The organism is Bifidobacterium sp. C0047B3 (assembly GCF_056590535.1).
On sequence record NZ_JBWPWH010000001.1, the window covers coordinates 576,716 to 634,386 of the forward strand.

General features: G+C 39.0%; 42 protein-coding genes, 1 tRNA gene, 1 other RNA gene and 1 riboswitch (2 of these 45 running past the window's edge). Of the genes, 10 read left to right on the top strand and 34 right to left on the bottom strand.

Translation table 11 applies throughout. The features are described 5' to 3' along the window. Window positions 1–1,264: the 5' portion of an RNA polymerase sigma factor gene (locus AC1EKT_RS02215; protein ID WP_481615968.1), read on the bottom strand. 206 nt of this gene lie to the left of the window's left edge; 1,264 of the gene's 1,470 nt are visible here — the first part of the coding sequence; the start codon lies at window positions 1,262–1,264; its stop codon lies off the left edge, out of view. A 129-nt stretch (window positions 1,265–1,393) separates the two neighbouring features. Beyond that, the gene (locus tag AC1EKT_RS02220) at window positions 1,394–2,260 is read right to left on the bottom strand and encodes a hypothetical protein (RefSeq protein ID WP_415683886.1); all 867 of its coding nucleotides are present in this window, start codon (window positions 2,258–2,260) and stop codon (window positions 1,394–1,396) included. 207 nt (window positions 2,261–2,467) lie between these two features. Between AC1EKT_RS02220 and AC1EKT_RS02225 the strand changes: the two genes are divergently transcribed. Beyond that, window positions 2,468–3,574, top strand: a complete 1,107-nt coding sequence (locus tag AC1EKT_RS02225; protein WP_415686892.1) for a polyprenyl synthetase family protein — start codon at window positions 2,468–2,470, stop codon at window positions 3,572–3,574. Between the two features lie 97 nt (window positions 3,575–3,671). Further along, the gene (locus tag AC1EKT_RS02230; RefSeq protein WP_481615969.1) at window positions 3,672–6,062 is read left to right on the top strand and encodes a Stk1 family PASTA domain-containing Ser/Thr kinase; all 2,391 of its coding nucleotides are present in this window, start codon (window positions 3,672–3,674) and stop codon (window positions 6,060–6,062) included. A gap of 123 nt (window positions 6,063–6,185) precedes the next feature. On the opposite strand, the gene AC1EKT_RS02235 is transcribed toward AC1EKT_RS02230, so the two are convergent. Further along, on the bottom strand, window positions 6,186–6,893 hold the full coding sequence (locus AC1EKT_RS02235; RefSeq protein WP_421789952.1) for a lysophospholipid acyltransferase family protein: 708 nt from the start codon (window positions 6,891–6,893) through the stop codon (window positions 6,186–6,188). A 75-nt stretch (window positions 6,894–6,968) separates the two neighbouring features. Here AC1EKT_RS02235 and AC1EKT_RS02240 point away from each other — a divergent pair, with 75 nt between their 5' ends. After that, window positions 6,969–7,637, top strand: a complete 669-nt coding sequence (locus AC1EKT_RS02240; RefSeq protein ID WP_415683882.1) for a hypothetical protein — start codon at window positions 6,969–6,971, stop codon at window positions 7,635–7,637. A gap of 82 nt (window positions 7,638–7,719) precedes the next feature. Here AC1EKT_RS02240 and secA read toward each other — a convergent pair whose 3' ends face one another. Together secA and hpf are read right to left on the bottom strand one after the other, a co-directional pair. After that, on the bottom strand, window positions 7,720–10,515 hold the full coding sequence (gene secA / locus AC1EKT_RS02245; protein WP_415686894.1) for a preprotein translocase subunit SecA: 2,796 nt from the start codon (window positions 10,513–10,515) through the stop codon (window positions 7,720–7,722). A gap of 189 nt (window positions 10,516–10,704) precedes the next feature. Further along, window positions 10,705–11,376 carry a ribosome hibernation-promoting factor, HPF/YfiA family gene (gene hpf, locus AC1EKT_RS02250; protein WP_415687401.1) on the bottom strand — a complete coding sequence of 224 codons (672 nt, stop codon included), beginning with the start codon at window positions 11,374–11,376 and terminating at the stop codon, window positions 10,705–10,707. Between the two features lie 211 nt (window positions 11,377–11,587). Here hpf and rnpB point away from each other — a divergent pair. After that, window positions 11,588–11,961: RNase P RNA component class A (gene rnpB, locus AC1EKT_RS02255), an RNA gene on the top strand. A 20-nt stretch (window positions 11,962–11,981) separates the two neighbouring features. On the opposite strand, the gene AC1EKT_RS02260 is transcribed toward rnpB, so the two are convergent. The 24 genes from AC1EKT_RS02260 to eno form a co-directional block, all read right to left on the bottom strand. Continuing rightward, complete coding sequence (locus tag AC1EKT_RS02260) at window positions 11,982–12,662, bottom strand: HAD family hydrolase (protein ID WP_421784358.1); 681 nt, start codon at window positions 12,660–12,662, stop codon at window positions 11,982–11,984. Next, window positions 12,646–14,439 carry a DNA repair protein RecN gene (gene recN / locus AC1EKT_RS02265; RefSeq protein WP_421784359.1) on the bottom strand — a complete coding sequence of 598 codons (1,794 nt, stop codon included), beginning with the start codon at window positions 14,437–14,439 and terminating at the stop codon, window positions 12,646–12,648. The genes AC1EKT_RS02260 and recN overlap by 17 nt, the downstream gene beginning before the upstream one ends. Window positions 14,440–14,493: 54 nt before the next feature. Further along, a complete protein-coding gene (locus tag AC1EKT_RS02270; RefSeq protein WP_419399301.1) occupies window positions 14,494–15,417 on the bottom strand; it encodes an NAD kinase in 924 nt (307 codons plus the stop codon). Window positions 15,418–15,507: 90 nt separating this feature from the next. Further along, the gene (locus AC1EKT_RS02275) at window positions 15,508–16,311 is read right to left on the bottom strand and encodes a TlyA family RNA methyltransferase (RefSeq protein ID WP_415687307.1); all 804 of its coding nucleotides are present in this window, start codon (window positions 16,309–16,311) and stop codon (window positions 15,508–15,510) included. Beyond that, window positions 16,308–17,408, bottom strand: a complete 1,101-nt coding sequence (locus tag AC1EKT_RS02280; RefSeq protein WP_012914105.1) for an HAD-IIA family hydrolase — start codon at window positions 17,406–17,408, stop codon at window positions 16,308–16,310. The genes AC1EKT_RS02275 and AC1EKT_RS02280 overlap by 4 nt, the downstream gene beginning before the upstream one ends. Window positions 17,409–17,553: 145 nt before the next feature. Next, on the bottom strand, window positions 17,554–19,194 hold the full coding sequence (locus AC1EKT_RS02285) for a tetratricopeptide repeat protein (protein ID WP_481615970.1): 1,641 nt from the start codon (window positions 19,192–19,194) through the stop codon (window positions 17,554–17,556). Window positions 19,195–19,348: 154 nt separating this feature from the next. Continuing rightward, entirely contained in the window at window positions 19,349–20,668 is a 1,320-nt protein-coding gene (tyrS, locus tag AC1EKT_RS02290) for a tyrosine--tRNA ligase (protein WP_004119411.1), read from the bottom strand. Between the two features lie 166 nt (window positions 20,669–20,834). Further along, the gene (gene argH, locus AC1EKT_RS02295) at window positions 20,835–22,352 is read right to left on the bottom strand and encodes an argininosuccinate lyase (RefSeq protein WP_415687312.1); all 1,518 of its coding nucleotides are present in this window, start codon (window positions 22,350–22,352) and stop codon (window positions 20,835–20,837) included. 37 nt (window positions 22,353–22,389) lie between these two features. After that, a complete protein-coding gene (locus AC1EKT_RS02300) occupies window positions 22,390–23,604 on the bottom strand; it encodes an argininosuccinate synthase (RefSeq protein ID WP_076002803.1) in 1,215 nt (404 codons plus the stop codon). 275 nt (window positions 23,605–23,879) lie between these two features. Further along, the gene (locus AC1EKT_RS02305; protein WP_032842537.1) at window positions 23,880–24,419 is read right to left on the bottom strand and encodes an arginine repressor; all 540 of its coding nucleotides are present in this window, start codon (window positions 24,417–24,419) and stop codon (window positions 23,880–23,882) included. 258 nt (window positions 24,420–24,677) lie between these two features. Next, window positions 24,678–27,299, bottom strand: a complete 2,622-nt coding sequence (gene pheT, locus AC1EKT_RS02310; protein ID WP_481615971.1) for a phenylalanine--tRNA ligase subunit beta — start codon at window positions 27,297–27,299, stop codon at window positions 24,678–24,680. Window positions 27,300–27,304: 5 nt separating this feature from the next. Further along, window positions 27,305–28,372, bottom strand: coding sequence for a phenylalanine--tRNA ligase subunit alpha (gene pheS / locus AC1EKT_RS02315; protein WP_415686901.1), 1,068 nt, complete (start codon window positions 28,370–28,372; stop codon window positions 27,305–27,307). A gap of 70 nt (window positions 28,373–28,442) precedes the next feature. Continuing rightward, complete coding sequence (locus tag AC1EKT_RS02320) at window positions 28,443–29,351, bottom strand: TrmH family RNA methyltransferase (RefSeq protein ID WP_415686902.1); 909 nt, start codon at window positions 29,349–29,351, stop codon at window positions 28,443–28,445. Window positions 29,352–29,463: 112 nt separating this feature from the next. Further along, complete coding sequence (locus AC1EKT_RS02325) at window positions 29,464–30,495, bottom strand: cation diffusion facilitator family transporter (protein ID WP_415683869.1); 1,032 nt, start codon at window positions 30,493–30,495, stop codon at window positions 29,464–29,466. A 189-nt stretch (window positions 30,496–30,684) separates the two neighbouring features. After that, a complete protein-coding gene (locus tag AC1EKT_RS02330) occupies window positions 30,685–31,320 on the bottom strand; it encodes a zinc ribbon domain-containing protein (protein ID WP_481615972.1) in 636 nt (211 codons plus the stop codon). A gap of 563 nt (window positions 31,321–31,883) precedes the next feature. Beyond that, on the bottom strand, window positions 31,884–36,686 hold the full coding sequence (locus AC1EKT_RS02335; RefSeq protein ID WP_481615973.1) for a DUF4011 domain-containing protein: 4,803 nt from the start codon (window positions 36,684–36,686) through the stop codon (window positions 31,884–31,886). 181 nt (window positions 36,687–36,867) lie between these two features. Beyond that, a complete protein-coding gene (locus tag AC1EKT_RS02340; RefSeq protein WP_481615974.1) occupies window positions 36,868–37,677 on the bottom strand; it encodes a hypothetical protein in 810 nt (269 codons plus the stop codon). A gap of 260 nt (window positions 37,678–37,937) precedes the next feature. Continuing rightward, window positions 37,938–38,021 (bottom strand) — tRNA-Leu (locus tag AC1EKT_RS02345). Window positions 38,022–38,062: 41 nt separating this feature from the next. Beyond that, window positions 38,063–39,739 (bottom strand): DUF501 domain-containing protein, encoded by a 1,677-nt coding sequence (locus tag AC1EKT_RS02350; RefSeq protein WP_419399321.1) that lies wholly within the window; start codon window positions 39,737–39,739, stop codon window positions 38,063–38,065. A 111-nt stretch (window positions 39,740–39,850) separates the two neighbouring features. Continuing rightward, entirely contained in the window at window positions 39,851–40,324 is a 474-nt protein-coding gene (locus tag AC1EKT_RS02355) for an FtsB family cell division protein (RefSeq protein ID WP_116431745.1), read from the bottom strand. 192 nt (window positions 40,325–40,516) lie between these two features. Beyond that, a complete protein-coding gene (folP, locus tag AC1EKT_RS02360) occupies window positions 40,517–41,656 on the bottom strand; it encodes a dihydropteroate synthase (RefSeq protein WP_419399308.1) in 1,140 nt (379 codons plus the stop codon). Window positions 41,657–41,709: 53 nt separating this feature from the next. After that, window positions 41,710–42,210 (bottom strand): 2-amino-4-hydroxy-6-hydroxymethyldihydropteridine diphosphokinase, encoded by a 501-nt coding sequence (gene folK / locus AC1EKT_RS02365; protein WP_481615975.1) that lies wholly within the window; start codon window positions 42,208–42,210, stop codon window positions 41,710–41,712. A 256-nt stretch (window positions 42,211–42,466) separates the two neighbouring features. Beyond that, complete coding sequence (locus tag AC1EKT_RS02370) at window positions 42,467–43,381, bottom strand: L-lactate dehydrogenase (protein WP_415683864.1); 915 nt, start codon at window positions 43,379–43,381, stop codon at window positions 42,467–42,469. 197 nt (window positions 43,382–43,578) lie between these two features. Continuing rightward, window positions 43,579–44,874: a phosphopyruvate hydratase gene (gene eno, locus AC1EKT_RS02375; protein ID WP_004111411.1), complete on the bottom strand. Its 1,296-nt coding sequence runs from the start codon at window positions 44,872–44,874 to the stop codon at window positions 43,579–43,581. Between the two features lie 210 nt (window positions 44,875–45,084). Beyond that, a riboswitch (TPP riboswitch) is annotated at window positions 45,085–45,209 on the top strand. On the opposite strand from eno, the gene AC1EKT_RS02380 reads away from it, so the two are divergent. From AC1EKT_RS02380 to AC1EKT_RS02390, 3 genes are all read left to right on the top strand, one after another. Next, window positions 45,199–46,014 (top strand): ABC transporter permease, encoded by an 816-nt coding sequence (locus tag AC1EKT_RS02380; protein ID WP_421789967.1) that lies wholly within the window; start codon window positions 45,199–45,201, stop codon window positions 46,012–46,014. (Overlaps the previous riboswitch by 11 nt.) 153 nt (window positions 46,015–46,167) lie before the next feature. Next, a complete protein-coding gene (locus tag AC1EKT_RS02385; RefSeq protein ID WP_415683863.1) occupies window positions 46,168–47,166 on the top strand; it encodes an ABC transporter substrate-binding protein in 999 nt (332 codons plus the stop codon). 151 nt (window positions 47,167–47,317) lie between these two features. Further along, window positions 47,318–48,055, top strand: coding sequence for an ABC transporter ATP-binding protein (locus tag AC1EKT_RS02390; RefSeq protein ID WP_481615976.1), 738 nt, complete (start codon window positions 47,318–47,320; stop codon window positions 48,053–48,055). An 86-nt stretch (window positions 48,056–48,141) separates the two neighbouring features. Here AC1EKT_RS02390 and AC1EKT_RS02395 read toward each other — a convergent pair whose 3' ends face one another. Continuing rightward, window positions 48,142–48,366 (bottom strand): hypothetical protein, encoded by a 225-nt coding sequence (locus AC1EKT_RS02395; RefSeq protein WP_415683862.1) that lies wholly within the window; start codon window positions 48,364–48,366, stop codon window positions 48,142–48,144. A 452-nt stretch (window positions 48,367–48,818) separates the two neighbouring features. Between AC1EKT_RS02395 and AC1EKT_RS02400 the strand changes: the two genes are divergently transcribed. Then, a complete protein-coding gene (locus AC1EKT_RS02400) occupies window positions 48,819–49,847 on the top strand; it encodes a virulence RhuM family protein (protein WP_481615978.1) in 1,029 nt (342 codons plus the stop codon). Continuing rightward, window positions 49,844–50,233: a hypothetical protein gene (locus AC1EKT_RS02405; RefSeq protein WP_481615979.1), complete on the top strand. Its 390-nt coding sequence runs from the start codon at window positions 49,844–49,846 to the stop codon at window positions 50,231–50,233. Before AC1EKT_RS02400 ends, AC1EKT_RS02405 begins: the two co-directional genes overlap by 4 nt. Before the next feature lie 43 nt (window positions 50,234–50,276). Here AC1EKT_RS02405 and mfd read toward each other — a convergent pair whose 3' ends face one another. The 3 genes from mfd to AC1EKT_RS02420 form a co-directional block, all read right to left on the bottom strand. Then, window positions 50,277–53,885, bottom strand: a complete 3,609-nt coding sequence (mfd, locus tag AC1EKT_RS02410; RefSeq protein ID WP_481615980.1) for a transcription-repair coupling factor — start codon at window positions 53,883–53,885, stop codon at window positions 50,277–50,279. Continuing rightward, window positions 53,875–54,474 carry an aminoacyl-tRNA hydrolase gene (pth, locus tag AC1EKT_RS02415; RefSeq protein WP_004111397.1) on the bottom strand — a complete coding sequence of 200 codons (600 nt, stop codon included), beginning with the start codon at window positions 54,472–54,474 and terminating at the stop codon, window positions 53,875–53,877. Before pth ends, mfd begins: the two co-directional genes overlap by 11 nt. A gap of 139 nt (window positions 54,475–54,613) precedes the next feature. Further along, on the bottom strand, window positions 54,614–55,666 hold the full coding sequence (locus AC1EKT_RS02420; protein ID WP_415683860.1) for an ABC transporter substrate-binding protein: 1,053 nt from the start codon (window positions 55,664–55,666) through the stop codon (window positions 54,614–54,616). A 308-nt stretch (window positions 55,667–55,974) separates the two neighbouring features. On the opposite strand from AC1EKT_RS02420, the gene AC1EKT_RS02425 reads away from it, so the two are divergent. Next, window positions 55,975–56,766 carry an ABC transporter permease gene (locus AC1EKT_RS02425; RefSeq protein WP_481615981.1) on the top strand — a complete coding sequence of 264 codons (792 nt, stop codon included), beginning with the start codon at window positions 55,975–55,977 and terminating at the stop codon, window positions 56,764–56,766. A gap of 100 nt (window positions 56,767–56,866) precedes the next feature. Here AC1EKT_RS02425 and AC1EKT_RS02430 read toward each other — a convergent pair whose 3' ends face one another. After that, window positions 56,867–57,671, bottom strand: partial view of a UPF0182 family membrane protein gene (locus AC1EKT_RS02430; protein ID WP_415683859.1) — the 3' portion only. It continues 2,477 nt past the right edge of the window; 805 of the gene's 3,282 nt are visible here — the last part of the coding sequence; its start codon lies beyond the right edge, outside the window; its stop codon occupies window positions 56,867–56,869.

Below are 57,671 nucleotides of genomic sequence, written 5' to 3' on the forward strand. Positions count from 1 at the left end.
GCCTAAACTGTTCTTGAAGGAGTGAGAATGCAACAGCATCAGACGGTGCGATTGCATCAGTATCTTCAATCAAATCGCCGAACTCAGAATCGCCATCCTCACCCAAAGGAGTGTGCAAAGAAATTGGCTCACGGCCATATTTCTGTACTTCTTGCACCTTCTCAACAGGCATATCAAGCTCGCGTGCAAGCTCATCTGGCGTAGGCTCGCGACCTAAATCTTGAAGCATTTGACGCTGAACCCTAGAAAGCTTATTAATAACTTCAACCATATGCACTGGAACTCGAATAGTACGAGCCTGATCTGCCATAGCACGCGTAATAGCCTGGCGAATCCACCAAGTTGCGTAGGTTGAGAACTTAAAGCCCTTCTTCCAGTCGAACTTTTCAACTGCACGAATCAAACCGAGATTACCTTCCTGAATTAAATCAAGGAAAAGCATGCCTCGACCGGTATAACGCTTTGCAAGAGAAACAACAAGACGCAAGTTTGCTTCAAGAAGATGATCTTTAGCTTTCTTACCATCTGCTGCAGCCCACTTAAGCTCACGCTTACGCTTAAACTCCATTTGATCAATTTGCGTATCAAGCAAATGCTGAGCATACAATCCAGCTTCAATACGCTCTGACAAATCAACTTCTTGCTCAGCATTAAGCAAGCTCACGCGACCAATCTGCTTTAAATAATCCTTAACAGGATCTGCAGTAGCGCCTGTAGCAATTACACGACGTTTAGGATTACCAGATGGAGTTAGATTATCGTCATCGTCATCATCACGTACAACAAATGCGCCTTTTGCTTGTGGCACTTGCGGAGCATCATGCTTAATTTCGTCGTGATCCTCAATGTCATCAAGATCTTCAGACTCTTCATCATCAAGATCATCTGTAACGTCAATATCGCTTAAATCGTCAACATCAGATATATCTTCTGGCTGAATATCGTCTAAATCATCAAGATTCAAATGTTCATCATCAACATCAAGATGTGGATCGTTATCTAAAGGATCGTCAATAGATAATTGATCTTGAGATTCAATGTCTACGCTATCCTCGGTTTCGTCATGTTCAGCATCAGACAATACTGATTCAGTATCAATCTTGTTGTCTTCAGTTTTCTTTGAGCGAGAACTGCGCGTCTTGCTATCAGCTGACGAAGTTCGAGTACTGGTTTTACGCGCAGCGCTAGCCTTGCGAGTTTTTACAGGCTTAGTATCATCTTGCATTTCGTCGCTGTCGACCGTTGATCCAACTTCACTCGTCAAACTGTTCCTCCTGTATTATCCCCTTGTAACGCATATAGGCATAGTTCATGCAAGGGCAAGTTTTACCTTAAGTAGTAAACCATTTAAGCAAGACGATTATTCCCCAACTAATTTTTGCGGCGTGGCGAATTATTCAATCCATGCTGGCTCAAGACCATTTTCGAATGCTCCACAAACTATTTTTGCCATAGAACAATCAGGATCAATTCGCAATGCACAATCACAATAATACTTTACTTCTCCGAGCCTAAACCACCAGCTGATATAAGCTAACAAAGCGTAAACTTGCACAGATAACTTTGGAATGCTTCTAGTAATAATAGCCATAGATTTTAAAATTTTGCACGCGAAAATAGCTCTCTTTATATCAGGCTTATTATTTGTTTGAGTGAATTTTGCTTCTAAACAATGCCGCAAATTACGAGATACTTCAGGAGTGTGAGGGCACCAAGCAAATTCCGACAAAGTTTTTTCGTCATACCATTCTTGATTTTCATCCAGAATAGAAATAAGCATTGCATCACGAACATTAATATTATGCAACATTGCTATTGGCAGGTTTACTAGATCATATCCAAAAATTTTTTCATCGTAAGCAAACATGTTGTACCATCGCATAAGCGCTCTGCTTGCAATATCTCTAATAGCGTATTGCTTGCCATTTCGATCAACATTTTCTATAAAAGCTTCCGAAACTGCAGGAACCCAATATTCTAATCCTTTAATCCATTGCGCACTGTCACTACAGTTGTTGTAAATATATTCCTTAGAAAAAGTCATAAAAAAGCTGCACTCTTTGGAAGGATATATATTCCCATTAATATCTGAAATTTCTCTTCCAGCAAAACTTTCAAAATCTTCTGAACCTGCAAAATCTAAACAACCATTAAAAGAATTAGCGCTTTCGCCATAAATTTGCATAAGACTTTGCATATCAAAGTCATCCATACAATTATGCGATATTTTCGTTTTCAAATCATCCTCTACAATTTCCATGCATACTCCCCCTCATTTTTTACATGATTTTTTACATGATTTTTTATTTTGATAATCAAACTATGCAATAGCATTTTTTGATATATTGAAGTTTCTCAAGATATAAGTCAGCATTCAATAAAAAATTATTTCTGCGGTGAAAAGCTTATTAAAGCATAATAATAACTGCGTTTTGTAATGTTCAGCCCTGTGGATAACTTTCATAATATGAGCACATTTATAGGCAACAATTACAGTCTTAACGATATTGAATCTAGAATTGCTTTTTTAATTTCTCAGCAATTTAATACGGAACTAGAAAATAATCTTTCATCCACATGTGCGCAAACATTACAGCAAGTAATAAAGCAAGCTATTGTTTCAAGCGAAGGCGGAAAACGTCTTAGAGCCCTTCTTACGATTTCAGCATTTTACGCTGCATCAAAAGAAAACAATATTCAAAAAATCCATGAACAGTCTGTATTTGACATAGCTTGTGCTCTAGAAGTATTTCAAACAGCTGCATTAGTTCATGATGATATTATCGACGAATCTTATTTGAGACGTGGAAAGCCTAGTGCGTATTGTGCATTAAGTAAAGCTTGCAATAATAAGCATATTGGCACAGGCTTAGGTTTAATGCTGGGAGATCTACTTGCCACAGAAAGTTTCGATATTGCAAGAAATTGTGCGAAGAATTTTACTTATGGAGAGGAATTGTTAGCAGCATTTGCGTCTATGCAAAGAAATGTTGGTATTGGTCAAGTATTGGATTTGTCAATAGAAATGATGCAACTAGATAATCCAATGCAACTTGCTGAATCATCTTTGAATGTTTTTAGATGGAAAACAGCCAGTTACACTACAGTTGCTCCATTAACTCTCGGCTTTCTTGCAGCAAACATGCAACCAAGTGAAGCATACAATCTTGCTAATTCTATTGGCGATTCGTTAGGTGTTGCTTTCCAAATTGCTGACGATTTGCTTGATATTGTTTCAGATAGCAAGATTACAGGTAAACCTATTGGCGGTGATATTAGAGAAGGCAAGCGTGCAGTTCTTCTTGCAGACGCTTTGCAATACGGAACCGATAGTGAAAGAGAAATACTATTAAAAGCTTACACGAGTAGTACTCGAAGTGAAGATGATGTAAATAAAATAATACAGATTTACTATGATTCTGGTGCTATTGAAAAATCAAAAAAGCGAATTGAGAATCTGTGGAATGATTCACAACAAGCAATCGAATCGAGTACATTGAGCGATAGTGGAAAAGCTATTTTGCATGAAATTAGCAAACGATTTATACCTGAAGCATGGCGTAATGTACAATAATATTTAGTAAATAACGCTCGAAATTAGCCTTCTTTACTATCTTGCTTGTACACTCGTAAGTAGTAAAAATGGTTTTACGCGTATAAGGATTGTGACAATGGATGAAGCTACGCAGGCGCAGCCAGGTATGCGCATTGAAAATCGCTATCGCATTGTGCGCAAAATAGCTCAGGGTGGCATGGCTACTGTGTATCAAGCAGAAGATGAACGCCTTGATAGACCTGTAGCAATTAAAATCATGCACACTCAACTTGCTCAAGGTGTGCATCGCCAGCAATTTATTGCTAGATTCCGCAGAGAAGCAACTTCTGCTGCAGCAATTGCAAATCCACATATTGTACAAGTTTATGATACAGGCGAATATGACGGGCTTGATTATCTTGTAATGGAATATGTTCATGGCGTTAATTTGCGTTATGAAATGAATATGCAAGGCACATTTAGTGTGCGAGATACGCTGCGTTTACTTGCAGAAACTTTGGATGGTCTCGCTTCTGCACACAACGCTGGAGTTGTGCATAGAGATATTAAGCCGGAAAATATTTTAATTAACGATCGAGGTCATGTTCAGATTACTGATTTCGGCTTAGCTAGAGCAATTTCGCAAGCAACATTATCTTCTACAGGATTGCTTCTTGGCACAGCAGCTTATCTTGCTCCTGAACTTATTGAGCATAATCTTGCAACTCCTCAAGGTGATTTGTATTCAGCAGGCATGATGGCTTGGGAAATGCTTGCAGGAAGAGTGCCTTTTACTGCAGATAATCCTGTTACGCTTGTTTTTAAGCATGTGCATGAAAACACTCCTTCAATTGCTACAGCTTGCCCTGGAATTAGCGAAAAAGTTGCACAATTCATAGCAAACTTAACTGCTCGCGACATGAACGAACGGCCTAAAGATGCAAGCGATGCATTAGCAAAATTACGCGCACTTTCTACACAATTAAAACCTGAAGATTGGCAATACAAAGCAGAAGAACCACAAGAGTTTTCAGAAGAAACAGACTTTTCTCCTATCAACAATTTGCGTGTTGCACCTGACGCAAATTATTCGGACAAATTGAATCCTAATAATAATTCAGATGCTACGCAAGCAATAAATGCTTCAGGCTCTGACTTTTCTGATAATTCCAACTCTTTATTGCAAAATGCTGCAGACGAAACTGTTGCAATACCTAGAGATAATTCTGTAAGTGAACTCGATTCACGCACGAATAATGATTTAAATAATTCTGAAGTCAATAATGTAGCAATAGACAATTCACTAGCGAAATCCGACAGTGCTTTCGATGCGAATAATATTCAAAAAACACAAGCTATGCAATGGCATGCTACTAATGCAGAAGATGTGTCATACAATTCGCAAGATAATCCTTTAGAAGAATTTGACGATAGCAATATGCCAACAATTGCTATTAGCTCTCGCAATTTTAACAACAACTTAAATGCAGCAAAACCGTTTGGCATGTCAAATAAGACAAAAAACTTAGCAAACAAGCCTAATCGCTCTTCTAAAAAGCGTGTTTTCCTTATTGCAGGTTTAAGCACAGCTGGAGTATTAGCAATTGCTGCTATTGGTGGTTTTTGGTATTTCTTAGGTCCTGGCAGTTATTGGACGCTGCCTAAGCCTGACGATCTTCAATGCAAAAATTATGCATCTTGCAAAATAACTGATGTAAATTGGCAACAATATGAGCACACGCTTAAAATTGCTGGAATTCCTTACAAAGTTTCAAAAGATTATAGTGACGATGTGCCAGAAGGAAAAGTAGTTTCAACAAATCCTGATGTCGTCGGCAGCCATATCCAAAAGCACAATAATAGCACTCTTAATGTTGTGATTTCGCGTGGAATTCGTAAGGCTACAATCCCGGATGATATTACAGATCCAAAAACTTACAATGGCAAAAATCCTTTGAAAACATTGCGTAAAGCAGGCTTTACTAACATTGTTCACGATAAGTCAGGAGACACGTATTCTATAGATATACCATCTGGCAGCTTAATTGATATTAACCCTAAACCTGGCACACGCATGAACCATAACGAAGAAGTAAGTGTTTTACTCTCTAAGGGACCTAAGCCTGTGCAAATGCCAGATATTGTTGGGAAAACAAAGAGTGAAGCTGATTCAGCTTTAACTGACGCTAAGCTGGATGTAAAGTACGAAGAAGAAAATAGCGATACTGTAGCAAAGGGTAAGATTATCCGCGCTTCCGTTGAAGCTGGTTCTGACTTACATTGGGGCGATAGTGTTAATGTTGTTGTTTCAAAAGGTCCAAAAACTGTTACATTGCCAAACGTTTGCGGAAAGAGCAGTGATGAAGCTAGAAGGATTATTGAAAATCTAGGTCTGAAAGTTCGTATTTCTGCTCCACTTGGTGATTTAATGCACGTAGTGCGCTTCCAATCCCCTGGAGCTGGAAGTGAAGTGCCATTGAAGGATTCTAATGGAAATCCTTCTGTTATTACTCTTACAGTAATATAAGCGTGTTTTAAGCATTATAAAAGCGGCGGAATCTAAATAACTTTCGCCGCTTAAATATTTGAATATAAATAAAATTTAAATATCTAATAACGCTAACCTAATAGCATTAGAATCAGCATTATATTATTTATTTTCGTTACTTTCTTCACATTTTTGGCGCATACGTTCTTTTACGGTTTGAGCATATTCATCAACGTATTCTTGACCACTCATTTGCTGAATAGACTTAGTCACTTTATCTGTAATTTCGCGTAAACGCTCGTGAGTAATCTCGCTTTCGTTGCGAACACGCTCTACTTGAATAGGCTCGCCATAAATCGCCTTAGTCTTGCCTTTTGCTGGAATAACTTGACCATGCACTTGTAATTCTCTAGTTCCAATAATTGCAACAGGTATAATCGGGCAACCTGTTTCAAGAGCAAGACGTGCAGCACCAGTATGACCACGATATAAACGACCATCTGGGCTTCTTGTGCCTTCAATATGAATGCCAAAAAGCTGACCTTTTTCTAATATTTCACGAGCATGATTCAAAGCGCCAAGCGATTTTGCGCCTCCAGAACGATCTACAGGGAAAACGCCCACAGAAGTAAACCACCACTTCTTGAAACGACCCTTTAAACCTTTGCCTTCAAAATATTCTGCTTTACCCATAAAGTGAATCATACGAGGACAAGTCAATGGCAGCAGCGCGTCATCAATAACAGCAAGATGATTTGCAGCAATAATAGCTCCACCTTTTTTAGGAACATTTTTAACACCTTGCGCTGATGGATGAATCCTCATGCGGGCAATACCCCCAAGTCCCTTCACGAAGAACCAGTACAACATACCATATCCTTTCTTGCAAGTCCAATTTCGAACATTTTAAGCATAGAATCAGGAAGACTTGCTACAGTATAGTTCATGACTTCTTCTAAGAATACCAACGACCCTCGCCGTGACGACGAGTTAATGTCAGAATCGTTAAAGAATAATCAAAAACAAAACAACGGAGATTTTGATGACGAATGGTCATCTTTTGTTGCAGAACATTCTGACGACATGAACGATATTGCTAATTCACGTAGCGCAAAAAGTTTTGAAAAGCACGCTCAGAAAGAAGAAAAAAAGAAAGAGCGCAACACTATAGCAAGCGACAATAATTCTAAAAATCAAAAAAGTGTAATAAAAAATAAATTTAACTTAAAAAATCTAAGTAGCCATAAATCTTATATTATTCCTACTAGAATGCAAGATTCTCACACAATCATAACTGCTAAGGGTCCTCGTGATAATACTCGCACAAGTTGGCTTGATTTAGATAATACTATGGAAGCATATGGCGATGATTTTGTGCCTCCAAATCCACAATTTTATAACGTATCTTTAGTTAATGTAGTTTTGTGGATTCTATTTGTTATAGGTGTATTCGGTGTTATTGTAAGTGCTTTTATTCCTGCTATAGCGAACGTTGCTGGCATTATATGCGGCTTATTAATGCTACTTAGTGGAGCAGGATTACTTATGAATCGCAAAAAACCTGATCCTTATAAGGAAGATTACAGCGATTATGGAGATGGCGCTCGAGTATAGCTAGTAATCAATCGAATATAATAAAGGCGGCATGATTTTGATCACACCGCCTTTTATTTATTTACTTTAGCAAGCTTTCAAGTTACTCAGCTTCATTTTCAGCTTCGTTTTGACCATGGCAAAGCTTGTACTTACGACCAGAACCGCATGGGCACTCGTCATTCTTATTTGTTCCTGGGAACGTACGTCCATCAGACCATGGAGTCTTCCATTCTTCATTCTTTGGTCGCATGCTCAATGGAACATCTCCCTCAGCATGGCTCAAAGGTGCAGGACCGACAATACCAGCAGCTTGATCTTCAGCATCTACCTCAGATGAAGCTTGTGCAACATCTTCATCAAGCTCATCGTCAGAAGAAATATCTTCAGTAGAAGCAATCTGATTGATATCAATATGGAATAGAAGCTGAATGCTTTCTTCCTTAATTGCCTCAATCATTGAATTGTACATCTGGTAGCCTTCACGCTGGTATTCAACAAGAGGATCACGCTGACCCATACCACGCAGACCAATACCATCCTTCAAATAATCCATCTCATAAAGATGTTCACGCCACTTGCGATCGAGAACAGAAAGAACAACGCGACGTTCAATTTGACGAAGTGGATCAGCACCAAGACCATCTTCTACAATAGAGTAAACTTTTACTACACTGTCGACAATCAAATCGTGCAAAGCAGTAACAGCTTTTTCGCCCTTAAGCTTAACGATTGTTTCACGTACTTGATCCCAATCAAGAACTACAGGCATTACAGAGTTAAGAGCATCTTTTAAGCCATCCAAATCCCAATTCTTTGGCTTATCAGAACCTTTCATCGCTCCGCGCACATAGCTTTCTACGGTGTCACTGATGAACTTCAAGATGTCCTCGTGAATATCTTCACCCTTAAGAACCATCTGACGCTCTGCATAAATCACAGTACGCTGCTTATTCATAACATCGTCATACTTCAAAACGTTCTTACGCATTTCAAAGTTACGAGCTTCAACAGTCTTCTGTGCCGTGCGCACACCGTTAGAAACGTACTTAGACTCAATCGGTTCGCCTTCTGGCAATCCCTTAGCCATAACACGAGCAACAAGCTGAGTGTTGAACAGGCGCATCAAATCATCTTCCAAGCTTAAGTAGAAGCGGGATTCGCCAGGATCACCCTGACGACCAGAACGACCTCGAAGCTGGTTATCAATACGGCGAGACTCGTGACGCTCAGTACCAAGCACATACAAGCCACCAAGATTCTTAACTTCTTCGTGCTCGTCCTTAACTTGCTCTTTAACTTCAGCTAAAACGCCTGGCCAACGCTTCTCATACTCTTCAGGAGTATCGTCTGGAGAATATCCTTCAGCCTTCAACTTAGCGTCTGCAAGGAACTCAACATTGCCGCCAAGCATAATATCAGTACCACGACCTGCCATATTAGTAGCAACAGTTACAGCACCCTTACGACCTGCAACAGCAACAACAGCAGCTTCCTTAGCATTCTGCTTAGCATTCAAAACCTGGTGAGGAATGCGAGCAACGTCAAGAAGTGAAGAAAGAATCTCAGAAGATTCAACAGAAGCTGTACCAAGCAACACAGGCTGACCCTTTGCATGACGCTCAGCAACATCGCGCACAATAGCAGTAAGCTTTTCTTTCTTTGTACGGAAGATCAAATCGTCCTTATCTTTACGAATTACTGGACGGTTGGAAGGAATTGGAAGAACACCAAGCTTGTAAGTTCCCATGAACTCTGCAGCTTCAGTCTCAGCAGTACCAGTCATACCAGCAAGCTTGTCGTACATGCGGAAGTAGTTTTGCAAAGTAATAGTAGCAAAAGTCTGATTTTCTGCCTTGACTTCCACGTTTTCCTTAGCTTCAATTGCTTGATGCAAGCCCTCGCTATAACGACGACCTGGAAGAACACGACCAGTATGCTCATCGACAATCAAAACTTCGCCGTTTGTGACAACATAGTCACGATCTAGAAGGAAAAGCTCCTTAGCTTTCAAAGCGTTATTCAAATAACCAATAAGAGCTGTATTGCTTGGCTCATAAAGGTTATCGATGCCCAAGTAATCCTCAATTTTTGCAATGCCAGGATCAAGAATACCTGCGGTTTTCTTCTTTTCATCAATCTCGTAATCAACATCGCGAGTAAGCTTCAAAACAAGCTTTGCAAATTCACGATACCAATGAGTTACATCACCTTCAGCAGGACCTGAAATAATAAGTGGCGTACGAGCTTCATCGATAAGAATGGAATCGACCTCATCGACAATTGCATAGTGATGACCGCGCTGCACAAGTTCGCTCTTTTCCCACGCCATGTTATCGCGCAAGTAATCGAAGCCAAACTCATTATTTGTACCGTAAGTAATATCAGCATTGTATTGCTTACGACGCTCTGGCGGCTGCTGGTCTGTAATAATGCATCCAACACTCATGCCAAGGAATCTATAAATACGACCCATAAGCTCGCTCTGGTAGCTAGCAAGGTAATCGTTGACTGTAACAACGTGCACACCTTTGCCTTCCAAAGCATTCAGATAGCTTGGCAAAGTAGCAACCAACGTTTTACCTTCACCAGTTTTCATTTCTGCAATATTGCCCCAATGCAATGCAGCGCCACCCATAAGCTGCACATCGAAATGACGCTGGCCAAGCGTACGCTTTGAAACCTCTCGCACAGTAGCGAAGGCTTCAGGCATCAAATCATCAAGCTTTGCACCATTGTCTAAACGCTGCTTGAATTTAGCAGTTTGACCCTTCAATTCTTCATCGGAAAGCGCGGAAATTTCATCTTCCAACGCATTCACAGCCTTTGCTACGTTCTCAAGGCGCTTCAATTGACGGCCTTCACCCATACGCAAGGCTTTATCGACGATATCTACCACGTTTTGCTCCCTTAGGTCATGTCTATGACGACGGCCTAGCCAACATAGACGTAAACTGTGCCTATATTACGCGACGGCTACGATTTTTATAAGTTAGCGAGTCTGATTATTACATAAAAATGCCCGCCCAACATTGTGCTAGACGGGCACGCGCACTTATTCGCGCATTTTAGACGTGTTTTTTAACCATTACTTTTGCTTAGCAACATTTTCAGGTGTATCAATTTCAAACACGCCATAGCTCCAACCATGTCTGCGATATACTACAGATGGTCTCATAGTTTCTTTGTTTACAAACAGGAAGAAATCATGTCCAATAAGCTCCATCTCATACAAAGCCTCATCTATGCTCATAGGCTCTGCAATATGTAGCTTACGACGAATCACAATAGGAGTGTCGCCAACACTTACTTCCACAGATTCACCAGGACCTAAATCGGAAGCAACAGCGGCATCTGCGCTATTAACCTCATTTTCTTCTGGCTCTTCAACAGTAGTCTCAATCTCAGGCTCTACAGGACCCATATCTACAGGAGTCATTTCCGTATATCCACGACGATGATCCTTACGACGATCGCGAGTACGACGCAAACGAAGCGTCAACTTATCAAGTGCCATATCTAATGCGCTAAATTGATCAGTGCTAGAAGCTTCTGCGCGAATCACTGTGCTTCCTGCAACAACAGTAATTTCAACTCGCTTTGCTGTGTCAGCCTGCCTTGGATTGCCTTCATGAGTCAGCACGATTTGCACGCGCTGCGCATCAGGCGCAATGGCGGTCACACGATTCATCTTACTTTCTACAACGTCACGGAACCTTTGATTAATCTGCGTATGACGACCAGTAATGACGATTTCCATGCGAAACCTCCCCATATAGACTCGAACCTTAAGTTCGATTTGTACAACCCGACTGCCACGATGCCGTCGGTTCTTCTATTATATCTGCTAAATCCATACAAACCTAGCAATTTATTAAATTAAAATAAAAAAATTAACGTTTATTACGGAATTTCTTATAAAATAATGAATTTTTTACGATATTAATATTATCTGCTACAATTAGGAAGGTTGAGGTTTCACGATGGCCGCGGTCACAATGTTCATTCGGAGTGGCTGAGGAACTTCCGGGCTCCACAGAGCACAATGGCGGATAACGTCCGCCCAGGGCGACCTGAGAGATAGCGCAACAGAGAATAGACCGCCTGAACGTTTCGTTCGGGTAAGGGTGAAACGGCGGTGTAAGAGACCACCGGGCTTCTGGTAACAGTAAGCCGCATGGCAAGCCTCATTGGGAGCAAGGTCAAGCAGAAGACGCTTTAGAGCTGCTCGCTCAAGTCTTCGGGTAGACTGCTAGAGTTTGGCGGTAACGTCAAATCGAGATGGATGGCCATCCGCATGCACTTGTGCATGCGACAAAACCCGGGGTATGTGAAACCTCATCAACTCAACCAAATAGCATATTTTCAACTTATATCGCTGATTTTTGGAGCGAAAGAAAAATCAGAAAATACTGCTAAGCACTTATTAAACGACGAATCTAAATCAATTTTTACGTTTGAATTATCAACTATCCCGCATGTTTGCATACCAGCTTGCTGAGCTGAACATAAAGCTGCAGCAGAATCTTCAAAAACTACACATTCAGCTGGATCTACTTTAAGTTGATTAGCAATATCGGTATAAGTTTTAGGACTATGCTTACCTTTTTCAGATAAATCTTCTCCAAAATGAAGAAAATCAAAACAATCAAAAATACCAACTCTTTTTAAAGCTGGAATACACAAGCGTTTAGAAAGAGTTGTAACAAGAAAAAGCTTTACACCATTAGAATGCAAATAATGCACATATTCATACGCGCCTTTTCTTAGTGGAAGATGATTAGCATAAGCGTCAAAAGCCATATCTGACCACTCCTTCATCAAATCTTCAGGAGAATCAGTGAACCCGTAATTTTTAATAACATATTCCGCAATTTGTCTAGGATTCATTGTTGCAGTTGTACTAGCAAAGATTGAGGGAACGCTCATACCACGTTTCGCAAAACTTACTCGATCAATATCGTCCCAAACGCTTAAAGAATCAAGTAACGTGCCGTCAAAATCAAAAATCGCTGCAACAATAGACGAATTATTTTGTAAATCCATCAATGATCTTCCTACTTGCACTCAATAGTTCACGAGCATGTTCTAATGAAGTTTTTGATTCACTTCCATCAAGCATCCTAGCAATCTCTTGCTCACGCAACAAATCATTAAGCTCAATAACAGAAGTATTTGCAACTTTAGCAAAAGAGCTATTCTCGCTATTATCGCCATTTTCAACAAGATTTTTTTGTACTGCAAATTGTGCATCTGCAAAAGAAGCAACCTGAGCTAAATGAGTAACAACAATAACTTGAGCATGTTTAGAAAGTTGAGCCAAACGTTTACCTAGCTCTACTGCCGCAACACCACCAACACCAGAATCTACTTCGTCGAAAATAAATGTCATATTATCTTCGTCGCAATCTGTCAACTTCGCAACAACAAGCTCAATTGCAAGCATAAGCCTACTTAATTCACCGCCAGAAGCACTTTTGCTCATAGGCAAATCTGAAGAAGCAGGAAATGGTCGGAACAAAAACTCTACATCATCACATCCGTTAGCATCAAGCGAAATAGAACCAGATAAATCTTCGCAACGCTTATTTACACTGATAATTAATTGAGCACCTGGCATAGCCAAAGAGTTTAATTCTTCACTAACTAAAGTACCAAAATCATGAGCTGCATTTAAACGAGTTTTATATAACTCTTCAGCAAGTTTAAGAGCATCATCATATCGTTGAGCACATTTAGCACGCGCTTTGGCAATAGCTTCAGGAGAATCATCTAAATCTTCAAGTTCAAACTGAGCTTTTTCGGACCAGTCTAAAACGTCGTCAAGTGTAGGACCCCAGCGGCGAGTAAGTTCAGTAAGATCATGAATACGAGAATTTAAATCATCTAAATCTTTTTCACTTACATCGATATCCAACTGTTGAGCAAGCTGCATTACGATATCGTCAAGCTGAGCATGAATATCGTCAAGTTGATTTGCAATAGAATTGAAAGAATCATCTACACGAATATTTCGTAATGCTTGAGAAGCTTTATCTACAAGAAAACAAGCATCTTCAGATGATTCTGAAGCACCATAATCTATTTGACTGGAATCAAGGGATGCGAGCGCAATGCTCACTGCTTTGACAATTTGAGCAGAATTCTCAATTCTTTCTCTTTTTGCACGCAATTCCTTATCTTCATTAGGGAGAGGATTCACATCTCGTATTCGCGCTAATGATTCTCTAAGGTAATCTGCACGTTGGCGTGAAGAAGACGCTTGATTTTCTAGTCGATTACATGTTTCTTTAGCATCTTTCCACGCTTGATACGCACATGTGTATTGCTTAAGTAATTCACTATTTTTAGATACAGTATCAAGCAATTCGCGTTGTTTTGAATTTGTTGCTATGCGTAATTGGTCACTTTGTCCATGAATCACTATCAATCGAGAGCATACTTGTTCAAGAACTGTTTTTGGTACTGCGAAACCAGAAATTGTTGCTCTTGAACGACCTTCTTGTGGTACTGTTCGAGAAACATACATATCTGATTTATTTTCGTCATTTTCTGAAGGCTCTAATTCAATACCGGATTTGCCAACAGCATCTACTAATTCACTTGTTTTAGGAATACTAAATATGCCTTGAACCCATGCTTCTTTAGCATTTGGAGAAATCCTTGCAACTTCTGCTTTCGATCCAGAAATAAGCTTGATAGCACTTAAAAGCATTGACTTTCCAGCACCTGTTTCGCCCGTAATAGCTGTCATGTGAGACGAAGGAGTAATAAGCGCATGTGAAATTGGCCCAAGATTACGTATTTCTAACTCTTCAAGCACGCTGTACCTCGTTTTATAAATGCTATATTTAATATTATTTTCTACTTAAATAATTCATTTTAAAGAATTATTATTGTGCTCACGCCATCCAACTATTGGCAAATCAAATTTTGTAACTAAACGCTTCGTAAAAGGAGCGCCAGAAAGTCTAGCTAATAATAGCTCATCTTTTGATTGACGAACTTGAATCCTTGATCCTTGAGGGAGCGCACGCTGTCTTCTACCGTCGCAACAAATCCAACCGCCAGAAGACGATTCATTAAGAATGTCAATAGTAAAAGTAGAACCAGCACCAATAATTAGAGGACGCGCAAAAAGAGCATGAGCAGCTAATGGCACTAATTGCAATGCTTCTACATTTGGCCACATAATTGATCCACCTGCTGAAAATGCGTAAGCTGTAGAACCAGTAGGAGTTGAAACTATTACACCATCGCAACCAAAAGATGACATTTCAACATCGTCTACTCGTATTGAAAGTTCTACCATTCGACCTCTATCTTCGCGATCAAGAGTTATATCGTTCAACGCCCAATCACTTAAAGGCTCACTTTCGCCAGGAAGCCACACATCTACATGAGCTTCCATTCTCCTGTCAATAGTGTAATCCTTGTTTGCAATCCTACGAATAGCATCATTAATTTGAAAACTTTCAAATTCTGCCAAAAAACCAACATGACCAAGATTTATGCCGATAATTGGAACAGTAGTACAATGCACTAACTCAGCAGCCTGAAGCATGGTGCCATCTCCCCCAAGCACCACAACTATTTCCGTATTTTCGTCAACTATACGAGTAGTTTTTTTAGCAAAATCAGACACAGAAGCACTGTTGAATACGTCAACAACGAATCCAGCTTTAATAAGTTGAGTCTTGACTTGATTTACCACATCACTATGAACATCGATCCTAGCGTGAGTAACTACAAGAGCACGACGAGCCGACGAAGCGGAATTAGTATCGAAATGTTCCTGCATATACAGCCCCTTCGTACTGTTTAAACACAACTACTACTATTGTAATTGTTAGGATACATATTGAAAAATGCTAAACATTCAATGATTAATTTATTTCTCGTAACGTGCATAAAGAAGGTACTCCGTATTGCCATGCGTTCCTTCAATAGGAGATTCGCAAGAGGAGATAACCTTTAGACCGTTTTGGTTTGCACAACTTTTTATTGTTTCTAAAGCTTTAATTCTTAAAGTTTCGTCAGTTACTATTCCACCTTTTCCAAGGTTTCCTTTTCCTACTTCAAATTGCGGCTTAACTAAAAGCACAATATCTGCATGCAATTGAGCTATTCTAGAAATTACTGGAATAACAAGCGTTAGAGAAATAAAAGAAACGTCCGAAACTATAAGATTTGGCTTATATGGCAAGTTCTCTTCGTACACATCTCGAATATTTACGCCACTCATTTCAATTACATGTGAATTGTTAGCTATTTTTGGATGCAATTGACCATGACCAACATCTAAAGCTATTACAGAATTAACACCTCTTTGCAAAAGAACGTCGCAAAAACCGCCTGTTGATGCACCTATATCTAGAGCTTTAGTTGATTTGGAAGTAGTTAAACCATTTTTAGAAAACGCTTCGAAAGCACCTTCTAACTTAAGTGCTCCACGAGAAACGTATCTAATACAAGATTGCGTATTTTTTGATTCGTCGATTGTTATTGTATGTGAATCGTTTACTAAAAATGAGGATTTCGTAATATTTCGATTGTCAACATTCACTACGCCAGCACGAATTAAACGCTGAGCAGTTGTCCTACTTTCTGCTAAACCACGATTAACCAAAGCGCAATCTAAGCGTTGTGAAATATTGCTATTTGAAAGTTTACTTAAATCCTCATTCACAGTCATAAGGAAAACTCCGGAAGAGTATAATTTTCCATATTTTCACCGCAATCTTGCAAGCTCCATGCCAGCGCGCAAGCAGCTCTTAAAGCATTGCAATCGTTAGTGTTATTAACTTCAATAATATTATTATTCACAACTCTTGCTATAGCATCTTCACAAGTAAAAGTACTACCGTTAACTCGTTCAGGAGCGTTATGAGATTCGTTTAATCCTCGCAAGTCTTTAGAAACAAAACTTGGACGCAAATGTTTTGGCGCAAGCATAAGCATGCGAGGATCTGTAACTCCAGTAAGAACAAGTAATGAAGCATAGCCTCCTCTTGTTCCAGCCTCAATATCAGTATCTAAACGATCTCCAACTGCTAATGAATGCTCAATACTAATTACAGGATTCCCATACTCGTCTTTTTCAGTGTATTCTTCACATTCAGAATCATCATGCTTAGCATTAGCAGCAACCAAAAACCTTGCTTCATCATACATTGCAGATTCTGGTTTTCCAGCAGACGAAATAGGCTCTACACCCGTAGCATTAATAACAGCTTGAATCATGGAACCGCATCCAGGAGCAATACCATGCTCTCTTGGAATAGTTAAGTCGCGGTTAGTAACGAAATATTTTGCACCATGCTCAACAGCGAAAGAAACTTCCGCCATTTCTTGCCATGTCATTTGAGGATACCAGCCTTGAATAACAGCTTTAGGATTATCTTCGCACGAATCTACGAGTTGTAATCCTACGCGTTGCACTTCTTGACGCAAATGTTCAGCGCCGAGAACAAGAACTTTAGATCCTTTCTCAACATTGCGAGCTACCATTCTTGCTGCAACAACAGAAGACGTTATAATCTGCCATGGTTCTACTTTTAAGCCAAAACTTTCCAGTTGTTTTGCAACAACAGATTGGAAACGCGAAGAATTATTAGTTGTGTATTCAATTGCCATTCCATTTTTTTGCGCAAACAAAATGGAATCAGACGCATATTCAACAGCATTTCCACCACGATATACAACACCATCTAAATCAAGCAGTGCTAAACGAAATGCATCGCTTAACGGACGATTACATGAAGAAAAATTCTTTTTCGTTTCAACTTGCATACTATACCTCATTTAAGTTTGCTAATCACTGCACTTAATTTAGATTCAAATTTTATTAAGCCTATTTTATAAATATCAACTCTTAAAGCAGCAAGTGCCCGGCTTACTTAAAAGCAGCCGGGCGCAAATATCCAAATGTTACGAACTACTCTTCGTCAGAGTGAACAGCACTCATCTCGATAGTATCCGTATTATCCACATTCTCAGAGTTACTTGTTTCTTCTGACTCTTCTAAATCTTCAGAATCTTCAGAATCTTCAGTTGCATCAGATTCTTCATCAGTATCTTCATCAGGAGCAAATTGAGCATCATCTTCACTCATGCCAATTTCATCCATCATGTCATCATTCAAATGCTCTAAATCATAGTCGATAACAATATCATCAGGATTTATATCTTCGTCATCAACATCAGCATACTGTTGCTCAAGCTTATCAAGCAAAGACTCTAATTCAATTGCTTCGTCACTACGACCGGCTTCTTCCAAGAAGTATTGTTCTGCTTGAACTGCACGCATACGATACTCCCCAGGAAGACCCTTTGAACGACCCATTGCATGAACCAATTCAATAGCCTTATCAGCATGACCAGTATCAGCCAAAACACCTGCATAAACGAGGAACATTTCGGCTTTTACTTCTCCTCTTAAGGTTTTTGCTTCATCTGACATGCAAATTTCTAAAGCCTTATCTAGATTTCCCATACCGCGCTCGCAATCGGCAATAAATGGCAAATAATCGAGGTAACCATTCATTCGCATTGCAGTGCGGAATTCCTTAGAAGCAAGCTTGTAATCGCCCTGACGATAGGCCACAAAAGCTAAAGTTTCGCGAGCAAAATCAATACGAGATGCTTGCTTAGCAGCCCACTTTGCATGTTCTAATGCAAGTTCAGGATTTTCTTCTTGCAAAGTATAGGCCGCAAGAATATGAAGACCAATATTTTCAGCATGCTCCTTTGAAAGACCGCGCAAACGCTCGCGATCTTCTTTAGAAAGCATTGCCCATTCCAAACCTTTTGGCATCTTAGGCTCACCAGGGCGACGTGCTGTATAAGGATTTTGAGATGGATAAGAAACAGTTCCGTCAGAATTGCGGCGTGGACCATCTTCAAAACGGAAGTTACTACGCGAATTTGTGCGACGATCGTCTCTGCGGTCATCTCTGCGATTGTCACGACGATCAAAACGACGCTCATTATCTCTGCGCTCATCGCGACGATCGTCTCTGCGGTCATCACGGAAGCCACCCTTAGAGCCTTTATGGAAATCTTTATGGAAATCGCCATTGCGATGGTTCTCACGACGATTATCCCTGCGATCGTCACGATGGTTAAAACGATGCTCACCATCAAACTTCTTGTAGCGTGGGTTGCCACCTTCTTCACCAGAATGTTCAAAATCTCTAGAGCGACGGTCATCACGACGATCATCTACACGATCAAAATGACGGTTACGATCAAAGCGACGATCATTATCGCGATTCTCTGAGCGGAATCCGTCCTTCTTAAAACCATTCTTCTTAAAACCACCGCGACGGTCATCTTTACGATCGTCATGACGGTTAAAACGACGATCACCATCACGCTTTACGCCAGAGTGGAAGCTCTCTTCACGGTCATCATCATTACGGCGGAAACCACCCTTCTTAAAACCGCCTTTATGGAAACCATCTTTATGGAAACCGCCGCGACGCTCGCTACTTTTACCACCATTGCGATGACCAAATCCGCCACGTTCACCAAAAGATTTCTTACCACTCCGCGAGTGTTCGCGTTCTTCGCCCATTCTGGCATACCTCTCATCTATGTGCAATTTTATTACAAAATCACATTTTAATTATATTCATAAAACAACTAAACATCTGCTGTAAGCAAGCTATAGCATACATCAAGCAGCAAGCTTACAACAGATGTATTTTTTAATAAATCACAAACATTTATTAAGCGCGCTCTACGGCACCGATAGCTTTCTTGCCGCGGCGAAGCAAAGCGAAACGACCGTGCAAGAAAGAGCCCTCACTTAACACATCGTCGACACCACTTACACGTTCATTATTCAGATACAAACCGCCTGCTTCAATAGCGCGACGAGCTTCGGAAACAGTGCGGAACAGACCTGCGGCAACTGCAGCCTCAACAACACGATCTGCAACTTTAGCCTTAGCGAAATCTAAACTACCGTCTTCAGCCTTAACCTTAACGCCATCTAAAGCAGCTTCAAGAGTCTGCTCATCAATATTGCAAAGATCACCACGTCCAAACAAAGCGGAAGAAGCTTCAATAGCCTGGTTCGTTAAATCTTCACCGTGAACGAAACTTGTAACTTCCCACGCAAGTACGCGCTGAGCTTCACGACTTCCAGGATCATCCTGAATTTGCTGAGCTAAACGCTCAATTTCATCTTTTGGCAAGAAAGTGAACACCTTAAGCAACTTAACAACTTCATCATCAGGCTGATTGAACCAGAACTGGTAGAAGCGATAAGGGCTAAGCATAGAAGGATCAAGCCACATGGCGTTACCTTCTGACTTGCCAAACTTACGACCTTGATTATCTGTAATAATTGGGCTAGTAAACACGTTTACTGATGCGCCGCGAACCTTACGAATCAAATCCATGCCGGAAGTGAGATTACCCCACTGATCCGAACCGCCAAGTTGCAAAGTTACGTTGTAATTATCAAACAAGTACAAAAAGTCGTTGCCTTGCAAAACTTGATAACTAAACTCAGCAAAAGAAATACCTTCGTCAGAATTTAAGCGGCGAGCCACAATATCCTTAGAAAGCATTGTGCCAACACGGAAATTCTTACCAACATCACGCAAGAAGTCGATAGCAGACATCTTAGAAACCCAGTCGTAATTGCTGACAAAACGAACAGGATTTTCACCATCAAGAGGCAAAATTCGACCAATCTGCTTACGCAAGCGTTCAGCCCAGCCAGCCACAATATCCTTAGAATTAAGAGTGCGTTCTCCGCTTTGACGAGGATCACCAATCAAACCAGTGGCACCACCAACTAAAGCAATAGGATGATGACCTGCAGCCTGCAAGTGACGCATATTAATAAGCTGCACAAGATTACCAATATGCAATGAAGCAGCAGTAGGATCGTAACCGCAATAATACGTTAATGGTTCTCCGTCAAGCGCTTGAGCAAGTTGCTGCTCATCAGTAGATTGTGAAATTAATCCACGCCACTTAAGCTCTTCAAACAAAGAAGCAAAACCTGCTTCCTTGTAGTTCCTGACCTGAGCCATTCGTATCTCCTTAATACAGAATACCGATAAATATCGGGCGCTTTGCGCGTCCACAAGCCTTTCAATTTTTGCAGCACATGACGACACGCATAATAAAAAGTGCCAAATATCATAAAGTACGATACTTGGCACTATAGCGTAACAGCTAATAATCTAATTTTTAAAATTATTTTATAGGCGAGATATAAGCAGAACCATCGCTTTTTGAATTTGCAAATTTATAATAATTATCCATTGCGTTTTCAGCCTCTAAAATTTGCTCTTTAACTCGAACAAAGGCTGTACCGCCACGACCGCATCTGGCAGACACAGATCCAGCACTAGTCAATATTGTTCTAATATCCGCAATTTCTGCGCTATCAACAAAACCGCTTATAATATTTGAAAAATCATCATCGCTTAAATCAGCAAGATCTCCCCCAATTTCCTCAGCTCGCTTTACACACAAACCAGACAAAGTATGAGCATTACGGAATGGAACACCCTTTTTTACAAGCCATTCTGCAATGTCTGTAGCAAGAGCGAAACCAGTAGAAGACTGTTCATAAAGTCTATTTAGATCAAATTTCATAGTTTCTACCATTCCAGCAAAAGCTGGAAGAAGCACTTCTAAAGTGTCAATTTGATCAAAAACAGCTTCTTTATCTTCTTGCAAATCGCGAGCATAAGCAGTAGGAAGACCTTTAAGAGTTGCCATTAAACCAGTTAAATCGCCTATTAATCTACCAGCTTTACCGCGAGCAAGTTCCGCAATATCTGGATTCTTTTTTTGAGGCATAATCGATGAACCAGTTGAATAAGCATCATCTAAACGAACAAATGCAAATTCTTGAGTATTCCAAATAATAATTTCTTCACTTAATCGTGATATATCAACGCCAACCATTGCTGCGATGAATGAAAATTCTGCGACTAAGTCTCTACTTGCAGTTGCGTCTATAGAATTAGCGCAAACTTTAGAAAAACCAAGCTCTTTAGCTACTTCTTCTGGATTAAGACCAAGAGTATTGCCTGCCAAAGCTCCTGCCCCATAAGGGCTTTCATCTGCACGCAAATCCCAATCTATGAAGCGATTTACATCTCGTAAAAGCGGCCAAACATGTGCCATTAACTGATGCGCAAGCAAAATTGGTTGAGCGTGTTGCATGTGAGTGCGACCCGGCATCACTGCGTCTTTTGCATTTTTTGATTGATTCAGCAACGCTTGGCAAACTGACAACAATAATGATGCAATAACGCGCGCATGCCTACGCAAAAACATACGTATTAAAGCTGCAATTTGATCATTCCTAGATCGACCTGCACGAAGCTTTCCACCAAGATCATTTCCAGCAATTTCAAGTAAACCGCGCTCTAATGCTGTAGCTTCATCTTCATCTTCCTCAATGGGTGCGAAAGTTCCGTCATCTACACGCTTTTGCAATTCATCTAATGCACAAGATAAATCAGCATACTCTTTTTCGTTAAGAAGACCTGCACGATGCAACGCATGCGCATGAGCTCTAGAACCAGCAATATCATCATCCGCTAATCTCCAATCAAATTGTGTGGACTTGCTTAGTTTCGCTAGCTCTGCTGAAGGGCCTGAACTAAATCGTCCACCCCACAATGCAATAGGGTGATTAGTATTATTAGTTTCATTATTTTCTAGTTCTGCGGCTGCTGCTTTTGTTGCATCGTGCATAGTTTATTACCTTTATATCTTTTTTATATATATCGTATTAGTTGTTGTTTGCAACGCGCATATCTCTTGCTGCTGCAACCTTGCTAGACAATCCGTAGATTTCAATGAATCCATTGGAAGCACGCTGATCAAATGTATCCGAAGAATCATACGTAGCTAAATTAAAGTCATACAATGATTCCTCAGAACGGCGTCCAGTAACTACAGCTTTGCCAGCATACATAGTCATTCGAATTTCTCCAGAAACATGCTCTTGAGTTTCATTAATAAATGCGTTAAGAGAACGCACAACTGGAGAGAACCACTGACCGTCATAGACAAATTCAGCCCACTTTTTATCAAGAGCACGCTTTAACCTGTGCTGTTCACGCTCCAGGCAGCAATTTTCAAGCTCTTGGTGTGCAACAATTAAAGCTTGAGCACCTGGAACTTCGTACAATTCACGAGATTTAATTCCTACAAGACGATCTTCAATAATATCGATTCGTCCAATTCCTTGCGCTCCAGCTCTTGCATTCATTTCTTCAATTGCTTGCAAAGGCGTTACACTATGACCGTCAATTGCGACTGGAACACCTTTTTCAAAAGTAATTGTAACTTCATCCGGTTCTTGAGATTCAAGAGGATTTTGCGTATAAGAATAGCACTCTTCAGTCGGAGCATTCCATGGATCTTCTAGGAAACCGGTTTCAATTGCACGACCCCACACGTTTTGGTCAATCGAATATGGGCTTTTCTTGCTCTGTTCAATTGGAAGCTTGTGCTCGTTAGCGAACTCTATTTCAACATCACGAGTAAGTGACAAGTCTCGAATTGGGCTAATAGCTTTTAATTCTGGATCCAAAGATTGGATTGCAACTTCAAAACGAACCTGATCGTTTCCTTTGCCAGTGCAACCATGAGCAATTGTATCTGCATCAAATTGATGAGCTGCATTAACTAAGTGGCGAGTAATCAAAGGCCTAGAAAGAGCAGAAACCAATGGATACACGTCTTCATACATTGCGTTAGCTTTTAATGCAAGCATGCAATAATTATCTGCGAATTCTTCGCGAGCATCGACAACATATGCTTCAACTGCACCACAAGCCAAAGCACGATTTTTAATTACTTCAAGCGCTTCACCGCCTTGACCAACATTTAGCGACACAGCTACAACGTCTTGACCTGTTTGCTCTTTAAGGTATGGAATTGCTACCGAAGTATCGAGGCCACCTGAATACGCCAAGACAATACGTTTTTTATTAGTCATTGTGACCTCCCAGGTCATATATTGAATAAATAAACAATAAAGAGCATATTATACATATAAAATAAAATCAACAGACGCGCCAAAAAATTATTATATTTTTATAATCTTCGGAGAATTATTACAAAATACAAAAAATATATCGATTATAGTTATGCATATAAAAACGCGTGCAGCTCAACAATGCACTGCACGCGTATAAATCTTCTCTTCTACTGCAAAATTATTTTTTAATACAACTCTTATTTAAATAAACACAATACTTCTTAATAGATTATTTAACGAGAAGCTACTGAAAGCATCCAATTTGCTCGATTTTCAGCTTCTTCATTTGAAACGCAAACCATAATAACTGTATCATCTCCAGCAACTGATCCTAAAATACCTTTCAAAGGTTGACGATCTATAACACTTGCAACGTATTGTGCAGCGCCTGATGGAGTGTGAATAACAACAATATTATTTGCATGTCCAACTTCAGTGACAAGACCTGCTAAAGTGCGAGCAACTTGCTGATCAATTCGCACAGTATCCATAGCATGACGATTGCCAGTACCATCGCCCAGTACATACGCAATCCTGCCATCCGTCAATCGAATTTTAACGGCATTTAACTCATCTAAATCTCGGCTCAAAGTAGCTTGAGTAACATTAAAACCATGACGCGCCAACACTTTAGCGAGTTGAGACTGGGAAGTAATCACTTCTGCCAGTAACGCTTGTTCAATAGCGTTTAAACGCGCTGCTTTTGTTGCAGGACGTTGCTGCTTTATTGACACTTCGTTATTTGATTCTGCATCCGTTTCTGGATTCATCATAGTTTTATCAAAACCTTTCATAAACATATTTTCAATTAAATATATACGAATATGTGTATACATATCTACATGCATAAAAAAATTATTTATGTGTTCTTCCTCACACATATCTATTATGCATAAAAACGCTATATTTTATTTAAAAAAATAGATGTTACTTTACATAAAAAGAAAAAGAGTCAATAATACAATAAATGCGATTATGCATACTATTATTAGAACGTATGCACAATCGCATTAACTAAAATATATTATATTTTACACTCGCAAAGTTGCGTGCAAGACTTCAGCAGCATCCGTAATCTTCTTACGAACTTCTTCCATCTCTTCGCCAGAAAGTGTTCTATCATTTGCTCGGAACGTTACGGAATAAGCAAGAGAACGTAAGCCTTCTCCAAGCTGCTCACCCTCATACACGTCGAACAACTCAACAGATTCAAGCAAATCTCCAGCAGACTTTTCAATAGCAGACTGCAATTCATTCGCTTTCAACTCAATTGGTGCAGTGAAAGCAAAATCTTGCTTTACAGGAGGGAAAGTCGAAATTGGTTTAGCTTGAACAGGCTTCATAAGCATATTCTTAAACAATTCAGTTAAATCAAGCTCGAATGCTGCAGAATGCTTAGGTAAATCTAATGCTTCGCAAACATGCGGATGTAACTCGCCAACAACACCGAGATTGACGCTTGAACCATCTTCAGCAAGAACACAAACTTGAGCACTACGACCAGGATGCCAAGAAGATGGAGCATCTTGAGCTTTAAACTGTTCGAGAATGAACTTAACACCAATTCTCTTACCAACTCGCTGGAGTGCTTCAACAGCATCGCTCCAATCAACATCTCTATGAGTACCAAGCCAACCAGTTTCTTCAGCATGACCAGTTAGCAAAGCAGCAACATGCAAAGGTTGTTCCGGTAATCCAGCATCCAACGCAGCAAGCTCAGCATTAGAAGGTCTAACAGAACCAGGTAATGCAGGAATTGCAGGAGCATTTGGATCGCTAAAGTACACATGACCAAGCTCATACATGGAAATATCTGTTAAACCACGATGAAGATTGCGTCGAACAGTACCAGCCAAAGTCATCAAAACAGAACGACGAAGCCAAGGCCTGTCTCCAGCTAAAGGATTGGCAATACGAACACTTACTTCAGCAACTTCGTCCACATTTTGACGGAAAGCTTTAATATCTTCCTCACCAACAAATGGATAGCTTAAAGATTCAACAAAACCAGTTTCCGCTAACTCATAAGCAATAGCTCGTCTAGTTTGCTGTTGCGCAGTTAAGCCAGTTCGACCAGTAACAGGAACAGCAGGAACCTTAACAGGAATCTCATCGTATCCAATAAGTCGAGCAATTTCTTCTACTAGATCGCAAGGCTCATTCAAATCAGGACGCCAAGTTGGAGGAAGAACGGAGAAGGATCCATTGCCACCACCAGCAACAGAGCAACCGATATCGGTAAGAATATCGCTAATGCGATTCAAATCAACATCCAAACCGGCAACTCGCTGCACTTCATTAGCTTTGAACACAATCACATTTCGCGACTGAGTATTATTGACATCACACGGCGATGTAGATGGCTTAGCTCCACCAAACTGTTCCAAAAGATTTGCAGCCATTTGTGCAGCTGCTGGCTGCAATTGAGTATCAACGCCACGCTCAAAACGACGAGAAGCCTCAGAAGGAATCTTATGACGACGAGCAGTGCGAGCAATTGAAACGGGATCAAAGTGAGCTGCCTCAATCAAAATATTTTTCGTTTCACTCGTAACTTCGCCATACATGCCGCCCATAACACCTGCTAAGCCAAGCACGCGTGAACCATGGTTTCCACGAGGAGAATCGCAAATAACTAAATCCTCAACATGCAATTCATGATCTTTGCCATCCAAAGTCGTAAGATGTTCGCCCTCATGTGCACGACGAACTACAATTGGACCTTCAATTTTGTCTAAATCATAAGCATGAAGAGGTTGACCCAAATCAAGCATGACATAATTAGTGATATCAACAGCAAGAGAGATACTGCGCATACCTGCACGCGTTAAACGACGCTGCATCCAACGTGGGCTTGCACAAGTGGAGTCAAAACCGTGTACAGCACGCGTATAATATCGATCACAACCAGGTACACCATGAATTGGATTAGTGTCTTCAATACTCACGTCAATATCTGAAGTCTTGTGACCTTCATCATTAATTTGCGATACCTGCTCATTCAACTTTGAAACAGGATCCGTATAAACAGCACCAGTTGAATGATGATATTCGCGAGCAACACCACGATAAGAGAAAGCATATCCACGATCAGGCGTTATGTTAATCTCCAAAATCGGCTTATTAAGATGAAGTAATTCCATAGCATCATCGCCAGGCTTTAATGCCTCGTATTCTGCTTTAGAGAATCCATATTCGCGAAGCAAAATAATGCCGTCGTGACTATCTCCTAAACCAAGCTCACGCTCAGATGCGCACATTCCGTTAGAAATGTGGCCGTAAGTTTTGCGAGGCTCAATCTTAAAATCTCCAGGCAGAACAGCACCAGGAAGAGTAACAACTACCTTTTCACCAGCAGCCATATTAGGAGCGCCACAAATAATGCCACGAGGAACTTTTTTACCGTTTTCGTCAACATCGTTGTATTTATCTCCGACATCAACATGGCACCAATTAATAGTTTTGCCATTTTTCTGCGGTTCAGGAGTTGCATCAACTACGTAACCGACAACAATTGGACCGGTAACTTGAGAAGTGTGAATCTCTTCTTCCTCTAAACCAACACGAACTAAATCTTTAGCAAGCTGTTCGTATGTTAAACCTTCTGGCACTTCAACATGATCTTTGAGCCAGTCAATATCTACCATTGGCATGAGTTTTACTCCCCCATTACAAACTGTTCACTGAAGCGCTTATCGCCTTCAACCAAATCATGCATATCGTTAATATCGTGGCGAAGAAGCAGAGTCCTCTCCAAGCCGACACCAAAAGCAAAACCGGTATACACTTGTGGATCTAAACCTGCAGACTTCAACACATTAGGGTTAACCATTCCACAGCCACCCCATTCAATCCAGCCTGGACCGCCCTTTTTATCCGGGAACCAAAGATCCAGCTCAGCACTAGGCTCAGTAAATGGGAAGTAGCTTGGTCGCAAGCGGCTCTTTGCATCTGGACCAAACATTGCAACAGCTAAACGATCTAGAACACCCTTTAAATCAGCCATTGTTAAATGCTTATCTACAGCCAAAGCTTCACATTGATGGAAAACTGGAGTATGTGTTGCATCCAGTTCATCAGTGCGGAACACTCTACCAGGAGAAGCAATATACAGAGGAACTCCACGCTCAATTAACGCACGTACTTGATCAGAAGAAGTTTGCGTGCGCAAAACCATATTTGAACCAACAAAGCCTGCAGCATCCTTAGCTTGATTGCCCTGAACGTAGAAAGTATCCTGCATTTGGCGCGCAGGATGATCCGGACCAAAGTTCAATGCATCGAAATCAAACCATTCAGTTTCAACTTCTGGACCTGCAGAAATCTGCCAACCCATAGACACGAAGAAGTCTTCAAAATCTTCAATAATACGAGCAATAGGATGACGAGCACCTAAAGGCTTCCGATTAATCGGAAGAGTCATATCTACAGTTTCTGCAGAAAGCATGTTAGCTTCTTCAATGGCTTTAATTCGCTCTGTAGCTTCTGCAAAAGCTCGACCAAAATCAGCTCGCAAAGTTGACATTACTTTGCCAACTTCCTTCTTTTGATCTGCAGGCAAAGAACCAATTGCTTTGCTTGCAACAGTCATCACTGACTGTGCGCCAGCATACTTAGTTTTAACAGCCTTCAGCTCTTCCATAGTTTGAGCAGCTGTAACGCTAGCAATACCTTCTTTTACTGCTTTAGCTACAGCTTTAATATCGAATGGCTTATTATCGGTCACAGCACCCTTCCTATCTGTGTTATACGTATACTCATTGTTTATATACGATATTGCAAAATATTGCCCAAAGTTATATTTTTCGCTCATGACTCGACATAGCTAAGCCCATAAGCATTACTGCTGCACTTGTTGCAAGGTTCATCGATTCCGCTTTCCCATATATTGGAATTATTGAAATATCGTCAACCTGTTGCAATACTTCTTTAGGTAAGCCTCTAGCTTCATTGCCAAATAAAATAGCCAAAGAACTACTAATAACCTCGGAATTGACTAAAATTTTTGGAAATGGCACAGGTTTAATCTTGTCAGTTCCATAAATATCAGCTGCAATAACTCGAATATTTGATTTTGCAGCGTATTCGAACCAGTCTTGAACGCTTAATTGCACTACAGGAAGATGAAATAACGAGCCAGCAGTCGAACGCACAAGCTTAGAATTCCAACGGCTTACGCAATCATCAACAAAAACAACAGCATCGCATCCAGCAACATCTGCAACGCGAATAATAGCACCAGCGTTGCCAGGATCTCTTACCTGCCAGCAAGCTGCAATACGAAGAGGCTTAAAATCGTTTTTTACTTTTACTTGTGCTGATTGTTGCAAATTTTTAAACTCACTAACATAGGTATCATCTAAAGATTTCGAATTAGCAACCGCAACAATTCCCTGTGAATCAGCACTAATTTTTTGCATAATACTCGACTCAACAGGATGAACATAACAAGATCGGGATAAAGCTTCTTTAACTATTTCCCGCAAAGAAGAAAATTGGGAACTTTCCTTTTCATTACCTTCACAAGCATCTTTAGTAACATAAATATCACATAACGAATCTGTGGCATAACGTACAGCTTCGCGCACACTTTGCGGACCTTCAACTAAAAAACGCTGCAAATCATGCGACTTTGCGCGACCTAAAGAAACGAGTCTGCGAACACGCTCACTGTGAGTATTATCAATTAGTTCTTTTAACGGCATAAATATAACTTTACTTCAAAAACAATTACGACACAGGAAATACGCATTCACGTATTTATGCAAACTTGTCACGTTCTTTGCAACAAGACTTATAAGCAAAACCTTATAAACTCTATTCATGATGCTCTGAAGAACTGGAAGTTGTATAGCCTTTAGGCTCAAGCTGGAAAGTAGTGTGAGAGACAGAAACAGGAAAATGCTCACGTAAGCAGTCCTGAAGCTGGGAAAGCACCTGAGAGCATTGAGACATTGTCATATTAGGATCCACAACAACATGTGCCATAAAAATCGGCATACCAGTAGAGACAGTACTAGCGTGCAAATCGTGAACTGCAAGAACATGAGGAACATGTTCTAGATGTTCACGAACTTTGTTTAAATCAAGACCTTCAGGAGTCTGCTCAAGAAGAACCTTAACAGCATTCTTAAGAAGTTTTAGCGCACGAGGAATCATAAGAAGTGCAATAATACCGCCAGCTACAGCATCAAAACCTGCCCAGCCTGTACTCATCATTACAATAGCTGAAACTACAACTGCAACAGATCCAAGAGCATCGTTCATAACCTCAAGAAATGCAGCACGCATATTCATGTTGTCTTGAGATTGAGACATAAGAATTACAAGAGAGCCTAAATTCGCAGCTAAACCAAGAATACCAAAGAATAGCAGCTGATTTACATCGTGAATGCCTTGATGACCACTACCAAAAAGACGCATTCCAGCTTCAACAAGAGCATACACTCCTACAAGCAGTAAAATAAGAGCTCCTGCAGCAGCTGTAATAATCTCAAGACGCGCCCAACCCCACGTGCGCTTACTATTTGGACGACGACGCATAAGAATTGCAGTAACTGTTGAAGCTGCAAGAACCGAAATGTCTGTAAGCATATGACCTGCGTCTATAAGAAGCGACAAAGAATTGGTCATGAAAGAACCAATTACCTCAGCAAAGAACACAGTTGCAGTAAGAGAAAGCGTAAGAAGCAAACGATGCTGATGCGCATGACTTGCGTGAATTACTTCTGCTTGGGAAGCTGCGTTGGCATTGTTGTAATTAGTATCGAAAGAGTTAGCATTTTCATTCGCACTTCTTGAGCGTGAATCAGTGCTATTAGTTCGAATTACATCGTTATGATTATGCACTTTCCAGCCTCCTAAAATATTAAAATATTTGGACGATATCGTTTCTCAATATCATTCGCATTTTGCCTTATACGCAATGAACCCCAGCCTAAGCCGGGGTTCAAATTGCTAAACAGTCATATCTACAACTATGTAATCACACACCGTCAACATGTATAAACATTGTATAAAACATGTTACAAAGTAATGCTATTTCTCTGCTTTTAGCACTCTTTCACACAGGTAGTACAATACAGAGGATCCAAGCAAAGCAAGTGCAGAGAGAATAAATAAGTAGAAACCAATGCCATAACTTACAGATCCAAACATCGAGAATCCGCCAAACTGCGATTTGACGGAAGACATCTTGCCATTAATATGGAAAAACTCAAAAATCATAAATAAAGCAGCAACACCGCCAACAATCATCATTATTTTTGACTTATTCATAAAAGCAAAAACTAAAGCAACAATAGCAATAATTATATAAAAAATTCCATCGCCAGGAGCGTTATTATTGTTCACAAAATTAATCGACTTGGAAACACCCAAGCAATTTATAGTAATGAGTGGCAAGAATGGAGCAATAATTGCAACAACAGAAGCTGCCATATAAGCAATCAAAGAGTACTTATGTAAAAGCTCAGGATCTGAATCTTCAATTACTGAATCTATTGCCTCATTAAAATTCTTAAAGCCATCTTTAGCAGAATTTAAAGTATCGTTTGCTGGCTGCTGAGTATTTTTAACAGTCTGCTGTACATTTGTGTTTCCTAAGCGATTTCCGCAATTAACACATACTTGACTATTTGCGTCGTTCTCTTTACCGCAAAAATTACAAAGCATAATTAACCTTCTACTTCAGTTGTTAAGCAATACAACTATTGCATTGCAAATTCGCAACAATTATAACAATCGAACTGACTATAAGACAAATACGGGATTGTCAAACGCAAATATGCTAAGTAAAGTGCAAATGTGGGTTATAAACCAAAAAATGTGTTTAAGAACCTAAATCTCGTTACAATATCGAAAGAAATGCTGCAGTTAAGTCAAAAAGCTCAGCATTCATCTTTAATTAACTTTTTAGTAAAACATGCTCTAACGAATATCATGCACGCACAATATTTTAAAAACACACCTCATTCTAATAAATAATGGTTATACTTATAACTTTAAAGAACATTGTCAACTAACACAAATAAAGACAAATCCAACTTTACACTCAGAAAATATTTGAAAACTGTTCGTCATCATTAAACCCATTGCTCACCAATTCTCTTTACAAACTAAACGTCACACAAAACTCGTAAAGCAGTAATGCTACTGTCAATTACTTGTTAGGCTCTCACTGCCAATTTTAGAAAACTAATATAACTTCGTAATGTGCTTATGAAATATTTCATCAATTAGCTCAAGCTTATTTGGCCATCATTTTCAACGATTTTACAAGATTTAATCAACGCGAATAAAGCATTATCTAAAGCTTCAGTATCGTGTTTTCCTATTCTCTTTTTTCCATATAGCTCTGCAATAAATTTATATAAACCATCTTTTGTTACCTTAACATTTTTACTAATAATCTCAAGCATTCCTTCGCCAATCTCTTCAGGTGAAATCTGACTAAAATCACGAACAATATCTCCAGGTAATCTGAAAACAATAGGTTTATTTTCTAAATACATAAAGCCATTCTTACGAATAATACCGAAATATTCACATCCTCGCATTTTTATATCAAAACTTTTTTGCACGACTGAAGTAACTTTCTCACGTTGAAAATACCAAACAATCCTCTGCAAAAGAAGGTTTTCTGAAAGAGGAGCTTCAACTTCTAGAATATCCTTAACAATTTCTTTAAAACCTATGTTTTTATGCTCATCAAAAATATTTTTGCAATCAGCCATCTTGTATTTTTCAAAAGAAAAATGATTAGTATCAACCGGTTGTGTAATATTATTGAGATTTGCTGAAGATTTTTCTTCTAGCCTACTCATATTCTCCATATATTCATTATGAGAATCTGCATGAGTTACATGCTTACCGTGAACGGAATCAAGTAAATCAACTGAATTATTATCCGAAGAAACTATACGTTTATCAGACAAAGCAGGACTACTATCAGAAGAATCTTCTTCATGAATGCATTTCATTTTTATAGCTTCGTTAGCGGCCACCAAAAGCTTCTCTTGCTCAACTATCCTGTTCTTAAACCACTCAGTCGACCAAATTCTATAGAATTTCCAACCCATATTTTCCAAAATAGTCTGTCGAAGCCTGTCACGATCACGAGCATTCTTAGACGAATGATATGTAGCACCATCACATTCAATCGCCAAAACATAGTCGGAACTATTGAGCATTTTTAAGCCAAGATCAATCCTGAATCCAGAACATCCTACCTGCGTGTCTACAGAGAACCCATGATTTCGTAAGAATTCACACACTTCAAATTCAAAATCTGAATCAAACTGATCTATATTTCCTACACTCTCATTGCGCTCTAAAGCAATCTCACCATTTTCAGCAAAATCAAGATACTCCCTCAGAAGTCTAACACCTTCTGATTCAGTGCGACTTAGATCTATATCCATCGCATGCATAGAAGAAACAACTTGAATGTTATATTTAGCTCTTGTAACGGCAACATTCAAACGTTTTTCACCGCTGTTTTTATTCAAAGGTCCAAAATTAAGCGAAATTGTACCTTTAGAATCTGGACCATAGCCAACGCTGAATATGATAGTGTCTCGCTCATCTCCTTGTACAGTTTCAAGATTCTTTATGAAGAACGCATCCTCCTTGTTCTCATCAAAGAAAAATTCTTTTTCGGGAGTAGTTTGACGTCGTCTTAGCAATAATTTATCGATAAGATCCTGCTGACTTTGACTAAACGCAACCACGCCCAAACTTCTAGTAGGATACCTATCGATGTTCTTATAAATCAAATCAACAACATACTCAGCTTCTTTTCTATTGTTATGTGAAGAACGATCAAATTCGCCATTTGCATAGTAATAATCAATTCCTAGACCTTCAGAATCAGCCTCAGCAGATGGGAAACTTATAAGCTTGTTATCATAAAAATTCTTATTAGAAAATGCAATAAGCTGCTCACAGCGACTACGATAATGCCAGCTTAATCTGACCTGCAGCAAAACAACAGAAGCTAAATCCAATATAGAATCAAAGCTTCTTACATCATCATCTTCGTCATCATCTTCACCATTATTTATAACAGTGCTAAAGAAATTACTAGGCGGCATTTGCTTAGAATCGCCAACAATAATAGCTTGTTTCGCGCGACTTATTGCGCAAATCGCATCCCAAGGAAACATCTGCGAAGCTTCATCAAATATTACAATATCGAATTTAATAGAATCATAGTCAAGATACGTACTCACGCTTAGCGGTGACATCATAAAGCATGGCTTAACTTTCTGAACAAGCGCTCCAGCTTCTTTAAAAAGCGAACGTATGTCCATTTTACTTCTTGATTTCTGATTTTCGCGCAGTAACATGCTTAAAGGACTTCCATATGAAGCACAATTAGACTCAGGGCATGCAGATGAAAGCTTCTCACGTAATTTTATTTGGTTTATTTTAAACTGCTCAATATCTTTTTCTGCAAATTCTTTCACTGCTCTATCTTGCGAAATTCTACTAAATTGTGACAGAGTACTATTACGCCTAATAAGTAAGTCAATCCATTGCAAATAGAATTGCTTTTTAAAGGTTCCTACAATGCTATCTTCATTAACATTATTCTTTATAACATCATTAATAAATGTAAGAATCCCAATCTCTTTAAGATCAACAAGTAAATCTCTAAAAACGCACCAATACTTCAGTCCATTAATAGATGAAAGACAGCAGTTCAGTCTAGTTTTAGCATCTTCCAAAGTTAAAACATTAAAATCAACAATTTTCTTGTCAAAACTATTGAAAATATAATTTAGATTTTGAAGATTATTTTCACTTAAAATACCAGCAATCTGATTAGAATATTCAATGAAGTATTTATTCTCAGATAAGAAACTTGAATATTTTTCTAATGGCTCAAATGAGTATCCACTATCAATAACATTTTTAAGAGCTTCCATCTGATTATTAACATAATCCCAGTCAGTATCAATTCCCTTATATGCAGGGCCGAGTAATGATTTTACAGAGGATTCAATATGAGCATATTCACTCATTGCCTTCTGATATTCCGATAAGTTCTTCATTAAAAGAACAGATTCATAATATTTAGGTTTTTTATTTACTTTTTTGCACAATCGTATATCAGAAACAATCTTTTTATAATCAGAATTAAAAATCCTAGATAATGCACCACTAAAATGTTTCAGATCACTGTAATTCTCTACACCATTTAACTTATAAATATCATCATTGCAATCAGACAGATTTTGCATCAAAGAATGTATCCCATTGCTAATTGACTGCAATTTTTGCAAAGAATCATAAGCCATATCAAAATTGCGCTTATTTAGAAGAACAGGAGTAATTAAATACGAACCACCAACAAGTTCAAAGAAACTTCTCCAGAAGAAAATATCTGCCAAATTTTTGCAGCAAATATTATAACGCTCAGAAATATCATTCGATATTTGCGATAACTTTTCTAACGTATCAACAGAAGAAGAAACACTATTCTTTATCCGAATTTCTTCCATAATGGAAAGATTTCGATTCAAATACCCATACCAAGGATTGTCATGATAGTCATATCCGATAGTAGGAAGATAATCTACATATTTTGTTAAAAGATTAGTGGCATCATCGAGATAATCTGATCCTAATTTAGATATATCTTGAACCTCACATATAACATCAGGATCTTTATCAAATTTTGCAAGACTCTCATATAAATCATACAAACTCTTATTAATTACAGGATTTATTTTATGAAGATTGTAATCATAAGAATCCAATTTCTCTTTTGCTTTTACTTTAACATTTATTTCCTCATCAACTTTTAGTTGATTAATTTCATTCTTTTGAATATCGAAGTTATTACAAATATCTTTAATAACATCTTTCTTATTGGCTTTATTTGAATGAAGTTGAAGGCAGAAGTCAGCAATACCTGTCTGCTGCATTTTGTTATATACAACTTTTAGCGCAGCAAGTTTTTCTGAAACAAATAGTACTTTTTTACCATCGTTAAGACATTCAGCGATGATATTTGTTATTGTTTGACTTTTACCAGTTCCTGGAGGGCCTTGCAAAACAAAACTTTTACCAGATTTAGCCATTTCTATAGCATCAATTTGACTAGAATCAGCATCAACAACATTGCATAAATCAATTATTGAATCCTTCACAGCCTCAGACTCATCTATATCTTCATCAGATTCGTCATAAGAATCTATAGAACCGCCTAAAAGCTTATTGACAATTAAATTATTAAGAATCTTATTTTTATTATTCTTAAGATCCATATACATATTTATTTTTGCGAAAGAAAAAAGTCCGATTTTACATTCTTTGCTTATTTCCCAACCTAATTTAGAAACTAAATTTTGCACACTTTCAAAATATTCTTCTAAAGTTGTTCCAGTTTCATATTCCGGAAGAGTTATGCCATACTCATTATTGAGTTTGCACGAAAATGTTTTATTTATGAGAATTTCATCATCAAGTACAGATATTATGTACGGATCAGTAAGAGATTTATTTGTTATCTGTATAGGAATTAAAAGAATAGGAGCATAACGAACAGTATCAGCGTAATTAGTATCTTTCCAATGAATAAATCCAAATGCTATATACGCAACGTTTATACCTGTTTCTTTCATAATTTCATTGGAAGTTTTCATAATCTTTCTTGCAGCAGCTACAGGATTACCGAAAGTGCTGTAAGCAAGAACTTGTGAGGAATTTATTTCATTAGAGAATTTATTAAGAAAATCGTTTTTGTTATAAATACGTTTATTTCTTTTACTATCTAAGCATGTATTTTGTACAGAAGAGTCGTCATTACTATTATCAGCGTCAAAAATCTGCGGAGGATTAAATATTTCAAAAGGCTCTGGATTAGCTGAAGAGAACGCTTGGAAAATCTCTTTGGCACTTGGCTTCAATATTTCTATAGACAATTTACGATCTTTAAAACTTACAAGATTATTTCGCTTACCAGTATCCAATAATTGTTCTGCCCACTTATCTATACGCTTAGATAACTCAACTAATTGTTTGGCTTCCATTTGCTCTTTACCTCACAAGCAATGTTGGTAACAACTCAATTGGAATAATTCTAACTCTAAATACTTTCTTTTTCTCTATAAAAGTAAAGTCTAAGAAAAAATAATATATAAATAACCTTGATGGACAGTAGCAACCACTACTGTCCATCAATAGATAATTTAAAAAAATAACTTGTAAAAACTATCCTCTTCTCCAACGAGGCCTATCACCGTCACGGCTTATACATACCATTGGAGTTCCTTTAGTTGTTACACCAGTAGCACCTTCTTGTGAGCAGAAAGATCCAGGATGAACATAATTTTGAGATACCTGAGCCTGATTAGTTTGAGGTTGCTGCTCCTGAGGTTGCTGCTCCTGAGGTTGCTGCTCCTGAGGCTGTGGATTAACGTTATTTGTAGGCTGCTTACTTACGGTAGTTGGAAGACGCTTTTTCTGAGATTCTTTACGAGCCTCTTCATCTTCCTTGTTTTTTGCCTCAATACTTTCATTAACAGCTTTTACAGCATCAGGAATTGCATCAATATCGTTGTTGTTTATTGCTTCATTAAGATTATCAATAACTTTAGGATCTTTAACTTTACCTACTGCATCATCCGCAATTTTTTTCGCTTCACTGAGAACATGCTTTCTATATGAAACCTGAAGATCATCGGAAGCTTGTTGCAATTGCTTTGTTTTATCTTTATAGTTTTCTAAACGATTATTAAGTTCTTTATTTGATTTTTTAATATCATCAGCATTATCTGCTAAGCATGAAATTGTGGAAAAATCTTCATTCTTAACTTCATCAAATAGAGAATTCAAGTTATCAAGCACTGAAGAATCTTCTACATCCTCGGCAGAAATCTGACTAGTTTTATTTTTTGCATCATTTACAGCATCTTTTAGAGACTTACTCGCAGCATTCACTTTAACTTTCAAATTCTCGCAAGTTTTCTGTAATGATTTAAATTCTGCATTTGAATTCGCACATCCACTAAAACAAACCATAGAAAAAGAAATTAGTATTATGAATGCAAGTGAGCTTAAGCGACGAAACTTTCTATATTTAGAATGAAGAACATTACTGCACTTCCCTAGTGCACAATTATTATCACGAATCATTATAAATCCTAATAAATATCAATGTATTATATGGATTTGCGCTAACAAATCACAGTGGAATTTTAACACAACCCAAGCATAGACTACCCAAAAACTCAGAAAGCAAAAAGCGCCACACAGCTAAAAACTGTGCAGCGCTTTGTTTGTGCCTCCGGTGGGACTCGGACCCACAAGCCCGTAAGGGCGTCAGATTTTAAGTCTGATGCGTATGCCAATTCCGCCACAGAGGCGCAATCACTTATTATGCCATACATCTAAGCAAAGAACAAGCTCAGCGTGTGGCGAGTAACTTTCTTCCCAAATCAAGCGTAATTCCGTCAAGCAAACCATGCTCACTTGCGACAAAGGTATCCAAAACACCTCCGTGATCCTCATACGCAGCTTTTGCTAATCTCTCCAACACACGGCTCCAAATCACTGCTCCACCGCCAACAACATCCACACGCCCTGGGTGAATCGTCGCATACGTGCGCCTGCAGTCCCTAGGCATACGCAAAAATCGATTATTAACAGCATAAGCCTGCTCTAATCCAATACGCACACCATCGACAGCAGTATGATCATAATGCTGCAATCCCATGGTCAAAGCAGCCATAGTTGTCACAGTTCCAGAAACGCCAATAATAGTGCGCGCTCGTCCTGCAGGAACGACTTTGAAAGCATCATCAATATGCTTGTCAATATCTTCAATAGCAGCTTGAATTTCCTCTTCTGTAGGAGGATCAGTATGCAAATGCCTTTCAGTCATTCTAACGGAACCAACATTCATGGAGTATGCTGCAGAAACCTTGTGCGCTGGCAAGCAGTCACCATCCCCTCCAAGCACTAACTCAGTAGAGCCTCCACCTAAATCAACTACGAGATACGGTGGCTGCAACTCATCGCGAGACACAACGCTTGTTGCCCCAAGGAAGCTAAGAGCTGCCTCTTCAGTACCACTAATAACTTCAGGACGAACACCAAGCTCATCAATCATCATTTGTTCAAAAATCTCACGATTTTCAGCATCTCGTGTAGCTGAAGTTGCAACAAAACGAATCGCATCAACTGGATGTTCTTTCAAAACTTGCGCAAATTCGTGCGCAGCATCCCTCACTCGCTCCAAAGCGTCATCTGCGAAACGATGAGTTTCGTCAATTCCCTGACCTAGTCTAACGACGCGAAGCATACGAGGCACAATATCTTTCATTCCATGCTCAGAAACTTGCGCAATTTTTAGTCGAATAGAATTCGTACCGCAGTCAATTGCGGCAACCTGTACTGTTTTTTCTGCACAAGTAGTCGTGTCACTTTTCACAGCTTCACACTTTGCATTTTTATCTTTTGCATCCGTTTCGTCTTCCACAACAACTTCCGTTTCAGCAGCATATGCATCATCGCTCCACGGAGTAGTACAGCGGCACACGCTAGGATCAAACTCATCTTTAATGCGCTCTAACACCATATCACCAATCGGATTTACACCTTTGCCCATTACCAATGTTTGCGCAAGCAAAGCATGCAAGCATTTGACACGAACTGGCATTCCACCAGCGCTCATCTGACTAATATGCTCTTCACTATCTCCCAAAGACACAGCTAATTCATGACGGAATTCCAAATAATACTTATGCGCACGCTCATATTGTTTTTTCAGATCTTCGTCCGATTGCAATAGCTCGTTATATTCTCGCATAATACCGTCTGCTTCGACGCGAGACACCGCTTTTACAGCTTCAGGACTGGTAAGGTAGCATGTAGTTGGGAATGGAGTGCCATCTTCTAAGCACGGTCTAGTAATAACAGCAAGAGGTCTACCACAAACGCAACGAGCACCAACAGCTACCATTCCTCTAGGGAATCTTCCAAGTTGCTTTTCAACAATTGCACGCTCGGCATCACTCGCAGGTGTAGTAAATAAACGTTTTACAGCTTCTTTTGGAATATAATTCTTATTACTGTTCTGCATTTTATCTGAACTTTCTTGGCTGTTAGCCATGCGTTTCTACTCCTGTTAAAGCTGTTTTACAAATAAATAATTTTTTACTTTATCAGTTTATATATTTTATCAGTTTATATGTTATAAGGATGGCACAGTATCTGGTTTGTCTGCTTTATGTATTGCATACATTAAGTCACTATACCAAGGCAAGACTGAATGAGTCTTAGTTTCGCTATTTTCTTGAGCAAATTCATTCGGAACTTTTCCAGTTACTGCTTCAGGATGCTCTACGCGAACAGCCTGTTCACCGGGAAAAATAAAGCCGAGACGATCTCTAGCTTGAGCAGTAACGTATGCTTTGTCTTTCCATCGGTCAATATTATTATTCAACGTACGCTTTTGTTCACGTAAATCACTTTCTTCACGCTGAAGTGCATGAAGCTCAGATAAGCTTAACGCATAATTTCTAACTGTTGAAATGCACTCAATTGAACCAACAGTAACTACAAAAACCATAAATAAAAACACAAGTGGTCCTGAAAGTAGTCGACGCTGTTGCAATGGTGCTACATCTTCACCTAATGCTGTTTTACGACGCTTTTTCATAACCATACTTTCTAAATTACTTGATGTATTCGACGTGAAAACATCATGCATTCCGCTAGTATCTTACGCGCTTTTAGATGCAAAATGCTGTTGTGTCACATTTACAGTAACACTGCATTTACAGTCACACTACATTTATTCGTTATTAAAATTAAAAAAACTGACGAACAAAACTGCAAAAAAATTATTTAAATTTTTCTACTTAAACCAGTAATTTCTATTAATAACATCAATCATTTCGACTAATTGCTTTGTTTCTGCAATATCATGAGCACGTATTACACGCCCACCAGCCATAAACATCGCTGTTTCTGCAACTAAAGTGACAGGCAAACGATCTTCTTTATCTAAATTAAAAAGCTTCTTACCAAAGCCTTTTCTAGAAATCGCAACCAATATTGGTCGACCAAAACGATGCAATTGATTAATATTTCGCATCATTGCATAATCTTGTTCACCATCAGCAACCTTTGCATAGCCAATTCCTTGATCAAGAATAATCCTATTTAAGTCAACTCCTCCATCAACAAGCATTTTTAAATTATCGCTAAAGAATTGACACATAACCTTTGTTAAATTGTCATATTCTGTATCTCTATTGCTATGCATTGTCACTAATCCAACGTTAGAATCTGCCATAAGCTTTACTTTTTCTGGAGAATCAAACGCGCGAACATCATTTATAATATCTACGCCAGCTTCAATTGCAGCTTCCATTACAGGTAACTTGTAAGTATCTACTGCTACAGCAATTTGAGGATAATTTTTGTGAATATACTTAATAGCAGGTATAACGCGCCTTATTTCCTCTTCTGGAGTAATTTCTAAATAACCGCCAGGTTTTGTAGTTTGACCGCCTACTTCTATAACATCAGCACCAGCTTCAACTATTTCTTTAATATGGCTATTTACCTCGTCTTCACTTTGGTACTTGCCACCATCATAGAATGAGTCAGGAGTAATATTCAAAATCGCGTAAACTATAGGCTTGTCAAGTGTATCAAAGCAGAATCGCCCTGCATTCCACACAATTGCTTTTTGCTTTAATAGCGAGCGCAAACTTGCAAGTAATTCTTGATCTTCGTACCATGCTTTTTCGCACTCTTGCATAAAAGGTTTAAGAGCAATAAGCGGCAAAATGAAGTCAATAGAAGACTCGGATACTTTGATAGCTGTATCAAAATGATCGAGAAAATCAGCTACTTTGTTTAAATCGTTTTCGCTAATATTTTCCCACGTGCATAAAATTTTTTGATTTACGCAAAGATCCTGCAGTAACGCTATATCTGCAATATTTTTAGAAGATACATTCTCCAAATTGCTTTCAATAATTCGCATTTGTATTCTTTCTTTCTAAAGCCTCATATTTAAAACTAAATTTATATTCCAAACTAATTAAAAACTTCGCTACTTTCAATAATATTAATCCAATTAGTGTCGCTAGTTTTATTAAGCTTATCTTGGATGAGCTCATGATAATTAGCATCGTCTGCGCTTATTTCAAGCAAAGGAACTAATACGAATCTGCGATTATCTCTTTCTTTGTGCGGAATCGTAAGATTTTCACTTTTTATAGTTTGACCACCAAAATCAATAATATCTAAATCGATTGTTCGAGGGCCCCAACGAACTATGCGCTTTCTGTGAAGACGCTGTTCAATATCATGAATAAAATCAAGCAATTCAAAAGCTGTTAAATCAGTGTACAAGCGTAAAGCAATGTTATAAAAACTGTCTTGCACTACGTCACCAACTGGTTCAGTTTCATACACTGAAGAAACGATAATATTGCTTATATGTGAATTTTGCTTCAATAGCGAAACAGCTTGACGCAAATTAAGTAATCTATCACCTATATTGCTTCCAACACTTATGTATGCACTAGAAATCATATTTCCCCCCAAAAAATAATGTCATTTATAGCTAAAAGTATATATCATAAACAATTAGGACTAGCCAACTTTAAGAATTCAAATAATAAATAATCTAATATCAAAAATTTTTATAACAAAAATGTCGCTGTAAATTCAACACTATTGAAGAGCAATTAAACCTACAACGACATTTTTCAATACGCTTTTATCTAAAATCTGTAAAAATATTTTAGATTCAAAAGTAGTATTTTCTAGTTATTTTATTTTGACTTATCTATTTTGCTTGAGCCTTGCTCAAAATTGTATCTGCAGAATGCTGCAACTTTTGCAACTCTTCTTCAGTCAAGTCAAGTTGGCACTGCTTCACAATACCTTCGCGACCAACGATTGCTGGGTAAGAAAGATAAGAATGATATTCCTCGCGATAGTTCGAAACAGGCATTTGCTCCTTTGAATCCGAAAGAACAGCATGAACCAGGCGAACTGCAGCAGCAGCAATACCGTAATTTGTATACTTCTTTCCGTAGAACACAGTGAAGCCGCCTTGACGGGTTTCTTCATCAACAGCATCTAAATCAATATTCTTTTCTTTTGCAAGCTCAACAATCGGCTGTTCAAGAACCTTAACTGTGGACCATGCAACGAACTGTGAATCGCCATGTTCACCCAAGCTATAGCCCTTCACAGCTTTTGGATGAACTCCGAAGAATTTGCCAACAGCGCGATGAAGACGTGCAGAATCAAGCAAAGTTCCAGTGCCAATAACTTTTTCATAAGGAAGACCAGTTGTTTCTTTATAAAGCTGGCAAATAGCGTCGCAAGGATTAGTAATATCAACTAAAACACCATGGAAGCCAGAAGCTTTAATCTTTGCACCAACTTCTTCAACTTGAACACGATTATGTTTAAGTTCTGCGAAACGATCAGGATTTGGGACGTCTAAAAGCTTAATATTGCCCATAGCGCTTACGATAACTTCAACATCTTTCAAAGCATCGTAATCATTGACAGTAATGTTTACATTAAAAGGCAAATTGTCCATTGAATCCTCAAAATCCAATGCATCAGCCTTAACCTTAGCTTCATTCTTGTCATACAGGTATAACTCGTCGGCGTAACCACCAACAACAAGCTGGTGAGCAACAGCTGCGCCAACATTTCCCATACCAATAACTGCTACTTTTCGCATAATGAAACATCTCCTTCTGTTTCGATTTTCTCACAAAAATATCACTATTATGGTGAGAATGAAAGTAAATTTAAGAAAATTTTTTGCGCGTTTCGATTTTTTCAAAAATATTTAATAAAAAACGGTCAGCCGTAAACACGACTGACCGTTAAAACTCAAAGACTTAAGAAGCCACTAAGTTACTTTAAAACTAAAAGTTACTTCATGTACTTCTTGCAAGCCTTGAATGCGCTGTAACCAGCATACTGAGCGGTAGAACCAAGCTCTTCCTCAATCTCAAGCAAGCGGTTGTACTTAGCAATACGCTCGCCACGAGCAGGAGCACCAGTCTTGATTTGGCCGGTGTTCTTAGCAACGGCAAGATCAGAAATGGTGGTATCTGGGGTTTCACCAGAACGATGGGAAACCATAGAAGTGAAGCCGTTCTTAGTTGCAAGCTCAATAGCGTCGAGGGTTTCGGTGACGGAACCAATCTGGTTCAACTTCACGAGCAAGGAGTTAGCTGCACCGAGCTCAATACCCTTAGCCAAACGCTTTGGATTGGTGACGAGCAAGTCATCGCCAACGAACTGCAAACGATCACCAAGACGCTTGGTGATTTCTGCCCAATCATCCCATCCTTCTTCCTGGAATGGATCTTCGATGGAAACGATTGGATACTCGTTGATGAGCTTCTCGTAGTAATCGAGCATGTAAGCAGATTCGCGCTCTTCGCCATCGAAACGATACTTACCAGTTTCCTTGTTGTAGAACTCGGAAGAAGCAACGTCAAGAGAAATACCAATCTGCTTGCCTGGCTCGTAGCCAGCGGCTGCGATTGCATCCATGATGTACTTCAAGGAATCCTCATTGGACTTCATCTTTGGAGCGAAGCCACCTTCGTCACCAAGACCAGTTGCCAAACCTTCCTTCTTCAAAACATTCTTCAAGGTGTGATAAACCTCAACACCAGCGCGCAAAGCATCGCTGTAGGTTGCGAAACCGTAAGGAGAAATCATGTACTCCTGAATATCGGTTGCGAAATCAGCGTGAGCACCACCATTCATGATGTTCATGTTTGGAACTGGAAGAATGTGACCATTGGTGCCGCCAATGTAGCGGTACAACGGAAGCTGAGCGGATTCAGCAGCAGCGTAGAGAGCAGCAAGGGAAACGCCGAGAATTGCGTTAGCACCAAGCTTGCCCTTGTTTGGCGTGCCATCAAGCTCAATCATCGTCTCATCAAGAGCGCGCTGATCGGTGGCATCCATGCCAATAACCTTAGGTGCGATTACCTCGTTGACAGCCTTAACAGCTTCCAACGTGCCCTTGCCTTGATAACGGGACTTGTCACCATCGCGACGTTCCCAAGCTTCAGCTTCACCAGTAGAAGCACCAGAAGGCACTAAACCAATACCCTGAGCGCCATCTTCGGTCTCCAAATAAACCTGAACAGTAGGATTTCCACGAGAATCCAAAATTTCGCGTGCATATACGCTTTCAATAGCTGCCACAACTACTCCTTTATACCTATGGGTTGTGATGACTCTTCCAAGACTAGTGCGTTTTATGGACGTTATATTGAGTATCAGCGTATTTATGCCGTGAACGTTCACAATATTTTGATTTAACTCGAGTCATATGAGCCAATTGTATATTTTTAAGCAATATCGTTTATAAATATCGATTTAAAATACAGTTGTCCATACCCTTAAGTGATAATGACCTCAGACACGGGGTGCGCAACTACATCGTGCCAAACAACAATACATACAGTGTTGCGCTGAGAATACACTCGTTGAACCTGATATAGCTAAAACTATCGAAGGGATTGTCGCATGACTTACAGTTCGCCTAATAAAGCGAAGAACATATTGAAGATTGCGTTTAAAGCGGTATCTTCGTGTAAAGTGTGGATTTCAACTATACTCATTTTGGTTTTGTGGTTTTTCACAACTCTTTCTCCAGTCGAAGACCGTTCTTTGCCATCCCCATATGAAGTAATACAAGCTTTTATTGATTTAAACAGCGAAGGCATATTATTAAAATCCTTAGGAATAAGTATTTTACGAGTTCTTTTAGGACTTTTGCTAGGAATTATTTTTGCTGTTCCTGCAGGCATACTTGCAGGAGGCAGTAAGCTTGGCAATATTGTAGTTGATAAACCAAGCCACATGTTGAGGTCAATTCCATTCCCGGCTTTAGCTCCAATATTAATAATTTTCCTCGGAATAGATGAAACGATGAAAATAGCGCTTATAGCTGTTGGCGTTTTTGGACCTATGTACGTTAATATTCGCGACGGAGTTCGTAATATTGATCCAAAACTTCTTGAATTAGCGCAGGTTTATCACGTTAAAAAATCTACTATTTTTATATCTATTTTGCTTCGCGGCACACTTCCAAGTTTTATGACAGGTTTGCGATTTGCAATATCTGTAGCATGGGTTGCATTAGTGACTTGCGAAACAGTTAATTCTTCTATTGGAATTGGATACATTCTTTCAAGAGCGCAAGAATTCTTTAGGCCAGATCAAATGATGGCATGCGTTATTATGTACGCAATTGCAGGTCTTGGATCTGAGCTTACTGCAAATATATTAGAGTATCTCCTTATACCTGAACGCAGATTAGATAGAAAATCACGCAAATAATCTAGTAATATCAACATTTTTCTAAAGTTAACTACTTTTTAAAATGCATTAAATTGCTTTTTAAGAATTAGTCAATATTTAGAATCAACAACCAAATAATAACAACCAAACAAACAACAAATAATAACAACCAAACAAAAGGAGCTATATATCATGGCTAATTTAAAAATGCGATTTTCTAAAAAGAGCATTATTGCATTAATCTGCGCTGCTTGTGCAACTGTATCTCTTGCAGCTTGCGGAAGCTCACAAAAATCATCAACCGCTTCTTCAAAAGAAGACGCTGGAACTATGAGAGTTGCTTATCTTTCTACAGCAAATTATTTAACTACTTTGAAAAATGAGAAATTCCTTCAAGATGAATTTGGCAAATCTAAAGTAGTTTACACTGGTCCTTACACTCCAGTTGATGGTCTTACTGCCGTTATGAGCGGAAATGCAGATGCTACAACTACTGGAACTGGACGCTTCATTGATTTGATTGCTGAAGGACAGCCATGGGTAGCTTTTGCGCTCGAATATTACAATGGTGATTCTCAAGGAATCGTTGCATCCGCAAAAAGCGGCGTGAAAACACTAAAAGACTTATATGGTAAGAAAGTTGCTATTATTCACAACGGTGACACTGGCGATTACATGCTTCACCGCGCATTTGATAAAAGCGGTTTAGACGTTTCTAAAGTTAACAAAGTTGAGATGAGCCCTAAGAACTTCCAAGCAGCATTTACTTCCGGACAGATTGATGCAATTTCCTCATTCGATCAGAATCTTGCTGCAGCAATGACAACTCCAGGTGCAAAATTGCTTGTAAATGCTAAAAAGTACGGAAATATGAACGTTACTATTCACATTGTTTCTAAGAGCTTTGCCAAAAAGCATCCAGATCTTGTTAAGAAGATGTACAAGGCTCTTGTTCGCGAAGCAAAAAAGTCTCATAAAGAAAACAATGTTATTGGAAACGCTTACAAGCAGCTCGGAGCAAGCGAAACTATTATTAAGCAAATTGAAAAGTTTGACAATCCAACTATTCGTCCAATCGATGAAAAAGGTTTGAAAATGATGGAAACTCAAGCTAAAGAATACGTGAAATATGGTTTAATCAAGCAAGCTCCAAAGAATTTGAAAGATTCTGTAATGGATTGCACAAAGTAAATTAATCCATTTATCTATAAAACACATATTCATAAAAAACAAAAATTAAATATCAAAATAAAATAATATATAACTGATTAATCAAAATTAAAACAAAGTTATATAACAAGATTATATAAACATGATTTAGAGCAACGCAGTAGGAGTAAATATGAACACTCAAATAGAAGAAAACTATGAGACTAAAGATAACTCTTACTGCGTTACTCTAGAACATATTGGCGTGACTTTTAAAAATAACGCTAAAATATTACGAGATATAAATCTAAATATTAAAAAAGGCGAATTCGTATCTTTAATAGGACGCTCAGGATGCGGAAAAACTACTCTTCTTAAAGTTATTTCAGGATTAATCAAACCTGATTCTGGAACAATAAACGTCACACAACATCAAGCAATAGGTTTCCAAGATGCAAGATTAATACCATGGCTAACAGTAAGTAAGAACGTAGTTTTCGGCATACAAGGAAACAAATCAGAACTAAAATCTATTGCAGAAAAAGCTCTTAATGATATGCAACTTAATAATTGCGGTTCGAAATGGCCATCAGAACTTTCAGGTGGTCAAGCCCAACGAGTCTCATTAGCTAGAGCTTTAGTTCATAATCCTGAATTACTACTTTTAGACGAGCCTTTCGGAGCATTAGATGCTTTAACTCGTTTAGACATGCAAGATTTGCTTGATAATCTAAGACAGAAACATGGCTGGACCACAATAATGGTCACGCACGATATTTCCGAAGCAGTAAGACTTTCTGACAGAATTCTTATGATTAAAGACGGAATCATTGAGAAAAACTGGAATATTGATCGAAGCCAACTTGATGCACAAAAGCGTCCAAATAATCACGTTGAAATAGAAGATGAGCTTAGAGAAGCGTTACAGTAAGAACGCGAAAAAATAATTGATAAAGGCACTGCAATATTGACTAGCCTTTATATATTGTATATTCGTTGTTTACCCGTCTATTTTCATTACGCTCCCATCAAGGAAAGTAAACTCGTATATTTTTTCTCATACTCATCCTGGTCCTGCAATTTCCGTGCATTTTCATTGATGCAGTTGTTAACCTTGTCAGCTACGATGTTGAGTTCTTCTTCAAGTTTCAGTTGTTCATTTTCAAGACTTGAAGTATCAAAAACAGTTTTTACCATCTCTTTATGCGTTGCGATGATTTCTCGTTTATCTTTAACAAGCATATTTACGCCTTTGATAAACAGCGTTTAAATCTCACATACACGCTTTCTAATTGTTGAATGAGGTCTGCTTACTGTTCTTATACATTTTCATCACCTAGCTTTCTATTTCATCTTTTTACGAAACGAAAGATTCTCTTTTAAGAGCAATTCATGTAAAATAAAGACACGCTTTATGCACGAAGGCGGCTCTCCGTTTCGTTAATTAAATTATCTAAAATATGATTTTGATTGACTTTAGCAGAGACCTAATCTTTATTCCTGTTGCAGACAAAATTAAAGATGCCACCTACTCCTGCTACGATATCAAGCCTTATTGCCGACGTGGTTACAGGACAAATTGATGTACGAGATGTTGAGATACAAGACTATGAACAGGTTGAAGAAACTCTCTATAAATCAGATGATAACGACACATTACAGAGCGAAGATGAAATACCAGAGGAGGTGTAATTATGCCTGAAGACAAAAAAATATCTAGTGCCGATAATCAAGGCAATCTTGTTATTTATCAAAGCAATGATGGTGAAACAAAAATTGACGTGCGTTTCGTGGATGAAACAGTTTGGCTGACGCAACAACAACTATGCGATCTTTATCAAACAAGTAAATCCAACATCAGTGAGCACATTAAACATATTTTTGAAGAGGAAGAACTTGAGGAAAATTCAGTTGTTCGGAAATTCCGAACAACTGCCTCAGACGGGAAAAAATATCTCACTACCTACTATAATCTCGACATGATTATCTCCCTTGGTTACCGTATTAAATCCAAAATCGCGACGAATTTTCGCCGTTGGGCAAGTGAGCGTTTGAAAGAGTACATGATCAAGGGTTTTACCATGGACGACGAACGCTTAAAACAGCTCGGAGGTGGCAATTATTGGCATGAACTCTTAGATCGTATTCGCGATATTCGTTCTTCAGAAAAAGTCATGTATCGTCAAGTGTTGGATTTATATGCCACAAGCGTGGACTATAACCCAAAAAGCAGAGAATCACTTGCGTTCTTCAAGCTGGTACAAAACAAGCTACATTATGCTGCTCACGGTCACACAGCTGCTGAAGTTATTTATGAACGAGCAGATGCGAATAAACCTTTTATGGGCCTTACTACTTTTTCCGGCGATTTTCCAACAGCAAAAGACACGCATATTGCTAAAAATTATTTATCAGAAGATGAGCTGAAGATATTGAATAGTATTGTTTCAGGATATTTCGATTTTGCTGAAGTGCAAGCTATGCGTCACAATCCTATGCATATGAGTGATTATGTGGAACACTTAGATCATATTCTTTCTGCTACCGGAGAAAAGCTTTTAAGTGGTGCAGGCAAAGTCAGCCATAAGCAAGCGATCGAAAAAGCCGATAAAGAATATCAGCGTTTTATTGTCAATAATCTTTCTCCCGTTGAAAAATCTTACATTGACACAATAAAAAGCCTTGAGAAAACAGCAAAGAAAAAAGCGGAGGAAGAACAATGATAACTTTTACCAACACAAAAGAAAACGGCCTAGAAACACTCATTGTCAATTGGCTTGTTGAACATAATGGTTATGAAGAAGGCACCAACGCTGATTACAACAAGGAATACGCCATTGATGAAACGCGACTTTTCCGCTTTCTTAAAACAACGCAGCCTGAACAATTTGATTTGTTAGGCATAGGACAATCCGAACAAAAAAGACGTTCGTTCCTGAACCGCCTACAATCAGAGCTAGCTAAACGCGGTATTATCGATGTTTTACGTAATGGAATCAAAGTTTATCCTGCAAACATTATTCTGTTTTATCTCACACCGAGTGAAAATAATATAAAAGCACAAGAACATTTTGAGCAAAATATTTTTAGCATAACAAGGCAACTTTGATATTCATTCCATAAAAGTGACATGCACAATTTTTTGAACTAATTTACCAAGCGACGTCATCAAGAAGCTGACGCACCCATGAAAGTATCTCATGCTCACTCATTGAATCAGCACCGAGTGAAGATTCAAAAGGAGCTGGAACAATAAGCATATGAGTAAGAGGACGATACTGTAAGCCTCTATAAATACGCTTCAAACGCATCATCACAGACTCTTTTGGATCTACGCCAACAACTCGCACTGATTTTCCTTGAGAGCTGATTTGCGTAATACCAATCTCGCGCGCTTTAAAGCGCAAACGAGCAACATCACACAAAGACTCAAACTCTTCAGGCGGATTACCAAAGCGATCAAGAAGCTCATCGTGAAGTTCTTGCAAATCACTATTATCCTTAGCAGCAGCAAGCTTCCTGTACGCTTCCAAACGAAGCTTGTCAGAAGCAATATAATCAACTGGAAGAGAAGCTTCAACAGGAAGATCAATAGTTACACAAACAGGCTCAACTCTTTCAGGTTCCTTATATTTTTCAACAGCTTCAGAAACCATACGAACATACAAATCAAATCCAACACCCTCAATGTGACCACTTTGCTCATCTCCAAGCAAATTTCCAGTTCCGCGCAATTCCAAATCTTTCATCGCAACATCAAAACCAGAACCAAGTGCAGTATGCTGAGCAATTGTTGAGAGCCTATCGTGAGATTGTTGTGTCATAGGCTTAGACGGATCATACAAAAAGTAAGCGTAAGCACGCTCATGACCTCTACCTACTCGACCACGAAGCTGATGCAACTGGCTTAAACCGAATCTATCTGCGTGATCGACAATAAGTGTATTCGCATTAGAAATATCAAGACCTGTTTCAATAATCGTCGTACAAACAAGCACATCAATATCTCTATGCCAAAAATCACGAATAACAGCATCGAGCTGCTTCTCGCCCATTTTTCCATGAGCAATAGCAACACGAACATCTGGCACAAGCTCCTGAATCTTACTTGCAACAGAACTAATATCTTCAACGCGATTATGGACGTAAAAAACCTGACCCCCACGCAACAATTCACGCTTAATGCATGCAGCAACTTGAGAATTATCATACGCACCAACGTATGTAAGCACTGGAAGCCTATCTTCTGGAGGAGTTGCAAGAGTAGACATTTCACGAATACCAGTTACAGCCATTTCAAGAGTTCTAGGAATTGGCGTTGCCGAAAGACTTAATACGTCAACGTTTGTGCGCAAAGCTTTAAGCGTTTCCTTATGTTCCACACCAAAACGCTGCTCTTCGTCAATAATAACCAAACCTAAATCTTTGAACTTTATACTAGGATTCAAAAGCTTATGCGTTCCAATAACAACGTCAATGCTTCCATCTTGCAATCCAGCTAAAGTTTCTTCAATCTCTTTAGAAGTTTGGAATCTACTCATTGCAGCAACTTTTACAGGGAATCCTTCAAAGCGATTTGTAAAAGTCTCGTAATGCTGCTGAACAAGCAATGTCGTTGGAACTAAAACAACAACTTGCTTAGAATCTTGCACAGCTTTGAAAGCTGCACGTAACGCAATTTCAGTTTTACCAAAACCAACATCTCCACAAATTAAGCGATCCATTGGGATTGGCTTTTCCATATCTGCTTTTACTTCGTCAATAGTTGTAAGCTGATCAGCAGTTTCTTGATAAGGAAATGCGTCTTCCAACTCTTTTTGCCAAGGAGTATCTTTACTAAACGCAAATCCGCGAGATTGCTGCCTTGCTGAATAAAGTTTAATAAGATTTTCAGCAATTTCATGAACATGCTTTTTAGCTTTTGCTTTAGTTTGAGCCCAGTCGGAACCTCCAAGCTTGTTAAGCTTTGGTATTTCTGCACCTATATATTTACTCACTAAATCAAGCTGATCTGTTGGAATAAAAAGCTTATCGTTAGGAGCGTTACGTTTGCTAGGGGCATATTCAATTACTAAATATTCGCGAGTTGCACTACCACCAGAAACAGCAATATTACGTTGTTTCATGCCAACAAAACGTCCAATACCATGCTGCTCGTGCACAACGAAATCACCAGGCTTTAGTTCCATTAGGTCGATTGCTTTGCGCCTGCGTTTTGGAGTTTTTAGTTGAGCTGATGCAGAAGATTTACCTGTCAGATCACGCTCTGTAAGAATCGCGATACGCGAAGCATTATCAATGAAGCCATCCGAAATACTTGAGCGCACTGTAGTAAATTCATGTACACCAGTCGCATATATAGCACGCCTCAAGCGTGCAAGAGTACCAGAAGCCGCTGCAGTAATAGTTACAGCAAAACCATTGTCAACAAGAGAAGTGATGCCTCCAGAAACTTTCGATTCATCTCCTCGAAACTCTTGTGGCGCAGATGCTGGCAAAGCAATATTTCCATAAATTTGATTGTCAACACCAAAAGATGTTAATTTCCATACGTCATGATTAGACAATTCTAACGATGAAATCGTTTCATCAAAATCCAAGAAATTAGCTTGATCGAATGTTATTGGAGCTCCAGAACCGTGACCAGAAGCAGCAACATGCCAACTAGCTGCTAAGAATTCGTTAGCTGTAGCAGTTACGTCATCTGCAGCTCTACGGCATTTTTCGGGATCAGATAGAATAATAACAGATTCCTTTGGAAGCATATTTTGCACTGATTCCATGCGATCCACTAGTGCCGGCAACAAAGACTCCATACCTTCTACTGATATAGAATTTGCGATTGATTCAAGCATATCGTCAGCATTTGGAATTGTGCCAATAAGAGAACGCGCGCGCTTGCAAATTTTTTCTGTAATCTGAAGCTCACGACAAGGCGTAGCCCAAATACTTGCAATATTATTGCCATAAGTGCGCTGATCAGAAGCATGAAATTGCTTTATAGTATCAATTTCATCGCCAAAAAATTCAATTCTCACAGGATGTGTCATTGTTGGCGCAAAAACGTCAATAATTCCACCGCGAACAGCAAACTCTCCGCGTTCCATCACCAAATCAACACGATTATATGCGTTTTCTACCAAACGTTTCACAGCATATTCAAGAGTTAATTCTTTTCCGCACTCAAATAACAGAGGATCTATATCACCAATGCCTTCAACTACAGGCTGAATAAGCGATCGCACAGGCATAACCAACACGCGAATCGGACCAAAAAGTGATGTGTTATTTTCAGGATGACAAAGCCTACGAAACACTGCAATCCTGCTAGCAACAGTATCTGCTCTAGGCGAAAGCCTTTCATGAGGTAACGTTTCCCACGCTTCTAATTTAGCAACGTCTTGAGCATCAGCATCGTACCAATCACGTACGGATGCAATAAAATCTTCAGCATCTCTACTCGATGGAACAATAACAACAACCGGCTTTTTCTTAGCTAATGCAGCAACAATAGCAGAACGAATGCCAATAGGAGAAGAAATTGTTAAATCTCCACTTATTGAATCTAAATCTTTACGATTTTTATTTGCACTTTCGCAACAATAATCAGATATCGCATCAAGATTATATTCAGATAAAGCTTTAAAAAGTGAATCCTTAGTTGATAAATCATTAAGAATATCTCTCAAGCTTATTACTGAAATATCATCAGTCTTATCATTCTTGTTGTTTTTGATATTAGACCTGCTATCAGCGGCCATTAAACTTCTCCTGCGTTGCTGCTAATCCATGGAAAATAATACTTTCTGCAGCATCAGCACCATCTGCTAAAAAGTTTGGAAGATCAGATTTTTGAGCTGCAGCAAAACCTCCAAGAACCCAATTGACAGTATTATCGTGCGCGTGAGCACCACGCTGCGCATGACCAACACCCATTCTCACTCGAGAATATTGAGGAGTACCAAGAGAGCGATCGATAGAACGAATACCGTTATGTCCTCCAGCAGAGCCTCCTGCTTTTACTTTAATGCGCCCAAAATCTAAATCCATATCATCGTGAATTATCACAATATGATCCGGTTCTATTTGATAATAGGAGCTTATAGAAGATACTGCAGCACCAGAATCATTCATAAAAGTCAACGGTTTAGCAAGGAAAAACTTTGCTACGCGACCATCAAGATTCATAACACCTTTGCCAAGTTTAGCTAAACCTTTGTGATCCGAAAGAGATACTGACCAACGTTGTGCCAAAACGTCTGCAACCATAAAACCCATGTTGTGTCTAGTACCCTCATATTTTGTACCAGGATTTCCCAAGCCAGCAATAAGCCAAAAATCCGATGCCATGGCAGACCACTCCCCATTCAAATATTTAGCAAAACAACAAAACGGGCGCATCGATTGTAGCTGAACGTAAAATTACAACTACTCGATACGCCCTTATATACTTCAGCCTATTCTATCAAGACTCAAGTCATTATGTTATTTATTTCAAAAATTCGTCAGTAGACAATTCTTTTGCTTGCGGAGTTTTATGAGTTACTTTGCCTTTAGAATCAGTGTAAGCACCTTCCTTACTTAAGAAGTTAAAGTAAGCTTGAGCGCCTTTAACATCAGTGGTTCCGAACACAAATTTTCCGCTCTTAATATCCGCGCGATTGCCCCAATATTGACCGTCAACAATCATCTTCATGCTACGCTTAACAAACTTTATGTCGAGATTAGCATCTTTTGCTTCTTTCACAAGAATTTCAGAAGCCTCATCAGGATGTTCATAAGCATATTCATATCCGCGCTTTGCAGCTTTAACAAATGCTCGAACAAGCTTAGGGTCTTTAGCTACAGTACGCTTATTTGCTATTATTCCAATAGTATCTGGCTGACCTGGCACACCGTAGTCGCCCTCCATGAAGCAGCGAAGCTTTGGTCCAAACATTTCAGACTGCACGCCTTCCCAAGTGCCGTAGAAGCCGCCAAAATCAGCTTTGCCAGATTCAAGAGTTCTAAAAGTTGAAGTTCCAACGGTAACTTTGTCGAACTTACCTTGACCGCCATCGTGTTGAATCATCCTACGAATTACAGCATCACCTTCAGCTGAACCAAAAGTTGCAAAAGTACGACCATCAAAATCTTTTGGAGAATGAATCTTATTGTTCGAAGCAAGTGAACACCAAATAGCACTTGGCTTTTGCTGGACTTGCATAACTTGCTCAAGATTTGCTCCCTTTGTTGAAAAATCAGCAGCATTCGTCAAAGTACTAAGAGCAAAATCAGCAACACCACTATCAACTGCGTGTTCCGAACCAGTCTGAGCAACAGCAAGTATATTGACATCTAATCCAGCATCTTTAAACCATCCTTTATGCTTAGCAACATAAATACCAATATGATTAGTATCCGGTGCCCAAAATAGCATAAACGACACTTTACGGAGATTTGCATTCTTACTACTACTTGCAGATCCACATGCCGAGAAAGAAAATACGCAGCATGCAGAAAGAACAAACGCAAGAGTACGCTTTAAAATACGCATATTCATGAGTTCCCTACTTTGTTTCTTGTACCGTTCTTCTGGGAAAGTGACACGAACTCGGCAGAAAACGGTAACAAAGGGCCCAGCCCGCGCCGTTCAATGCCCCTGAGCAGATTCAATCTGCTACAGTTTGCCACACATTGACTCACGAAACATTTAGATTATGCACGATTAAATAGACAAATAAAAATCATGTACACTATTAAATTCACAGAAGTTGTGCGCTTCTAATAGAATGTACATGCTATTTGTAGTTTTAAATAATTCGATTGGGGCAGCAATCGAAGTCATTTAAAGAAAGGAATCGAGTTTTCATGACGCAATCGCGTTTTAAACGTATGCTAATTAAATATCTGCCAACTGTATTTTCTGTAATAGTTTTACTTGTTTTTTGGCAGTACGCATGCGAATATTATAAAATTTCGGAAAATTTGATTCCAACACCATCTTCAATTGCTCAATCAACAGCTGACGCTTTGCCAACTCTATTACCTGCAGCATTAATTTCAACACAAGAAACAGTTATCGGTTTTTCTATTGCAATAGTAGTTGGAATTCTTTTAGGTGTTATTTTCCATGTTTGTAAGCTTGTTAAATCTGCTTTATTCCCGCTTTTATGCGCAGCGCAAACTATGCCATTAATTTCTATTGCGCCAATTTTTTTGATTTGGTTTGGTTTTGAAATATCTGGAAAAATTGTAATAGTAATGGTTTTCAGCATGTTCCCTATTGCTGTGCAAACTATACGAGGTCTTGACGCTGTTCCAAGTTTTTATACAGATGTTGCTTTAACTTGTGGAGCAAGCAGAACTTGGACTTTGTGGCATGTTAAATTAAGGGTTGCAGCTCGCCAAATTTTTGGTGGCATACGCATTAGTGCAGCTTATGTTTTTGGAACTGCTTCAACTGCAGAATATTTGGGAGCCAAAGATGGGCTAGGAATTTGGCTTCAATTCGCTTATAACTCATTTAGAACACCACTTATTTTTTCTGCAACAATAGTAATAATAATTCTTACTGCGCTTCTTATGTGCATTGTTAACGTTTGTGAAAGAATTCTGCTTGGCTCAGCAGACGAAGATGAGGATCCAGATAACCAATTGTGAAATGAATTAAAACAGCGCATGTGAGCTACAAAAGTAACGAAAATAACGTAACATTCGCTACTTTTGTAACTCACAAACTGAGATATTAACGAAAACCTATTTACTTACCTGATTCTTCTTTCATTGCTTCATTAATAGCATCACTCAGCTCTTTTTGCGCCTTTCCGTAAGCTTCCCAGTTTCCGGATCGCATAGCAGAATCAGAATCTTTTAACGCTTGAGCTGCACGTTTAAGCGCTTCTTTAGCTTTTTTGCTCATAGAATTAGATTTTTCTGAATTCTTAGACTCATTTTCCTTAGCGGTGCCTTCTTTAGAGCTACCTTCTTTAGAAGCAGCATCCTTAGATTCGTTACTTTCAGCAGCATTGTTTGAAGAAGAATTATTAGAAGCATCTCCAGCCAAAGCACCCGAGTTTCCACCAAATACTTGATTAAGTGCTTCATCTAACGTATCTGCAAATCCAACTTGATCTCCAAAAGCAACTAACACCTTCTTAAGCAAAGGATAGCTAGTAGAACCGCTAGATTGCACATAAACAGGCTCTATATAAACCAGTCCTCCACCAAGAGGCAAAGTTAGCAAGTTTCCACGCTTAACTTTCGTTGAACCAGATTCAAGCAAATTCAATTCTTTAGAAACATTCGCATTAGCGTTGAAATTATTTTGAGCTTGACCAGGTCCAGGAACATTAGACACTTTAGGCAATTCTTGCAAACGAAGCTTACCGTAATTCGGACCGATCTTTCCAGGAGTATCCCCAGCATCCGAATCAACAGACAAGAAACCAGTCAATATTTCACGCGTGCTTTTACCAGCTGGAATATAAGTAGAAACAAGCGAAAACACCGGTTTCTTTGCGTCTCCAGTTTGCAAAGTCAAATAATATGGAGGTTGCAAAATATCT

Bases quoted from the DNA above. Each gene is read 5' to 3' on its own strand.
- pheT (WP_481615971.1), bottom strand. From the start codon at position 27,299: ATGCCAATGGTAGATATTGACTGGCTCAAAGATCATGTTGAAGTGCCA.
- hpf (WP_415687401.1), bottom strand. From the start codon at position 11,376: ATGGAAATCGTCATTACTGGTCGTCATACGCAGATTAATCAAAGGTTC.
- folP (WP_419399308.1), bottom strand. From the start codon at position 41,656: ATGCGAATTATTGAAAGCAATTTGGAGAATGTATCTTCTAAAAATATT.
- AC1EKT_RS02420 (WP_415683860.1), bottom strand. From the start codon at position 55,666: ATGAATATGCGTATTTTAAAGCGTACTCTTGCGTTTGTTCTTTCTGCA.
- AC1EKT_RS02400 (WP_481615978.1), top strand. From the start codon at position 48,819: ATGCCTGAAGACAAAAAAATATCTAGTGCCGATAATCAAGGCAATCTT.
- AC1EKT_RS02285 (WP_481615970.1), bottom strand. From the start codon at position 19,194: ATGGGCGAAGAACGCGAACACTCGCGGAGTGGTAAGAAATCTTTTGGT.
- mfd (WP_481615980.1), bottom strand. From the start codon at position 53,885: ATGGCCGCTGATAGCAGGTCTAATATCAAAAACAACAAGAATGATAAG.
- AC1EKT_RS02330 (WP_481615972.1), bottom strand. From the start codon at position 31,320: ATGCTTTGTAATTTTTGCGGTAAAGAGAACGACGCAAATAGTCAAGTA.
- AC1EKT_RS02280 (WP_012914105.1), bottom strand. From the start codon at position 17,408: ATGCAAGTTGAAACGAAAAAGAATTTTTCTTCATGTAATCGTCCGTTA.
- AC1EKT_RS02305 (WP_032842537.1), bottom strand. From the start codon at position 24,419: ATGATGAATCCAGAAACGGATGCAGAATCAAATAACGAAGTGTCAATA.
- AC1EKT_RS02355 (WP_116431745.1), bottom strand. From the start codon at position 40,324: ATGGTTATGAAAAAGCGTCGTAAAACAGCATTAGGTGAAGATGTAGCA.
- AC1EKT_RS02395 (WP_415683862.1), bottom strand. From the start codon at position 48,366: ATGCTTGTTAAAGATAAACGAGAAATCATCGCAACGCATAAAGAGATG.
- AC1EKT_RS02220 (WP_415683886.1), bottom strand. From the start codon at position 2,260: ATGGAAATTGTAGAGGATGATTTGAAAACGAAAATATCGCATAATTGT.
- AC1EKT_RS02240 (WP_415683882.1), top strand. From the start codon at position 6,969: ATGACTTCTTCTAAGAATACCAACGACCCTCGCCGTGACGACGAGTTA.
- AC1EKT_RS02225 (WP_415686892.1), top strand. From the start codon at position 2,468: ATGAGCACATTTATAGGCAACAATTACAGTCTTAACGATATTGAATCT.
- AC1EKT_RS02390 (WP_481615976.1), top strand. From the start codon at position 47,318: ATGAACACTCAAATAGAAGAAAACTATGAGACTAAAGATAACTCTTAC.
- AC1EKT_RS02235 (WP_421789952.1), bottom strand. From the start codon at position 6,893: ATGTTGTACTGGTTCTTCGTGAAGGGACTTGGGGGTATTGCCCGCATG.
- AC1EKT_RS02335 (WP_481615973.1), bottom strand. From the start codon at position 36,686: ATGGAAGCCAAACAATTAGTTGAGTTATCTAAGCGTATAGATAAGTGG.
- AC1EKT_RS02340 (WP_481615974.1), bottom strand. From the start codon at position 37,677: ATGGTTTGTTTTAGTGGATGTGCGAATTCAAATGCAGAATTTAAATCA.
- AC1EKT_RS02380 (WP_421789967.1), top strand. From the start codon at position 45,199: ATGACTTACAGTTCGCCTAATAAAGCGAAGAACATATTGAAGATTGCG.
- AC1EKT_RS02260 (WP_421784358.1), bottom strand. From the start codon at position 12,662: ATGGATTTACAAAATAATTCGTCTATTGTTGCAGCGATTTTTGATTTT.
- AC1EKT_RS02300 (WP_076002803.1), bottom strand. From the start codon at position 23,604: ATGACTAATAAAAAACGTATTGTCTTGGCGTATTCAGGTGGCCTCGAT.
- AC1EKT_RS02270 (WP_419399301.1), bottom strand. From the start codon at position 15,417: ATGCAGGAACATTTCGATACTAATTCCGCTTCGTCGGCTCGTCGTGCT.
- AC1EKT_RS02385 (WP_415683863.1), top strand. From the start codon at position 46,168: ATGGCTAATTTAAAAATGCGATTTTCTAAAAAGAGCATTATTGCATTA.
- tyrS (WP_004119411.1), bottom strand. From the start codon at position 20,668: ATGGCTCAGGTCAGGAACTACAAGGAAGCAGGTTTTGCTTCTTTGTTT.
- argH (WP_415687312.1), bottom strand. From the start codon at position 22,352: ATGCACGATGCAACAAAAGCAGCAGCCGCAGAACTAGAAAATAATGAA.
- AC1EKT_RS02405 (WP_481615979.1), top strand. From the start codon at position 49,844: ATGATAACTTTTACCAACACAAAAGAAAACGGCCTAGAAACACTCATT.
- AC1EKT_RS02425 (WP_481615981.1), top strand. From the start codon at position 55,975: ATGACGCAATCGCGTTTTAAACGTATGCTAATTAAATATCTGCCAACT.
- folK (WP_481615975.1), bottom strand. From the start codon at position 42,210: ATGATTTCTAGTGCATACATAAGTGTTGGAAGCAATATAGGTGATAGA.
- AC1EKT_RS02275 (WP_415687307.1), bottom strand. From the start codon at position 16,311: ATGACTGTGAATGAGGATTTAAGTAAACTTTCAAATAGCAATATTTCA.
- AC1EKT_RS02320 (WP_415686902.1), bottom strand. From the start codon at position 29,351: ATGCCGTTAAAAGAACTAATTGATAATACTCACAGTGAGCGTGTTCGC.
- AC1EKT_RS02230 (WP_481615969.1), top strand. From the start codon at position 3,672: ATGGATGAAGCTACGCAGGCGCAGCCAGGTATGCGCATTGAAAATCGC.
- AC1EKT_RS02370 (WP_415683864.1), bottom strand. From the start codon at position 43,381: ATGCGAAAAGTAGCAGTTATTGGTATGGGAAATGTTGGCGCAGCTGTT.
- AC1EKT_RS02350 (WP_419399321.1), bottom strand. From the start codon at position 39,739: ATGCAGAACAGTAATAAGAATTATATTCCAAAAGAAGCTGTAAAACGT.
- pth (WP_004111397.1), bottom strand. From the start codon at position 54,474: ATGGCATCGGATTTTTGGCTTATTGCTGGCTTGGGAAATCCTGGTACA.